Annotated in this window: 47 protein-coding genes, 1 tRNA gene and 6 pseudogenes (1 of these 54 only partly in view); 17 read left to right on the top strand and 37 right to left on the bottom strand. The window is 63.7% G+C overall.

Translation table 11 applies throughout. The annotated features are described in order from the left end of the window. The 12 genes and pseudogenes from ABIF91_RS33005 to ABIF91_RS32950 all read right to left on the bottom strand — a co-directional run. Nucleotides 1-385, bottom strand: a pseudogene (locus ABIF91_RS33005) (MFS transporter) (its annotated part extends 101 nt beyond the left edge of the window); the annotation flags it as partial. Nucleotides 386-394: 9 nt separating this feature from the next. Further along, a complete protein-coding gene (locus ABIF91_RS33000; protein ID WP_026192128.1) occupies nt 395-1459 on the bottom strand; it encodes an IS630-like element ISRj1 family transposase in 1065 nt (354 codons plus the stop codon). Between the two features lie 212 nt (nt 1460-1671). Continuing rightward, complete coding sequence (locus ABIF91_RS32995; RefSeq protein WP_424579611.1) at nt 1672-3015, bottom strand: IS1380-like element ISBdi2 family transposase; 1344 nt, start codon at nt 3013-3015, stop codon at nt 1672-1674. Nucleotides 3016-3305: 290 nt separating this feature from the next. Further along, nucleotides 3306-4649, bottom strand: coding sequence for an IS1380 family transposase (locus tag ABIF91_RS32990; RefSeq protein WP_424579610.1), 1344 nt, complete (start codon nt 4647-4649; stop codon nt 3306-3308). Nucleotides 4650-5055: 406 nt separating this feature from the next. Further along, entirely contained in the window at nt 5056-5364 is a 309-nt protein-coding gene (locus ABIF91_RS32985) for a hypothetical protein (RefSeq protein ID WP_028181282.1), read from the bottom strand. A 154-nt stretch (nt 5365-5518) separates the two neighbouring features. Continuing rightward, nucleotides 5519-5596: transfer RNA gene (locus tag ABIF91_RS32980), tRNA-Pro, on the bottom strand. Nucleotides 5597-5709: 113 nt separating this feature from the next. Continuing rightward, nucleotides 5710-6282 carry a MerR family transcriptional regulator gene (locus tag ABIF91_RS32975; protein WP_028181283.1) on the bottom strand — a complete coding sequence of 191 codons (573 nt, stop codon included), beginning with the start codon at nt 6280-6282 and terminating at the stop codon, nt 5710-5712. Nucleotides 6283-6305: 23 nt separating this feature from the next. Next, nucleotides 6306-6650 (bottom strand): integration host factor subunit alpha, encoded by a 345-nt coding sequence (locus tag ABIF91_RS32970; protein WP_028136003.1) that lies wholly within the window; start codon nt 6648-6650, stop codon nt 6306-6308. A gap of 133 nt (nt 6651-6783) precedes the next feature. After that, a complete protein-coding gene (locus tag ABIF91_RS32965) occupies nt 6784-7764 on the bottom strand; it encodes a beta-ketoacyl-ACP synthase III (protein ID WP_284283065.1) in 981 nt (326 codons plus the stop codon). Continuing rightward, nucleotides 7761-8822, bottom strand: coding sequence for a phosphate acyltransferase PlsX (gene plsX, locus ABIF91_RS32960; protein WP_028181285.1), 1062 nt, complete (start codon nt 8820-8822; stop codon nt 7761-7763). Before plsX ends, ABIF91_RS32965 begins: the two co-directional genes overlap by 4 nt. 297 nt (nt 8823-9119) lie before the next feature. Then, nucleotides 9120-9689 carry a YceD family protein gene (locus ABIF91_RS32955; protein WP_028181286.1) on the bottom strand — a complete coding sequence of 190 codons (570 nt, stop codon included), beginning with the start codon at nt 9687-9689 and terminating at the stop codon, nt 9120-9122. Beyond that, complete coding sequence (locus ABIF91_RS32950; RefSeq protein WP_028181287.1) at nt 9686-10249, bottom strand: ubiquinol-cytochrome C chaperone family protein; 564 nt, start codon at nt 10247-10249, stop codon at nt 9686-9688. Before ABIF91_RS32950 ends, ABIF91_RS32955 begins: the two co-directional genes overlap by 4 nt. A gap of 98 nt (nt 10250-10347) precedes the next feature. Here ABIF91_RS32950 and ABIF91_RS32945 point away from each other — a divergent pair, with 98 nt between their 5' ends. Continuing rightward, complete coding sequence (locus ABIF91_RS32945) at nt 10348-10833, top strand: outer membrane protein assembly factor BamE (protein ID WP_028181288.1); 486 nt, start codon at nt 10348-10350, stop codon at nt 10831-10833. 217 nt (nt 10834-11050) lie between these two features. On the opposite strand, the gene ABIF91_RS32940 is transcribed toward ABIF91_RS32945, so the two are convergent. The 3 genes from ABIF91_RS32940 to ABIF91_RS32930 all read right to left on the bottom strand — a co-directional run bounded on the left by ABIF91_RS32940 (nt 11051) and on the right by ABIF91_RS32930 (nt 14864). Beyond that, a protein-coding gene (locus ABIF91_RS32940; RefSeq protein ID WP_129557670.1) for an IS3-like element ISRj2 family transposase occupies nt 11051-12180 on the bottom strand; the annotation gives its coding sequence in 2 pieces (ribosomal slippage) (nt 11051-11928 and nt 11928-12180; 1131 coding nt in all). 59 nt (nt 12181-12239) lie between these two features. Further along, nucleotides 12240-12569 carry a hypothetical protein gene (locus tag ABIF91_RS32935; RefSeq protein ID WP_424579609.1) on the bottom strand — a complete coding sequence of 110 codons (330 nt, stop codon included), beginning with the start codon at nt 12567-12569 and terminating at the stop codon, nt 12240-12242. Nucleotides 12570-12743: 174 nt separating this feature from the next. Continuing rightward, on the bottom strand, nt 12744-14864 hold the full coding sequence (locus ABIF91_RS32930) for a sodium-translocating pyrophosphatase (protein ID WP_028181291.1): 2121 nt from the start codon (nt 14862-14864) through the stop codon (nt 12744-12746). 670 nt (nt 14865-15534) lie between these two features. Here ABIF91_RS32930 and ABIF91_RS32925 point away from each other — a divergent pair. The 3 genes and pseudogenes from ABIF91_RS32925 to istB form a co-directional block, all read left to right on the top strand. Further along, nucleotides 15535-16791, top strand: a pseudogene (locus ABIF91_RS32925) (IS1380-like element ISBdi2 family transposase); the annotation flags it as partial. A 105-nt stretch (nt 16792-16896) separates the two neighbouring features. Further along, nucleotides 16897-18655: pseudogene (istA, locus tag ABIF91_RS32920) on the top strand (IS21-like element IS1631 family transposase). A 4-nt stretch (nt 18656-18659) separates the two neighbouring features. Further along, complete coding sequence (gene istB / locus ABIF91_RS32915; RefSeq protein WP_038952109.1) at nt 18660-19427, top strand: IS21-like element IS1631 family helper ATPase IstB; 768 nt, start codon at nt 18660-18662, stop codon at nt 19425-19427. A 359-nt stretch (nt 19428-19786) separates the two neighbouring features. Here istB and thiL read toward each other — a convergent pair whose 3' ends face one another. The 11 genes and pseudogenes from thiL to ABIF91_RS32860 form a co-directional block, all read right to left on the bottom strand. After that, nucleotides 19787-20785, bottom strand: a complete 999-nt coding sequence (thiL, locus tag ABIF91_RS32910) for a thiamine-phosphate kinase (protein ID WP_028179036.1) — start codon at nt 20783-20785, stop codon at nt 19787-19789. 157 nt (nt 20786-20942) lie between these two features. After that, nucleotides 20943-21440, bottom strand: coding sequence for a transcription antitermination factor NusB (gene nusB / locus ABIF91_RS32905; protein ID WP_028179037.1), 498 nt, complete (start codon nt 21438-21440; stop codon nt 20943-20945). 4 nt (nt 21441-21444) lie between these two features. Beyond that, complete coding sequence (ribH, locus tag ABIF91_RS32900) at nt 21445-21936, bottom strand: 6,7-dimethyl-8-ribityllumazine synthase (RefSeq protein ID WP_028179038.1); 492 nt, start codon at nt 21934-21936, stop codon at nt 21445-21447. A gap of 182 nt (nt 21937-22118) precedes the next feature. Beyond that, complete coding sequence (locus tag ABIF91_RS32895; RefSeq protein ID WP_028179039.1) at nt 22119-22742, bottom strand: riboflavin synthase; 624 nt, start codon at nt 22740-22742, stop codon at nt 22119-22121. Continuing rightward, nucleotides 22742-23890 (bottom strand): bifunctional diaminohydroxyphosphoribosylaminopyrimidine deaminase/5-amino-6-(5-phosphoribosylamino)uracil reductase RibD, encoded by a 1149-nt coding sequence (ribD, locus tag ABIF91_RS32890; RefSeq protein ID WP_028179040.1) that lies wholly within the window; start codon nt 23888-23890, stop codon nt 22742-22744. Before ribD ends, ABIF91_RS32895 begins: the two co-directional genes overlap by 1 nt. Continuing rightward, nucleotides 23887-24369: a transcriptional regulator NrdR gene (gene nrdR, locus ABIF91_RS32885; protein WP_011087793.1), complete on the bottom strand. Its 483-nt coding sequence runs from the start codon at nt 24367-24369 to the stop codon at nt 23887-23889. Before nrdR ends, ribD begins: the two co-directional genes overlap by 4 nt. A gap of 15 nt (nt 24370-24384) precedes the next feature. Beyond that, a complete protein-coding gene (glyA, locus tag ABIF91_RS32880) occupies nt 24385-25683 on the bottom strand; it encodes a serine hydroxymethyltransferase (RefSeq protein WP_028179041.1) in 1299 nt (432 codons plus the stop codon). 266 nt (nt 25684-25949) lie between these two features. After that, a complete protein-coding gene (locus ABIF91_RS32875; RefSeq protein WP_014494771.1) occupies nt 25950-26171 on the bottom strand; it encodes a hypothetical protein in 222 nt (73 codons plus the stop codon). Between the two features lie 48 nt (nt 26172-26219). Continuing rightward, nucleotides 26220-26444 (bottom strand): annotated as a pseudogene (locus ABIF91_RS32870) (hypothetical protein); the annotation flags it as partial. Between the two features lie 199 nt (nt 26445-26643). After that, nucleotides 26644-27162, bottom strand: a complete 519-nt coding sequence (gene ldtR / locus ABIF91_RS32865) for a transcriptional regulator LdtR (RefSeq protein ID WP_025036696.1) — start codon at nt 27160-27162, stop codon at nt 26644-26646. Nucleotides 27163-27676: 514 nt separating this feature from the next. Further along, the gene (locus ABIF91_RS32860; protein ID WP_028179042.1) at nt 27677-28180 is read right to left on the bottom strand and encodes a DUF6163 family protein; all 504 of its coding nucleotides are present in this window, start codon (nt 28178-28180) and stop codon (nt 27677-27679) included. A 122-nt stretch (nt 28181-28302) separates the two neighbouring features. Here ABIF91_RS32860 and hemB point away from each other — a divergent pair, with 122 nt between their 5' ends. The 3 genes from hemB (at nt 28303) to ABIF91_RS32845 (ending at nt 31112) form a co-directional block, all read left to right on the top strand. Continuing rightward, complete coding sequence (gene hemB / locus ABIF91_RS32855; RefSeq protein ID WP_028179043.1) at nt 28303-29364, top strand: porphobilinogen synthase; 1062 nt, start codon at nt 28303-28305, stop codon at nt 29362-29364. A gap of 309 nt (nt 29365-29673) precedes the next feature. After that, nucleotides 29674-30216: an RDD family protein gene (locus ABIF91_RS32850; RefSeq protein WP_028179044.1), complete on the top strand. Its 543-nt coding sequence runs from the start codon at nt 29674-29676 to the stop codon at nt 30214-30216. 119 nt (nt 30217-30335) lie between these two features. Further along, the gene (locus ABIF91_RS32845) at nt 30336-31112 is read left to right on the top strand and encodes an arginyltransferase (RefSeq protein ID WP_028179045.1); all 777 of its coding nucleotides are present in this window, start codon (nt 30336-30338) and stop codon (nt 31110-31112) included. Between the two features lie 58 nt (nt 31113-31170). Here the strand turns inward: ABIF91_RS32845 and ABIF91_RS32840 are convergent, their stop codons facing one another. After that, nucleotides 31171-32520, bottom strand: coding sequence for an Nramp family divalent metal transporter (locus ABIF91_RS32840; protein WP_028179046.1), 1350 nt, complete (start codon nt 32518-32520; stop codon nt 31171-31173). A 168-nt stretch (nt 32521-32688) separates the two neighbouring features. Between ABIF91_RS32840 and ABIF91_RS32835 the strand changes: the two genes are divergently transcribed. Then, the gene (locus ABIF91_RS32835; RefSeq protein ID WP_028179047.1) at nt 32689-33933 is read left to right on the top strand and encodes an MFS transporter; all 1245 of its coding nucleotides are present in this window, start codon (nt 32689-32691) and stop codon (nt 33931-33933) included. Nucleotides 33934-33949: 16 nt separating this feature from the next. On the opposite strand, the gene ABIF91_RS32830 is transcribed toward ABIF91_RS32835, so the two are convergent. After that, on the bottom strand, nt 33950-35236 hold the full coding sequence (locus ABIF91_RS32830) for an adenylate/guanylate cyclase domain-containing protein (protein WP_424579608.1): 1287 nt from the start codon (nt 35234-35236) through the stop codon (nt 33950-33952). A 343-nt stretch (nt 35237-35579) separates the two neighbouring features. On the opposite strand from ABIF91_RS32830, the gene ABIF91_RS32825 reads away from it, so the two are divergent. The 3 genes from ABIF91_RS32825 (at nt 35580) to ABIF91_RS32815 (ending at nt 39242) form a co-directional block, all read left to right on the top strand. Beyond that, entirely contained in the window at nt 35580-37667 is a 2088-nt protein-coding gene (locus ABIF91_RS32825; RefSeq protein ID WP_049810452.1) for a recombinase family protein, read from the top strand. 194 nt (nt 37668-37861) lie between these two features. Beyond that, nucleotides 37862-39019, top strand: a complete 1158-nt coding sequence (locus tag ABIF91_RS32820; protein WP_028179049.1) for an MFS transporter — start codon at nt 37862-37864, stop codon at nt 39017-39019. Between the two features lie 31 nt (nt 39020-39050). Beyond that, nucleotides 39051-39242 carry a hypothetical protein gene (locus ABIF91_RS32815; RefSeq protein ID WP_028179050.1) on the top strand — a complete coding sequence of 64 codons (192 nt, stop codon included), beginning with the start codon at nt 39051-39053 and terminating at the stop codon, nt 39240-39242. Here ABIF91_RS32815 and ABIF91_RS32810 read toward each other — a convergent pair. The 6 genes and pseudogenes from ABIF91_RS32810 to dmeF all read right to left on the bottom strand — a co-directional run bounded on the left by ABIF91_RS32810 (nt 39239) and on the right by dmeF (nt 47052). Beyond that, the gene (locus tag ABIF91_RS32810; RefSeq protein ID WP_028179051.1) at nt 39239-40117 is read right to left on the bottom strand and encodes a DMT family transporter; all 879 of its coding nucleotides are present in this window, start codon (nt 40115-40117) and stop codon (nt 39239-39241) included. The genes ABIF91_RS32815 and ABIF91_RS32810 overlap by 4 nt on opposite strands. A gap of 99 nt (nt 40118-40216) precedes the next feature. Continuing rightward, nucleotides 40217-40723: pseudogene (locus ABIF91_RS32805) on the bottom strand (cation diffusion facilitator family transporter); the annotation flags it as partial. Between the two features lie 15 nt (nt 40724-40738). After that, on the bottom strand, nt 40739-42739 hold the full coding sequence (locus tag ABIF91_RS32800; RefSeq protein ID WP_028179052.1) for a hypothetical protein: 2001 nt from the start codon (nt 42737-42739) through the stop codon (nt 40739-40741). Nucleotides 42740-42775: 36 nt separating this feature from the next. Beyond that, nucleotides 42776-43765 (bottom strand): phosphatase PAP2 family protein, encoded by a 990-nt coding sequence (locus ABIF91_RS32795; RefSeq protein WP_050995358.1) that lies wholly within the window; start codon nt 43763-43765, stop codon nt 42776-42778. A 188-nt stretch (nt 43766-43953) separates the two neighbouring features. Next, complete coding sequence (locus ABIF91_RS32790; protein WP_035680113.1) at nt 43954-45783, bottom strand: adenylate/guanylate cyclase domain-containing protein; 1830 nt, start codon at nt 45781-45783, stop codon at nt 43954-43956. A gap of 297 nt (nt 45784-46080) precedes the next feature. Further along, on the bottom strand, nt 46081-47052 hold the full coding sequence (gene dmeF, locus ABIF91_RS32785) for a CDF family Co(II)/Ni(II) efflux transporter DmeF (protein ID WP_028179054.1): 972 nt from the start codon (nt 47050-47052) through the stop codon (nt 46081-46083). A 196-nt stretch (nt 47053-47248) separates the two neighbouring features. Here dmeF and ABIF91_RS32780 point away from each other — a divergent pair, with 196 nt between their 5' ends. From ABIF91_RS32780 to ABIF91_RS32770, 3 genes are all read left to right on the top strand, one after another. Then, a complete protein-coding gene (locus ABIF91_RS32780) occupies nt 47249-48067 on the top strand; it encodes a chromate resistance protein ChrB domain-containing protein (protein WP_028179055.1) in 819 nt (272 codons plus the stop codon). Then, nucleotides 48068-49453 carry a chromate efflux transporter gene (gene chrA / locus ABIF91_RS32775; RefSeq protein WP_424579607.1) on the top strand — a complete coding sequence of 462 codons (1386 nt, stop codon included), beginning with the start codon at nt 48068-48070 and terminating at the stop codon, nt 49451-49453. Nucleotides 49454-49704: 251 nt separating this feature from the next. Beyond that, entirely contained in the window at nt 49705-50898 is a 1194-nt protein-coding gene (locus tag ABIF91_RS32770; RefSeq protein ID WP_424579606.1) for an ATP-binding protein, read from the top strand. A gap of 567 nt (nt 50899-51465) precedes the next feature. Here ABIF91_RS32770 and ABIF91_RS32765 read toward each other — a convergent pair. Beyond that, complete coding sequence (locus ABIF91_RS32765; protein ID WP_162832005.1) at nt 51466-51636, bottom strand: hypothetical protein; 171 nt, start codon at nt 51634-51636, stop codon at nt 51466-51468. Nucleotides 51637-51960: 324 nt separating this feature from the next. On the opposite strand from ABIF91_RS32765, the gene ABIF91_RS32760 reads away from it, so the two are divergent. Then, the gene (locus tag ABIF91_RS32760; protein WP_028179058.1) at nt 51961-52998 is read left to right on the top strand and encodes an alpha/beta fold hydrolase; all 1038 of its coding nucleotides are present in this window, start codon (nt 51961-51963) and stop codon (nt 52996-52998) included. Between the two features lie 288 nt (nt 52999-53286). Here ABIF91_RS32760 and ABIF91_RS32755 read toward each other — a convergent pair. Further along, nucleotides 53287-53517, bottom strand: a pseudogene (locus ABIF91_RS32755) (GMC oxidoreductase); the annotation flags it as partial. Between the two features lie 166 nt (nt 53518-53683). Next, nucleotides 53684-55027, bottom strand: a complete 1344-nt coding sequence (locus ABIF91_RS32750; RefSeq protein ID WP_424578699.1) for an IS1380-like element ISBdi2 family transposase — start codon at nt 55025-55027, stop codon at nt 53684-53686. A 281-nt stretch (nt 55028-55308) separates the two neighbouring features. On the opposite strand from ABIF91_RS32750, the gene ABIF91_RS32745 reads away from it, so the two are divergent. After that, nucleotides 55309-56169 (top strand): tyrosine-type recombinase/integrase, encoded by an 861-nt coding sequence (locus tag ABIF91_RS32745; RefSeq protein WP_035695117.1) that lies wholly within the window; start codon nt 55309-55311, stop codon nt 56167-56169. Then, nucleotides 56169-57395, top strand: a complete 1227-nt coding sequence (locus tag ABIF91_RS32740; RefSeq protein WP_424579164.1) for an IS91 family transposase — start codon at nt 56169-56171, stop codon at nt 57393-57395. Before ABIF91_RS32745 ends, ABIF91_RS32740 begins: the two co-directional genes overlap by 1 nt. The last annotated feature ends 276 nt before the right edge of the window (nt 57396-57671 follow it).

The following is a 57671-nucleotide window of genomic DNA, read 5'->3' as shown; positions in this document are numbered from 1 at the left end:
CGCCGCTCCAGGCCATCAGAGAGGCAGCAATCAGCGGCGTCAACCCGCCGCTCAGCGCCGCACCGACCTGGAACCCGAGCGAAGCACCGCTGTAACGCAGCCGCGCGGTGAACAACTCGGAGTACCAGGGCGCGCCGATGCCGAACATGACCATCTGACCGAAGGTGATCGCGACCACGATGGTGCAGACAACGATGGTCGGATCGCGGGTGTCGAGCAGCCAGAACAGCGGGAAGGCGAACAGCGCCGAGAACAGGCAGCTCGCATAGAACATCGTCTTGCGGCCGACCAGGTCGGACAGCCAGCCGAACAGCGGGATAGCCAGCAGCGCGACCAGCGATGCGGCGAACGCCCCGTTCAGCACCACCGCGCGCGGCAGGCCTAGTACCCGGAATCAGAGCTGAGTGATACGGCGGCCTTTGAAACGGCGTTGACGGACCTTTTTCTTGGTCCAGACGAAGGGCTCGGCTCTGTCGTTGTATGCGTTGACGTAGGCATCGATGTGTTCCTGAAGCTGCTTGAGGCTCGTGAAGGAGGTGCCGCTGAGCGACTGCCCCTGCAAGATGGAAAACCATACTTCGACCTGATTGAGCCATGACGCACTTGTCGGCGTGAAATGAAATTGCACGTTGGGGTGGGCCTTGAGCCAGTCCTCGTTCTTTTTATGGGTGTTGAGGTTGTCGAGGATGACGTGAAGCTTGCGGTTCGGAAAAGCCGCGGTGACGCTGTTCATGAAATCGAGAAACTCGACGCGGCGCCGGCGTTTTGAATGGGTCGCGATGATCTTTCCGGTGGCGACTTCGAGCGCCGCAAACAATGTTGTGGTGCCATGCCGCTTGTAATCGTGGCTTTGGCCGGTCAAGGCGCGGCCATTGGGCAACTTCAGATAACCCTGCGCTCGCTCCAAAGCCTGGATCGAGGGCTTCTCGTCCACGCACAGCACAATGGCCTTCGCCGGCGGCGCGACATAGAGGCCGACAACATCGGCGGCTTTGGCCGTAAAGTTCGGGTCGTTGCTCTCGCACCAGGACTTGCGAGCCACCAGGTCAATCTTGTGGCTGCGCAGGAACCGCCAGACATATTGGACATCGACATCGCCCAGCGCCTCGGCCAGCAGGGGGCCGGTCCAGCGCGCAAACCCTTGCGGTGGCGGCTTATCCAGCAGCTTCAGAATCCGCTTGTCGGTCGTCTTCGTATAGATCGGCTGCTTGCCAGGCCGCGGCTTGTCTTGCAGCCCTTCAAGGCCATGGTCGGCATAGCGATGCCGCCAAAGGCTGACAATCCGCGGCTGGACCCCAACTTCCTTGGCGATCGACCGGGTGCTGCGCCCATCCGCCGCCAACAGAACTATCCGCGCCCGCTTCAAATCGCGCTGCAACGTCACCGGTGAGCGACAGCACGCCTCAAGCACCTTGCGATCTTTCCTCGAAAGGTGGACTTCTCTTGCTTCGGGTATCATCCCGACCTTGAATCACGACTCACGTTCCAAGAAAAGTGGGTACTAGCCCGTCCTATTCGTGAGAGTGCGGCTTTTGGGCCCGATTGATGCGGCCGCACATCTTGTCTGACGAGGCGCACAGGATTGCCTTCGGCTTTTCGCCGCCTGACGACCGGTACTTTGCAACGCGCTTGAGGGATGGGTTGGGCGAACGGGGGCGGACGCCCCGCCGGTCAAGGACCGAGCGGCAGCAGCGCGCCGGGCAAGCCGCAGATCAGGTCGGCTTCGGGACATGCCGCGGCAAACGCAAGGCGAATGCGGCTCGTGGTCTCGACGACACGGGCGGCGATTTTCAAGAGCCGAAGACGCAGCGTCGCGAACTCGGCAGCGGCCAATTCCCGGACTTTGGGAATGGCGTCGCGCACGGTCAGCATCAGCCAATAAGCGGCCGTATGGAGCACGAGACGGACCTGGTTGGCGAGCGCCGAACGGCAGCTGGTGCGATCGGAGGCGAGCTGCGTCTTATGCAGCTTGATCAGATTCTCGGCTTGGCCGCGCGCGCAATACAGGCTGTCGTAGATCCACTCGGCCGAGCCGACATCGAGGCTGGTGACGACGAAACGGATGTCGAGGCCGAGCATCGTCGCCTCAATACGGGCGACGGTGCGCCGTTCGCGATCCCAGGACTTTGCCTTGTGGCGCGTCTCGGTATAGCCACGCAGAACCGGCAGGTTCTCGATGGCGCGTCGGGTGCGGATGTCGTCGGCGACCTCGTCGATTTTTCTGGCGAGAGGCTTGGTGCCGGACAGACCGAAGATGTAGTCGATGCCGTTGGTCTCGCACCACGCCATGGCCTCCGGCCGGGCATAGTGCCCGTCGCCACGGAACGTAATTCGCGTGTTGTGCCACCGCGTGCGGATATGCCGTACCAGGCGGCGCAGAAGGGCACGCACCTCGACGCCGCCCGGCGTCTTGCCGGGCCTCAGCACGACCGCCACGGGACGGCTCTTCTCCGTGTCGTAGACGTGGATCGGCAGGAAGCAGCGTTCGTCATAATGAGCGTTGAACAGCGAGAGCTGCTGATGGCCGTGGACGACATCGCAGGTATCATCGATGTCGAGCGTGACGGATGCCGGCTCGCGCGGGTAGCTATCCATCCATGCGTCGACCAAAATGTAGGTCAGTCGGATCACGTCGCGCAGGCGCGGAGCATTCTCCAGCCGCGACAGCGTCGGTTGGGAACACAGATCGCGGCCCGTGTCCGGCAGCCGTCCGCAGGCCAGCTTGAATGCGGGATCGGACCGCAGATGATCGAGGTCGTCGGCGTCCTCGTAGCCGCAGCAGATCGCGAACATGCGCGCGCGGAACATATCGACCAGGCTGTGCACGACCCGCGTCGGATCGCGCCGATCCGGGAACACCCGGGCCAGATTGTCGGCCAAGCCGAGACGCCGCTCGGCCATCGCCAGAAGCATCACGCCCCCGTTCGAGGTCAGGCGACCGCCATCGAAGGCAGCTGTGACTTTCTTGGCGTGAACGGCTGGAAACGAGAAGGGCGGAATCGTATCGTCGGTCATGGCGGGCGTGGCGTTCGCGGTTGAAGGTGATGGGGTGGCTTCGCAACCGAATCCTACGCCGCATCAGCGCTTTACACCACGCTCGCCAGCCCTCAGGCGCACTCTTACGAATAAGACGGGCTAGCCCGTCCTATTCGTGAGAGTGCGGCTTTTGGGCCCGATTGATGCGGCCGCACATCTTGTCTGACGAGGCGCACAGGATTGCCTTCGGCTTTTCGCCGCCTGACGACCGGTACTTTGCAACGCGCTTGAGGGATGGGTTGGGCGAACGGGGGCGGACGCCCCGCCGGTCAAGGACCGAGCGGCAGCAGCGCGCCGGGCAAGCCGCAGATCAGGTCGGCTTCGGGACATGCCGCGGCAAACGCAAGGCGAATGCGGCTCGTGGTCTCGACGACACGGGCGGCGATTTTCAAGAGCCGAAGACGCAGCGTCGCGAACTCGGCAGCGGCCAATTCCCGGGCTTTGGAAATGGCGTCGCGCACGGTCAGCATCAGCCAATAAGCGGCCGTATGGAGCACGAGACGGACCTGGTTGGCGAGCGCCGAACGGCAGCTGGTGCGATCGGAGGCGAGCTGCGTCTTATGCAGCTTGATCAGATTCTCGGCTTGGCCGCGCGCGCAATACAGGCTGTCGTAGATCCACTCGGCCGAGCCGACATCGAGGCTGGTGACGACGAAGCGGATGTCGAGGCCGAGCATCGTCGCCTCAATACGGGCGACAGTGCGCCGTTCGCGATCCCAGGACTTTGCCTTGTGGCGCGTCTCGGTATAGCCACGCAGAACCGGCAGGTTCTCGATGGCGCGTCGCGTGCGGATGTCGTCGGCGACCTCGTCGACTTTTCTGGCGAGAGGCTTGGTGCCGGACAGACCGAAGATGTAGTCGATGCCGTTGGTCTCGCACCACGCCATTGCCTCCGGCCGGGCATAGTGCCCGTCGCCACGGAACGTAATTTGCGTGTTGTGCCATCGCGTCCGGATATGCCGTACCAGGCGGCGCAGATGGGCACGCACCTCGACGCCGCCCGGCGTCTTGCCGGGCCGCAGCACGACGGCCACGGGCCGGCTCTTCTCCGTGTCGTAGACGTGGATCGGCAGGAAGCAGCGTTCGTCATAATGAGCGTTGAACAGCGAGAGCTGCTGATGGCCGTGGACGACGTCGCAGGTATCATCGATGTCGAGCGTGACGGATGCCGGCTCGCGCGGGTAGCTATCCATCCATGCGTCGACCAAAGTGTAGGTCAGCCGGATCACGTCGCGCAGGCGCGGAGCATTCTCCAGCCGCGACAGCGTCGGCTGGGAACACAAATCCCGGCCCGTGTCCGGTAGGCGACCGCAGGCCAGCTTGAATGCCGGATCGGACCTCAGATGATCGAGGTCGTCGGCGTCCTCGTAGCCGCAGCAGATCGCGAACATGCGAGCGCGGAACATATCGACCAGGCTGTGCACGACCCGCGTCGGATCGCGCCGATCCGGGAACACCCGGGCCAGATTGTTGGCCAAACCGAGACGCCGCTCGGCCATCGCCAGAAGCATCACGCCCCCGTTCGAGGTTAGGCGCCCACCATCGAAGGCAGCTGTGACTTTCTTGGCGTGAACGGCTGGAAACGAGAAGGGCGGAATCGTATCGTCGGTCATGGCGGGCGTGGCGTTCGCGGTTGGAGGTGATGGGGTTGGCTTCGCAACCGAATCCTACGCCGCATCAGCGCTTTACCCCTCAGGCGCACTCTTACGAATAAGACGGGTTAAGTTGAAGAAAGATTGAGTGACTCCCGATCATTTCTGTGCCGAAACGTGGAGTCGCGGTCGTGCCGCGTCCAAAGAAACCGGCGCGAGCGGCCTATTAGACGCGGTAGGTGCTCAGCCTCCGAAACGAGACTATCAAGCATGAAGAGATCGAGCGCGAGGCAGAGGTTTTATTTGTGTTGAATTCTTGCTTCTCGATAGTGGTCTGAAATCGTATCATCGGTCATGGCGGGCGTGGCGTTCGCGGTTGAAGGTGATGGGGTGGCTTCGCAACCGAATCCTACGCCGCATCAGCGCTTTACACCACGCTCGCCAGCCTCTCAGGCGCCCTCTCGCGAATAAGACGGGCTAGGTTGTTGTTTACGATGACGGCGATGGCATCAATGCCGGTGTCTCCTCCGCTCCCTGTAACGAGGTCGGCTGGAGAGAAGGTCGAGTCACTGAAATGACGACGGACCGTCAGCCACGCCGCAAGATGCTCAAACCGGTCCTTCTCGGCCAAGTTCTCAATGCCGAATTGTCCGCTAAACTCGGTTAAGAACCCCTCTGTGACCTTGTCCAATTGCCCTCTCCCCGGGAAGTAGAAACCCGAGGAGGTTATATCCATTCAAGACACCTTCAAGGACCAGGCGCGGGAATTAGTTGTACTATCCTCATTGTTCAACAGAACGCCGCGAGAACGAAATCTGTAAACCAACTGTAAAAGGGGCGGTCGGGGTAAACCGGCCGCCGTAAAAGCGATTTGAAAAAATTGGGGAATTTGGTCGGAGCGAGAGGATTTGAACCTCCGACCCCTAGTCTCCCAGACTAGTGCGCTAACCGGGCTGCGCCACGCTCCGAACGACGTTCCATTAGCTAGGATCGCCGCTTTGCGCAAGGCGAGGCCGCAGCATTTTGGTGTATCCGCCCAAAGCACGCGGAACTGCCGGCAAGCCGGTTTGGACCACCGCCGCTACCCGTCCTTCAGCGCCTGATCCAGCATCTCCCGGCAGGCGACGAGGTCGGCGAGGGCCCGGCCGAGGCGCTCCCGGTCCAGCGCGCTGGGGCCGGCGGGCGCGGCTGCGGCGCCGCCCTTGCGGAAGGTGGTGAGGATCTCCTCGTCGTCGATCTCGCTGAAGCGGAAGTCGATGCCTTCCTCTTCGTCGCCCTGGTAGTCGTCATCGTCGGTGTCGGTGACGCCCTTGATGGGTGCCTCGGGCTCGATCAGGCTCGCGCCGATGGCGTCCTCGATGGCCCCGAACGAGACCGCGGCCGCGCTGTCGGCGAGGCCCTGCACCGATTTGACGCCGTGCTCCTTCAGGATCCGCTGCACACCGCGGATGGTATAGCCCTCCCCATAGAGCAGCCGGCGGATGCCCTTGAGCAGGTCGACGTCGTCGGGGCGGTAATAGCGGCGGCCACCGCTGCGCTTCATCGGCTTGATCTGGGAGAACCGGGTCTCCCAGAACCGCAGCACGTGCTGCGGAATGTCGAGTTCCTGTGCTACTTCGCTGATGGTTCGGAACGCATCCGGCGCCTTGTCCAAATGCCAAATCCTTTGCGAAAGGGTTACGCCTCTTGTTGAGCCTTGCTGGTGGCATCGCCATTGGCGCGGTGCTGGCCGTTGATCCGCTGCTTCAGGATCGCCGACGGCTTGAACACCATGACCCGGCGCGGCGAGATCGGCACCTCGGTACCGGTCTTCGGATTACGGCCGATGCGCTGGCCCTTCTTTCGGACCATGAAGGAGCCGAAGGAGGACAATTTCACCGTCTCGCCCTTTTCGAGGCAATCGGTGATCTCCTTCAGCACGAGTTCCACAAAAGCGGACGATTCCGTGCGCGACAGCCCGACCTTCTGGTAGACGGCTTCGCACAGATCAACTCGCGTTACGGTTTTACTTTGATCGGTCATCGCCCTGCCCCACATCACGGCGAACAATTGTTGTCTGAAATTATGAGGTTACGATACGGCGGTCAACAGCGCTCATCAATGCATACGCATCGATTATCGGCGCGAATTCCGGCAAAATTTTATCGACTGTGGCTTACCAGCGCAGCAGCGCGGAGCCCCAGGTGAAGCCGCCGCCCATCGCCTCCAGGAGAATCAGGTCACCCTTCTTGATGCGGCCGTCCTTGCGCGCCACCGCCAGCGCCAGCGGGATCGATGCGGCGGAGGTGTTGCCGTGACGGTCCACCGTCAGCACCACCTTTTCCGGCGCGATGTGAAGCTTGTGGGCGGAAGCGTCGATGATTCGCTTGTTGGCCTGGTGCGGCACGAACCAGTCGATGCTTTCGGCATTGAGCCCGGTCGCCTCGAAGGCGTCGACGATGACGTCGGTGATCATGCCGACCGCATGCTTGAAGACCTCGCGGCCTTCCATGCGCAGGTGGCCGACGGTCTGGGTCGAGGACGGGCCGCCGTCGACGAACAGCTTTGCCTTGTGCCGGCCGTCGGAGCGCAGATGCGTGGTCACGATGCCGCGATCGGTCGCGGCATTGCCTGGCTGCTCCTGCGCCTCCAGCACCACCGCCCCGGCGCCGTCGCCGAACAGCACGCAGGTGCCGCGGTCGTTCCAGTCTAGGATGCGCGAGAAGGTCTCGGCGCCGATCACCAGCGCGCGCTTGAAGGCGCCGGTGCGCAGGAAATTGTCGGCGGTGGCAAGCGCGAACACGAAGCCTGAGCACACCGCCTGGAGGTCGAAGGCCGCACCATGATTGATGCCGAGCCCGTGCTGCACGGCGACAGCCGTCGCGGGGAAGGTGTTGTCCGGGGTCGAGGTCGCCAGCACGATGAGGTCGATCGACTGCGCGTCCATGCCGGCATCGCTGAGCGCGGCCTGCGCCGCCTTGATCGCCAGGTGCGAGGTGAACTCGCCCTCGGCCGCGATGTGCCGCTCGCGAATGCCCGTGCGCTGAACGATCCACTCGTCGGAGGTGTCGATGCGGGCCGCCAATTGGGCGTTGGTCACCACCTGCTCCGGCAGATACGAGCCGCAGCCAAGCACGACCGAACGAATTTGAGTCACGAAACATCCTCCGGCGCGGGCTGCACGAAACTGAGTGCACCACCCTCGCGGTTGAGCATCTGATTGATCTTGTTCAGGAGATCGTAGTGAGCCATCTCATAGCCAACATCGATCGCATAGGCAAAGCCTTCGGCGTTGGTTCCGCCATGGCTCTTGACCACCACCCCCCTCAGTCCCAGCAGCACGCCGCCATTGGACTTGTTGGGGTCCATCTTGTCGCGCAGGGCCTGGAAGGCGCTGCGCGCGAAGACATAGCCGAGCTTGGAGAGCCAGCTCCGCTGCATCTCGTTACGGAGCAATTCCGCCATCTGGCGCGCGGTTCCCTCGGCAGCCTTGAGCGCGATGTTGCCGCTGAAGCCCTCGGTCACGATCACGTCGGCCAGCCCCTTGCCGATGCCGTCGCCCTCGACGAAGCCGATATAGTCGAGCTCCGGCAGGTTCCTGGCCCGCAGGATCTCGCTGGCCTCGCGGATCTCCTCGTGTCCCTTGATCTCTTCGGCGCCGATGTTGAGCAGCCCGACCGTCGGTCGCTTCTTGTTGAACAGCACGCTCGCCTTGGCTGCGCCCATGACCGCCATCGACACCAGATGGTGCGCATCGCCGCCGAGGGTGGCGCCGAGGTCGAGCACGACGGATTCGCCGCGCATGGTCGGCCATATCGCGGAGATGGCCGGGCGGTCGATGCCCGGCAGCGTCCGCAGGTGGAAGCGCGCCATCGCCATCAGCGCGCCGGTATTGCCGGCGGAGATCGCGACATCCGCCTCGCCCTTCTTGACCGCATCGATCGCGAGCCACATCGAGGAGGTCCTGCGGCCGCGCCGCAGCGCCTGGCTCGGCTTGTCCTCCATGCTGACGGCGACGTCGGTATGGACAATCCTGGAGGCGGCTCTCAGCTTCGGGTGCTTGTCGAGCTCCGGCTCGATCCTGGCGCGGTCGCCGACCAGCAGGAACTCGGTATCGCGATGCCTGCCTAGCGAGATGGCGGCGCCCGGAATGACCACGGCGGGGCCGACATCGCCCCCCATGGCGTCCAGCGCGATGCGAACCTTGCTTGGCATAAAAGTCCTGGAAACCTGGTCTGGTGCGGTGTTGAGCTAGCGGGGCCGCAAAATGGGTTCGCCACGGACATGGCGATCGGCCAAGCGCCACGCCGCACCCGGACCGGGGCGCGACAATAGCGTTTTGTTACCCCGAAACAACCTCTTGCCCCCAGCCTTTTGCATTGGGGGCGATGCGGCCGCGAACCCCGAATCTAGCAGGAAATACATTGAAATCAGAAGGATAAATGCTTCTTTCAAACCAACAAGGAAAATGCCTCATATCCCCTCGCAAGGCGGGAGCGAGCGCACAATGCCCTATTGGCCCTTCTTCTTGTCGTGAAGCGCCTTCAGCACCGCGAAAGGATGGTCCTCGGGATCGGGCGCGGTGACCTCCGCCTCGAACACGGCCCCTTCCTTGCGCGGATAGGGATCGATCGCCAGGAACAGGGCGTCGGTGGCGAGCCGGCCGAGGTCGATGATGCCACCGGCGATCGGCTCGGGAGGATCGGCAACCTCGGACGGCCCGTCGTCGTCCTGCCCCTCCTCGATCAGATCGGCCAGGCGCCGTGCCTCTGCCTCGGGGGCGAACATCAGGTCGACCTCCTCCTCGATCTCGCTCTCGATCGGATCCAGCGTGACGACGCAGGTCTGGCCGATCCGGCCGCGAACAAGTCCCGTGACCTGGACCCTCCCACCGCTTTTCGGCACGACATCGAAGCTGGCATGCGCGGACAGGATCTCACGCACGCCCGCGAGCTCCGCCATGGCCTGCCGCTCGGCCGCTGAGGCCTCGAGCTCGCGATGCAGGCCTGCTTCGGGAATCTGCGCAACGATGACGGGCGCCCGCCAGGGATCGGGCTCGGATCCGGCATTCGGTCGGCTCATGGCGTGACATCCTCGGGGAGTGCTGGAGGAAACTTGAAGGAGGCGCGCAGCAGCGCGGCCTCGTCGGTCCGGCCAAGCTCGGCCTCACTGGCCCGGGCATAGGCCGCGAGCTGCTGCGCCTGGCCGAAGCCGGTCCCATTCAAGATATTCTTGCAGATCGCCGATGCCAGCGCCTCGCCGCCGCCTTCCATGGCCTGGTCATAGGCCTGGACGCGACCGTAGAACGCCTCGCCGAAGGCCCGCATCCGCTTCGGCACGGTCTGGTCGCCCACCCCCATCTCGCGCAGATTGTCGTCCATGTCCTCGCAGAAGCGGTCGAACAGCGCCTGGGACAGCTCCGTGGCGCCTCCAGTGCCGCCTTGGACCGCGCGCAGGCGGCGCAGCAGCAGCCAGAGATGCAGCAGCAACAGGTCGAAACGCCCGTTAACCGTATCGGGCACGCCCAAGTCACGGTAAAATATGGGTTCTCGCGCCTGCGTCACGATCATGCCATAGATGGCTTCAATGGTGCCCGGCGGGGTTAGTCGGGGTTTCCTGAAGTGATTGAACGGCCAAAGCATTGTGGTTTCCGCAAGCGGGCGCGCGCGTGTTGCATTCAGAGCCTCCGCCCGGTACTTCAGCGCCTCGCGCGACGCAAGGGGACGGAATCAGTTCCGCTATGACGACAACGAACCAGACCAGCCTGCGCGCGAACCAGCGGCGAGGCCTCCACGCATGCTGGCGCGGCTTGCGCATGCTCGCTGCCGCGACCGTGGTCGGCGCGGCTCTTGCGGGCTGCACGGGCGAGCAGTTCCAGAAGGGTTACATCCTGCCGCCCGGCGCGCTCGAGCAGATTCCGATCGGCGCAAGCCAGGACCAGGTGCTGATCGTGATGGGCACCCCCTCCACGGTCGCGACCCTCGACGGTGAGGTCTTTTACTACATCTCGCAACGCTCCGAGCGCCCGGTCGCCTTCATGAACCAGAAGGTGGTCGACCAGCGCGTCATCGCCATCTATTTCGACAAGAACCGGCGCGTGCGCCGGCTTGCGAATTACGGCCTGCAGGACGGCAAGATCTTCGACTTCATCAGCCGTACGACGCCGACGTCGGGCCAGGAGATGAGCTACCTCACACCGCTATTCAAGCTGCTCAGCTTCAACTGAGACTCCAGAGCGCTTTCGCGCGGAGTCGATAACGGCTCGCGCGGAAAAAAATGCGTCCAACACGCAGCCAGAGAGCTGGCCCCGGTTGTTTGGACAGCGCCCCGCTGGATTTAAGTGGATTCCTGCCGGGTTATGCTGAACGCGGGGCTTTACGGTTTTGTCGTTGCGTCGGGAGGGCGTAGCCCGACCAGAGCGACGACAAAACCGTCGGCGACGGTCATGCGGCCATCACCATAGCTTGCGTGCCGAAGTAAGCCTCGTCGGGCGTGCGCCCGTCAAGGCTCGAGTGAGGGCGTCCCTGATTGTAGAAGGCCAGATACTTGGCAATTGACGCTCGCGCCTCGGACACGCTGTCGTAGGCGCGGAGATATACTTCTTCGTATTTGACCGTGCGCCAGAGCCGCTCGACAAACACGTTGTCGCGCCAGGCGCCCTTGCCGTCCATGCTGATGGCGATCTTCGCGTCCAGCAGCACATCGGTGAACTCGAGGCTGGTGAACTGGCTGCCCTGATCCGTGTTGAAAATCTCGGGCCTGCCGTGCTTCGCCAACGCCTCCTGGACCGCTTCGACGCAGAAGGCCGCCTCCATTGTGATCGAGACGCGATGGGCCAGGACCCGTCGGCTGAACACATCGACGACCGCCGCGAGATAGACGAAGCCACGCCGCATCGGAATGTAGGTGATGTCCATTGCCCACGCATGGTCGGGCCGCTCGATCTTCAATCCGCGCAACAGGTACGGGTAGATCTTGTGACCCGGAGCCGGCTTGCTCGTGTTCGGGCGACGATAGACCGCCTCGATCCCCATGCGCTTCATCAGCGTCGCGATGTGGCGGCGACCGGCGTATACGCCCTCCCGCCGCAGCAACGATCGCAGCATACGCGCTCCCGCGAAGGGATAATCGAGATGCAGCTCATCGAGCCGACGCATCAAGGCAAGGTCCTCGGCCGAAACTGGCCGAGGTTCATAGTAGACCGTGCTGCGAGCCAGCTTCAGGACCTTCGCCTGGCGCACGATAGAAAGATCATGATCGCGGTCGATCATCGCTTTGCGCTCAGCAGGCCCGCCTTGGTGAGCGCGCCGGACAAAAAATCGTTTTCCAACGCCAGCTCGCCGATCTTGGCATGTAACGCCTTCAAATCGACCGGCGTCTCGGCCGATGTCTTGTCATGCCCAAACACGCCGGCGGCGCCTTCCAGGAGCTGGTTTTTCCAGATCGTGATCTGGTTCGGATGAACATCAAACAGTTGCGCCAGCTCCGCCAGTGTCTTGTCGCCTTTGACCGCAGCCAAAGCAACCTTCGCCTTGAATGCCGGAGAATGCGTCCGGCGGCTCTTCTTCGTCATCTTCGCTCCTGATTCGCAGCAAGAATCCTCGCCGCTGTCAGGCAGAAAATCCACTCAAGCTACTGTCCGAATTTGCGGGGCCAGCTCTCCTCCTGCTTCTCGGCAAGCGACGTGAGATCAAGCGTGATGTCGTGATCGACGAATTGGCCGAGATAGGTAAAGCCCGACGGAATGTTGGAGTTGTCACCGGTCACATCGTCCGGAGCGGCGTCCTTCATCGCGGCGGCAAGCGCCTGCAGCGCAGCCTCGGGCGCCGTAAAGGCCGGCAGGTCAAACATCCGGCCGAACAAGCCGGGATCTGCATTGGCGCTGGGCGGTTTCAAACCGGCCCTGGTTGGCTGGCGTCCGGCTTTCCCGTGTCTTGGGTTCAGGTTTACAGCTTGCGTCATTCTTCCCTCCAGTGGGCGAGACAGCAGCTGCACGGTAGTCCCCGGAGGGAAGACACTTTGTAATTGACGTCACAGTTCCGCTGCGACAAAGCACCTGCGAAGGAACGATATCGTGAACCAAAACCCCCCGCGGCTCGCACCGCGGGGGTTTGTCGTGCAAATTTGTGACGCGGCTCAGTGCGCCAGGATCGCCAGCAGCAGGAGGGCCACGATGTTGGTGATCTTGATCATCGGGTTCACCGCGGGGCCCGCCGTGTCCTTGTAGGGATCGCCGACGGTGTCGCCGGTCACGGCGGCCTTGTGGGCATCACTGCCCTTGCCGCCGAAATGACCGTCCTCGATGTACTTCTTGGCGTTGTCCCAGGCGCCGCCGCCCGAGGTCATCGAGATCGCGACGAACAGGCCCGTCACGATCACGCCGAGCAGCATCGCGCCCACGGCCGAGAACGCCGCCGACTTGCCGGCCGCGCCGCCGCCCGCGATCGCGTAGATCACGAAGTAGACGAAGATCGGTGACAGCACGGGCAGCAGCGAGGGGATGATCATCTCCTTGATCGCCGCCTTGGTCAGCAGGTCGACCGCCTTGCCGTAGTCAGGCTTGTCGGTGCCCTGCATGATGCCCGGCTTCTCGCGGAACTGGCGTCGAACCTCCTCGACGATCGCGCTTGCCGCACGGCCCACGGCCGTCATGCCCATCGCGCCGAACAGATACGGCAAGAGGCCGCCGAACAGCAGGCCCACCACGACGTAGGGGTTGTTGAGCGAGAAGTCCGGATTGACGCCGGCGAAGTAGGGATGCTGCGCGGAGCCGGCAACGAAGAACTTGAGGTCCTGGTTGTAGGCCGCGAACAGCACCAGGGCGCCGAGACCGGCGGAGCCGATCGCGTAGCCCTTGGTCACCGCCTTGGTGGTGTTGCCGACCGCGTCGAGCGCGTCGGTCGATTTGCGCACCTCCTTCGGCAGGCCCGCCATCTCGGCGATGCCGCCGGCGTTGTCGGTGACGGGGCCGAAGGCGTCGAGCGCGACGATCATGCCGGCCAGCGCCAGCATGGTGGCGGTCGCGATCGCGATGCCGAACAGGCCGGCGAGGCTGTGGGTGACCAGGATGCCGGCGATGATCACGATCGCGGGCAGCGCGGTCGCTTCCATCGAGATCGCAAGGCCCTGGATCACGTTGGTGCCGTGACCGGTCACCGAGGCCTGGGCGATCGACTTCACCGGACGGTAGTCGGTGCCCGTGTAATATTCGGTGATCCAGATGATCAGCGCGGTGACGACGAGGCCGACCACGCCGCATTCGAACAGCGCCATGCCGGTGTAATCGACGCCCTCGAGCTTGCCGAAGCCGATCAGGTAGTAGATCACCAGCGCGATGCCGATCAGGGACAGGATGCCGGTCGCGATCAGGCCCTTGTAGAGCGCGCCCATGATCGACTGGCTCGGCCCGAGCTTGACGAAGAAGGTGCCGATGATCGAGGTGATGATGCAGATGCCGCCGATCGCGAGCGGCAGCGTCATCATGTTGGAGAGGATCGTCGTCTTGGCGAAGAAGATCGCCGCCAGGACCATGGTGGCGACCGCGGTCACCGCATAGGTCTCGAACAGGTCCGCGGCCATGCCGGCGCAGTCGCCGACATTGTCGCCGACATTGTCGGCGATGGTCGCCGGGTTGCGCGGATCGTCCTCGGGAATTCCGGCCTCGACCTTGCCGACGAGGTCGCCGCCGACATCCGCACCCTTGGTGAAGATGCCGCCGCCGAGACGGGCGAAGATCGAAATCAGGGAGGCGCCGAAGCCCAGCGCCACCAGGGCATCGACCACGACGCGGCTATCGGGCGCGAGCTTCAGCGAGTGGACCAAAAAGCCGAAATAGAGGGTCACACCCAGCAGCGCGAGACCCGCCACCAGCATTCCGGTGATCGCTCCCGCCTTGAAGGCGAGCTCGAGCCCGCCGGCAAGCGACGTCGTCGCGGCCTGGGCGGTACGCACATTGGCGCGGACCGAGACGTTCATGCCGATGAAGCCGGCAGCGCCGGACAGGATCGCGCCGATGGCAAAACCGATCGCGACATAGAGCCCGAGGAAATAGACAAGCAGCACGAAGATGACGATGCCGACGAGACCGATCGTGGTGTACTGGCGCCGCAGGTAGGCCTGTGCGCCTTCGCGCACGGCTCCTGCGATCTCCTGCATGCGCGGCGACCCCGCATCCGCGCTCAACACCGAAGACGTCGCCCAAATCGCGTAGACGACGGAAAGCACTCCGCAGAGCACTATCAACCATAATGCTGTCATGTGATTTTTGCCTCAGATCCTTGATGTACCCCCGGCGCCTTTTGTTGTCCGTCGTGCGGTGCGGCGCCTTGATTTCGAACAAGGCCGCCCCTTGCCCAAAAGGGGCGGCCTCAGTCGGTCGCGAGCTTGCCAAAATCAAATAGAGGGTGCAACGCCGGATAAGGCCGAAAGCGCCGATCTCGGCAGGTATTTAGGACCAAGTGCTGAGAACTAACCCGTCTTATTCGCGAGAGGGCGCCTGAGAGGCTGGCGAGCGTGGTGTAAAGCGCTGATGCGGCGTAGGATTCGGTTGCGAAGCCACCCCATCACCTTCAACCGCGAACGCCACGCCCGCCATGACCGATGATACGATTTCAGACCACTATCGAGAAGCAAGAATTCAACACAAATAAAACCTCTGCCTCGCGCTCGATCTCTTCATGCTTGATAGTCTCGTTTCGGAGGCTGAGCACCTACCGCGTCTAATAGGCCGCTCGCGCCGGTTTCTTTGGACGCGGCACGACCGCGACTCCACGTTTCGGCACAGAAATGATCGGGAGTCACTCAATCTTTCTTCAACTTAACCCGTCTTATTCGTAAGAGTGCGCCTGAGGGGTAAAGCGCTGATGCGGCGTAGGATTCGGTTGCGAAGCCAACCCCATCACCTCCAACCGCGAACGCCACGCCCGCCATGACCGACGATACGATTCCGCCCTTCTCGTTTCCAGCCGTTCACGCCAAGAAAGTCACAGCTGCCTTCGATGGTGGGCGCCTAACCTCGAACGGGGGCGTGATGCTTCTGGCGATGGCCGAGCGGCGTCTCGGTTTGGCCAACAATCTGGCCCGGGTGTTCCCGGATCGGCGCGATCCGACGCGGGTCGTGCACAGCCTGGTCGATATGTTCCGCGCTCGCATGTTCGCGATCTGCTGCGGCTACGAGGACGCCGACGACCTCGATCATCTGAGGTCCGATCCGGCATTCAAGCTGGCCTGCGGTCGCCTACCGGACACGGGCCGGGATTTGTGTTCCCAGCCGACGCTGTCGCGGCTGGAGAATGCTCCGCGCCTGCGCGACGTGATCCGGCTGACCTACACTTTGGTCGACGCATGGATGGATAGCTACCCGCGCGAGCCGGCATCCGTCACGCTCGACATCGATGATACCTGCGACGTCGTCCACGGCCATCAGCAGCTCTCGCTGTTCAACGCTCATTATGACGAACGCTGCTTCCTGCCGATCCACGTCTACGACACGGAGAAGAGCCGGCCCGTGGCCGTCGTGCTGCGGCCCGGCAAGACGCCGGGCGGCGTCGAGGTGCGTGCCCATCTGCGCCGCCTGGTACGGCATATCCGGACGCGATGGCACAACACGCAAATTACGTTCCGTGGCGACGGGCACTATGCCCGGCCGGAGGCAATGGCGTGGTGCGAGACCAACGGCATCGACTACATCTTCGGTCTGTCCGGCACCAAGCCTCTCGCCAGAAAAGTCGACGAGGTCGCCGACGACATCCGCACGCGACGCGCCATCGAGAACCTGCCGGTTCTGCGTGGCTATACCGAGACGCGCCACAAGGCAAAGTCCTGGGATCGCGAACGGCGCACTGTCGCCCGTATTGAGGCGACGATGCTCGGCCTCGACATCCGCTTCGTCGTCACCAGCCTCGATGTCGGCTCGGCCGAGTGGATCTACGACAGCCTGTATTGCGCGCGCGGCCAAGCCGAGAATCTGATCAAGCTGCATAAGACGCAGCTCGCCTCCGATCGCACCAGCTGCCGTTCGGCGCTCGCCAACCAGGTCCGTCTCGTGCTCCATACGGCCGCTTATTGGCTGATGCTGACCGTGCGCGACGCCATTCCCAAAGCCCGGGAATTGGCCGCTGCCGAGTTCGCGACGCTGCGTCTTCGGCTCTTGAAAATCGCCGCCCGTGTCGTCGAGACCACGACCCCGTGGGTCGGTCAAAATCCCCCGGGTATGGTCACTTGAAACTCCCCCACCTGATGATCGCCGTCAGCGCCGCTGAACAGCAGTAGCCGGTCAGGCAGGACGTTTATGTTCGACCCCTTTAGCCAGCAAGGGGCCGGGGAGTTGAACGTCTTGAAGCGACATCTGCAAAGCACCGTACTTACATTACTTGATCGCAACACCAGCCAGCGCGAGATTCACCGGCTGACGGGTGTCGATCGCAAGACGATCCGGCGTTATCAGGCGCTGCGGGCCGGTGCGGAGGCAAATTCCCCCGGGGAAGTGACCACCGGCTCGGTGAGCGCGGACGGCCAAATTCCTCCACCCCGACCACCGGCTTTTGGGACATCGGAAGCGACGGTCACCAGCAGCCTGGCCCGTTCGGCTTGCGAAGCGCATCGGACGTGGATCGAAGAACAGGTCCGGCTGAAGCGGAACGCGCAGGCGATTTACCAGGACCTGGTTGATCAATTTGGCTTTCCGTCCAGCTACCAGAGTGTCAAGCGGTTTGTGCGCCGGTTGCGGCACGCTGATCCTGAGCAGTTTGATCGTCTTGAGTTCCTCCCCGGCGAGGAAGCTCAGGTCGACTATGGCGAGGGCGCGCCGACGGTTGATCCGAAGAGCGGGCGGTACCGTCGTCCCCGCCTGTTCGTGATGACGCTACGCTACTCGCGGCGCAGCTTCCGGCGGGTAGTCTGGAAGTCCAGCCAACAAGTCTGGGCGCAGCTCCACGAAGAGGCGTTCCGGTATTTTGGCGGGGTCCCCAGCTATGTCGTGCTCGACAACCTGAAGGAAGGCGTCCTCAAGCCGGATTTGTACGAGCCCCAGCTCAACCCGATTTACAGCGCGATGCTGGCTCATTACGCCGTGGTCGCCGATCCCGCGCGCGTGGCCGATCCAAATCGGAAAGGATGCGTCGAGAATGCGATTCAACATACCCAGGGCACTGCGCTGGCCGGACGGCGCTTCGAGACGCTGGAGGCGCAAAACGAGTTCTTGAGGCACTGGGAGGAGAACTGGGCTTCCAAACGCATCCACGGCAGCACGCGCCGTCAGGTCGAGGCGATGTTCCAGGAAGAGAAGCCGCACCCTGCGGCCGCTGCCTGTCGCTCCCTTCCGCATCTTCACCGAAGTCGTCCGGACTGTCTGCGACGACACCACCGTACGCGTCGACAACAGCTATTACGCCGCGCGGCCCGCGCCGATCGGCAGCCAGGTCGTCGTGCGCATCTACACCACCACGATCGAGATCCGTGATCGCCACACCCGTGCGCTGCTGCGTGTTCATTCCCGGATGGCGCACCCCGGTTCTGTCGTCCTGCCGACCAGCGAACGGCCGTTCAACCCGTCGCGGCAAACCGCCGTGCTGCTGGCGAGCGCCGAGCGCATCGGACCGCAGACCAGGGCCTTGTGCCAGCAGGTGTTCGACACCGAAGGGCGCCCCGGACAGCGCGCGATGTGGGGCATTGTCGGGCTGGGCCGGAAGTATCCGGCGCGGCTGGTCGAGCAGGCCTGCGCGCACGCCATCGACAACCGCATCTACCGCTACAAGCACGTGCGTGCGACCGTCGAGCGGTTGTTCGAACAGGCGATCGAGCAGGTTGGAGTGACGCCACAGCCGGCATCGCCGCTCACCCAGGATCATCCGCTGATCCGTACCCCCGCGGAATACGGCGACCTCTTCAGCCGCGCTGTGCGGCGCGACGCCGACGACAATGGTCGGCAGGCCGAGGCTCACGACGATCACGCCACGGCAATCCGCGCTCGTGTCGCCTGCGCAACCCCGGCCAACTCCGGCGCCACGAGCGCTCCCGCTGCACCTTCTCACCTTAAACTGGAGACCTAGCCACATGATGACCATGCCGGAAATTGAGCGTTGCCTACGACAGCTGCGCCTGTCGGGTGTCCGCGACACGCTGCAGACGCGCGTGCTCCAGGCGCAGGGCGCCAACCAGCCCTTCCTCGAGACCTTCTCCCTTATCCTGCAGGATGAACTGGACCGTCGTCAGTCCCGTCTTATCGAGCGGCGATACCAGCAATCCGGGCTCGACGAAAAGCTGACGCTCGCCGAGTTCGACTGGTCCTTCAATCCCAAACTGCCACGTCAGACCTGCTTCCAGCTCCACACCCTGGCGTTCATTGCCGCTGGCGAGAACGCTCTGCTTGTTGGCAAACCTGGCACCGGGAAGTCGCACATCGCCAAGGCGATTGCCTATCAGGCGATCCTGCAAAGCCACAAGGTCCAGTATCTTGAGACCGACGACTTCTTCCACCGCTACGCCCTGAACTCTCCGGCACAACGCGAGGTCCGGCTGCGAACCATCATCGACTGCGATCTCCTCGTGCTGGACGATCTATTCCTCGCACGCGCCATCCCCGACGACGCCGGCACTTTGCTGCAGACCCTGATCCATCAGCGTTACAAACTGCGCCGCAGCGTCATCGTCACCTCCAATCGCGTCGTGCAGGATTGGGGGGCATACCTTGGGGACAACACTATGAGCACGACGATCCTCGATCGCCTTATGCATCATTGCCATCTGCTTGAGTTCGACGGACGCAGCTATCGGCTCAAAGAAGCCGCTGAAGCTCTTGCCCGGGAAACAAACTCAAACTAACAGTCCCTTGTCCTGCCTCGCGGGTGGAGGAATTTGACTGACCACACCCGGAGGAATTTGAAGTGACCCGCGGGGACGAGCCGCATTCGCCTTGCGTTTGCCGCGGCATGTCCCGAAGCCGACCTGATCTGCGGCTTGCCCGGCGCGCTGCTGCCGCTCGGTCCTTGACCGGCGGGGCGTCCGCCCCCGTTCGCCCAACCCATCCCTCAAGCGCGTTGCAAAGTACCGGTCGTCAGGCGGCGAAAAGCCGAAGGCAATCCTGTGCGCCTCGTCAGACAAGATGTGCGGCCGCATCAATCGGGCCCAAAAGCCGCACTCTCACGAATAGGACGGGCTAAGATGCCGGTTTGGAGCAATTCCTAGAAGTGGCTGTAGGACAGCCGCGTCAAGAGCAGTTCCTGGCCCTGCCCATCCAGGAAGCGCGGCCGCTCATGACCCTGCACGATCTTGCCGATCGCAGTCACCGCAACGCCCCTGGCCCGCCCAGCGGCCATCAGCGCCTCGCTTTGCGCCGGCGGAACGGTGCACAGCACCTCGTAGTCATCGCCCCCCGCAAGCAGCGTCTCGACGCAAACGACATTGTTTGCGAGCAGGCCGGCCGCCGCGGCCGAAAGCGGCACGCTTGCCACGTCGACCGAAGCCGAGACACCGGACGCTGCACAGAGCTTGGCCAGATCGCCAGCGAGACCGTCGGAGACGTCCATTGCAGCGGTCGCATGATCGCGCACCGCCCGCGCCAGCACGTTGCGCGGCTGCGGCACCCGATAGCGTGAGACCAGAAAATCCCGTTCGGCAGGATCGGATATCAGGGCCCCGGCGGCGGCGCCACCTTTGAGCACATCGAGGCCGAGCGCGGCATCGCCGATCGTGCCCGTCACCAGGATGCGGTCGCCCGGCCTTGCGCCGGTACGGCCGATCATCCGCCCCCGCGGCACACGGCCGAAGGCCGTGATCGAGATCATCTGCGGGCCCGGCGTCGACACCGTGTCGCCGCCGAGCAGAGGACAAGCGAAATTCTTTGCGTCCTCGCCCAGAGCGTCCGCAAACGGACGGAGCCAGGCATCCTCTTGGCTGCGCAGCGCCAGCGTCAGCACGAAGCCGGCTGGCAGCGCGCCCTTGGCAGCGAGATCGGACAGGTTCACCCGCAGCGCCTTGCGCGCGATGGTCTCGGGCGGATCGTCGGCAAGATAATGCACGCCCTCGACGACGGCATCGGTGGTGACGACGATGTCGTCGCCGGATGAGGACAGAACCGCGGCATCATCGACCAGACCGAACGCGCCGGGGTCGGTCGCCAGCGGCTTGAAGTAGCGCGCGATGAGGGCGTCTTCGGCGGAGGGATTTTGCGGGTTTGCCATCGATGTCAGCCCTACACTCCGCTGTCGTCGCCGGCCAGTGCGCAATTGCGCACCAGGACCGGGCGATCCAGCACGCCGAGACGCCCGATATCAATAACCGCTGCCGCGACGTACTGGATCACCCGCTTTCGCGGGTGATGACAGCGGAATGTGTGACCTACCCTCGCCCGAACTCGTCGGCGCGAAACTGGCGGCCGATCTGGTCGAGCACCGCATTCACCATGCCGGTCTCCTCGCGGTCGACGAAGGCATTGGCGACATCGACATATTCGGAGACCACGACGCGGCCCGGCACATCCTTGCGATGCTGGAGCTCATAGGCTCCGGCGCGCAGCACCGCCCGCAGGATGGCTTCGATCCGCTTCAGGGGCCAGCCCTTCGACAGCGCCTCGTCGATCAGCGGATCGAGCTTCTTCTGGTCGCGCACGACGCCCGAGACCACGTCGCGGAAGAAGGCGGCTTCGGCCGGCAGGTAAGTGTCGCCCTCGACCTCGTTGCCGAGCCAATGGCTTTCGAACTCGGCAAAGATGTCGTTGATACCGGCACCGGCGATATCCATCTGGTATAGCGCCTGTACGGCTGCGAGCCGCGCCGCACCGCGGCGGTTCGCTTTCTTCTCGGTTCCGAGCGGCGGCTTTCTGGTGTTGTCGGCCATGGCTTCAGGCCTGCGCCAGGCGGCGCTTGATGCGCAGCATCGCCAGCGCGGCGCGTGCGGCATCGCCGCCCTTGTCGAGTTCGCTGGCGCGCGCCCGCGCCCAGGCCTGCGCCTCGGTGTTGACGGTGAGGATGCCGTTGCCGAGCGGCAGCTTTCGCGCCACTGCGAGGTCCATCAGCGCGCGCGAGGATTCCTGCGACACGATCTCGAAATGAATGGTGTCGCCGCGGATCACGCAGCCAAGCGTGATCACCGCATCGTAGGGCTTGCCGTTCGCCGCCGCGGCATCGACCGCGATGGCGACCGCGGCCGGAATTTCCAGCGCACCGGGAACCGTGATCACGTCATGCGTCAGGCCGGCCGCCTTCAGCTCGGCGACCGCGCCGTCCAGCAGCGCATCCTGGAGATCGTCATAGAACCGCGCCTCGACAATCAGCGCGCGCGCGCCGGAAATGTCGGTCTGGTCCTTCAGGGGTGCGCGCCGCGCGTCTGCCATCGTTCGATCCGTTCTACCAGTCGTCGGCGCGTTATGTAGTCGCAGCCGGTGGGTTAGCCAAGTTGAAAGACACCGTCATTCCGGGGCGCGGAGCGAACCCGGAATCTCGAGATTGCCCGGTGCGCAATTGCGCACCTGTGGTCTGGTCCTTCGGACCATCCCGAAGTGACCGGCTTCGCCGGTCACTTCATTTCCGTCAGCCGCGCCGCGTAGCGGGCCATCAGGTCGACCTCGATATTGACCTCGTCCCCCGCCTTCCAGTCGCCGATCGTCGTGACCGTCAGCGTGTGCGGGATGATCAGCACCGCAAAACTCACGTCCTTGACCGTATTGACCGTCAACGACACGCCATCGAGCGTGATCGAGCCCTTGGTGGCGATGAACCGCGCCAGCTCCCGCGTCGTCGAGAGCACGAACCGCGCCATGTCGGGCAGATCCTCGCGGCTGAGAAGCGTCGCGATGCCGTCGGCATGTCCGGCGACGATATGCCCGCCAAGCTCGTCGCCGATCTTCAGGGCGCGCTCGAGATTGAGCTTCGTCCCCACCCTCCAGTGCTTGGCCGTCGTCAGCGCCAGCGTCTCGGCGGCGGTATCGACGTCGAACCAGGTCCTTTGAGCAGAGCCCTTGCCGCCTTCCACGCCCGAGCCAACCACCGTCAGGCAGACGCCGTTGCAGGCGATTGAGGCGCCGTCGGCAATCGTGCCCTGATCGTAGCGGCAGGCGATGCGCAGGCGATGCAGCTGCCCCTGTGCCGTGGGCGTGAAGCTGACGATCTCGCCGATATCGGTGACAATGCCGGTGAACATTACGCGCGCTCGTAGATGGTGAGAGTATCCTTGCCGAAGGTTTCGCTAGCATGAACCTTGTAGGCCGGCGACTGCGTGATTTTCGACAGGGGCAATGCATCGAGCGCATCGACGCCGCCGCTGCCCACCGTTTCCGCCCCGCGGAACAGCCAGATCTCGTCCACGAGATCGGCCGCAACGAAGGACGCGGCGACACGGCTACCGCCCTCGACCATCAGCCGCGTGATCCCTTTCTCGGCCAGCGCGCGCAGCGCGGCCGCAAGATCGAGCCCGGACGCGCCCCCCGGCGACACGCGAATGAGTTGCGCACCGGCCGCGCCAAGCCGCATGGCGGCGGCAGCCTCGGCGAGCTCGGACCCCACCACCCAGAGCGGCGTTTCGCGCGCGGATCGCACGAGCTGGCTCGATGCGGGAATGCGCAGGCTCTGATCGAGCACCACGCGCACCGGCGAGCGCGCCGCCATGCCCGGCAGGCGGCAGGTGAGGAGCGGATCGTCCGCCAGCACCGTTCCGATGCCGACCAGGATTGCATCACTGCGCGCGCGGAGAAGATGCACGCGGTCGTGCGCGGCTTCACCCGTGATCGCGAGCGGCGCGCCGCCGGCCGCGCCGATCTTGCCGTCGGGCGAAACCGCGAGCTTGAGGATCACATGCGGGCGGTGATCCCTGATGCGGCGGAAATGGCCGGCATGGTCGAAGGCGGCCTCCGCCGCGCAAAGACCCACATCCACATTGATGCCGGCAGCGCGCAGACGCGCATGCCCCTGGCCTGCGACCTCAGGATTGGGATCCTCGATCGCCGCCACCACCCGCTTGATGCCCACTGCGATCACCGCATCGGCGCAAGGCGGCGACTTGCCGAAATGGGAGCACGGCTCCAAGGTGACATAGAGCGTGGCGCCGCGCGCCGCCTCGCCCGCGCGCCGCAGCGCTTCGGGCTCACCATGCGGCCGTCCTCCCGGCTGCGTCCAGCCTCGGCCGACGATGACACCGTCCTTGACGATGACGGCGCCCACGGCCGGATTGGGCCAGGTCCGCCCCTGCCCGCGCTTGCCCAGCGAGAGCGCCAGCTCCATGAATCGGCGATCGGCGTCCTTGGCCTCGCGGGCCTTCTGCGCGAACTGGTCTTCCAGGATGCGGAAGATCATTTGCGGATCGCGGCGAGCCGCGCTTCCTCCTCACCGGAGAGCTCGCCGAGCACGTCGGCGAAATCCTTGGCTTCGCGGAAATTGCGGTAGACCGAGGCGAAGCGTACGTAGGCCACGTCATCCAGCGTGCGCAGATGCTCCATCACGGTCTCGCCGATCACCTCCGAGGAGATTTCCGCTTCGCCGCCGGTTTCGAGCTCGCGCACGATGGTGGAGACCATCTTCTCGACCCGCTCCGGCTCGACCTGCCGCTTGCGCAACGAGATCTGTACCGAGCGCATCAGCTTGTCACGGTCGAACGGCACGCGGCGGCCATTGCGCTTGATCACCGTGAGCTCGCGCAGCTGCACGCGCTCGAAGGTGGTGAAGCGGAAATTGCAGGCGACGCACACGCGCCGCCTGCGGATCACGGACGAGTCCTCGGTCGGACGCGAGTCCTTTACCTGCGTATCCAGACTGTTGCAGTTCGGGCAGCGCATCCGCTTGGCCTAGCCTTACTGGTAGATCGGGAACCGGTCGGTCAGCGCCTTGACCCGTTCCTTGATCGCAGCTTCCACCAGCGGCGCCTTGCCGTCGGAGGACTGCGCGATCGCATTGAGGACCTCGGCGATCATGCCGCCGACCTGCTGGAATTCGGCCACGCCGAACCCGCGGCTGGTTGCCGCCGGCGTGCCGAGCCGAATCCCTGACGTGACGAAGGGCGATTCCGGGTCGAACGGAATGCCGTTCTTGTTGCAGGTGATGGCCGCGCGGACCAGCGCCTTCTCCGAGACGTTGCCCTTGAGGCCCTTCGGCCGGAGATCGACCAGCATCAGATGATTGTCGGTGCCGCCGGAGACGATATCAAGACCGTGGCCCTTCAAGGTCTCTGCCAGGGCCTTGGCGTTCTCGACGACGTTCTTGGCGTAGACCTTGAAGTCCGGGCGCAGCGCCTCGCCGAAGGCGACCGCCTTGGCCGCAATCACGTGCATCAGGGGACCGCCCTGCAGGCCCGGGAAGATCGCCGAGTTGAGCTTCTTGGTCAGCGTCTCGTCATTCCACAGCATGAGGCCGCCGCGCGGACCGCGCAGCGATTTGTGCGTCGTCGTCGTGGTGACGTGCGCGTACGGCACCGGCGAGGCATGCACGCCGCCGGCGACGAGCCCGGCGAAATGCGCCATGTCCACCAGCAGATACGCACCGACGCTGTCCGCAATCTCGCGGAAGCGCTTGAAGTCCCAGGCGCGCGAATAGGCCGAGCCGCCGGCGATGATCAGCTTCGGCTTGACCTGCTCGGCCTGCTTGGCCACCGCATCCATGTCGATGATCTGGTCCTCGCGGCGCACGGTGTAGTGCGCGGCCTTGAACCACTTGCCGCTCATGTTGACGGGCGAGCCGTGTGTGAGATGGCCGCCGGCCGCGAGATCGAGCCCCATGAAGGTATCGCCGGGCTGCAGCAGCGCCAGGAACACCGCCTGGTTCATCTGGCTGCCGGAGTTCGGCTGCACATTGGCGAAATTGGCGCCGAACAGCTTCTTGGCGCGATCGATCGCAAGGTTCTCGGCGACGTCGACCCACTCACAACCGCCGTAATAGCGCGCGCCCGGATAGCCTTCGGCGTATTTGTTGGTCATCACCGAACCCTGCGCTTCCAGCACGGCCCGGCTGACGATGTTCTCGGAAGCGATCAGCTCGACTTCATGGCGCTGCCGGCCGAGCTCGCCCTTGATGGCGGCGGCGATTTCCGGATCGGCCTGCTCGAGCGAGGCGGTGAAAAACGAATCGGGCGCGGAGGCGGTTTTGGGTGCGGTCATCTTGCGAATATCTCCACCGCCGCAGCCTTTTGGCGGGCTACGGACGGGTCTGGTGTGGCGATCGGAAGCGGCGAGCGCGATCTACCACATCGCCCGCAACAGGCCAAGTAGTTGCGGGTCGAGCCTGATATTTATGCAAGATGTGGTGGCGGATTGGAGATTTCGAGCGCGGGAGCGGTTCTATGGAACCACTCCTCTGCACTATCCCGACGGGCCGCTGCGGGTCTCATCTCCGCCAACAGCCACCGGCTTGGGCCGGCGGCGTTTCACAGCCCCGTATACCCCGCCTTCACCGGATCCACGCTGCCGTCGAGCTGGCGCAGATAGGTCAGGCCGCAAACCGTCAACCTGTGAGGGTCCTTCTCGCCGGCTTCCATCAACGTATTGAGATAGTTCGTGACCTTGGCCCGGGCTTCCTCGCTGGCCGCGGCGGTGCGGTTGGCGAGCAGGTCATAAGTCTGCATGATGCGGTCGATGGCAGCTTCCATGGCATCCTCTGGTTGGTCGCGATTTTGGGAGTTTCGATCAGGCAACCGCCTTGGCCTCGATCTGCGCCTGGACCGGGCAATCGCCTTGTTGGCCAGCCTGATCTTGTTGAATTCGCCTTGCTGGAGCAGCTTGACGATGAGGCCGAGCAGGCGTTCGTCAGTGACGAGCGTGTCGGGGATCGCGCCGGAACGGCGAAGGTAATTCGCGGCGATGCCATAGGCCTCGCTGACGAGTTCCACGTTCATCGCCCGAAGCCCGCGCTCGACCAGCATCGACATCTCTCCGATCCGAAAGAGATAAGCGCCCAGCCCGGAACTGGTTCCTCACGGCCGGACATTTTTTCGCAGGTGCGAGAACACAAAACGCACCGGTCCGGAAAATCCGGGCCGGCGCGCTTGGGGAGGTCAGGCACGTTCGGGAAGGCTGCCGGTCTTGTTGCGGGCCGGCTTGGCCTTGATCCCTTCGGAAAACTCAGAGGCGATAGAGGATCTGGTCGGTCCAGAACCGCTCGAGGCGGTGCAGCGACTTGTTGAGGGTCGCAAACTCGTCGCCGGAGATGCCGCCGACCTGCTCCACCGTCTTGACGTGCTTCTGGTAGAGCGCGTCGACGATGCGGCGGACTTCCTGGCCCTGCGGGGTCAGGCGGATGCGCACCGAGCGGCGATCGACGCGCGAGCGCTGATGATCGAGGAAGCCGAGCTCGACGAGCTTCTTCAGATTGTAGGAGACGTTGGAGCCGAGATAGTAGCCGCGCGTGCGCAGCTCGCCCGCGGTCAGCTCCTTGTCGCCGATGTTGTAGAGCAAGAGCGCCTGGACCGAGTTGATGTCCGCACGACCGCGGCGATCGAATTCATCCTTGATCACGTCGAGGAGCCGGCGATGCAGCCGCTCCACCAGAGTCAAAGCTTCCAGATAGAGCGACTGCACCGAACCCTGCTGGCCGGAGACGCGCTCTGCGGTATCTGCCGCAGTTGCGACGGCTTTCATCATGACACTTCCCCTGTTGTCGTTTTTATCGACACTTATTCGACGAAACTTGTGTCCCGCCTGATAGGTGCAACTTAAGCGGCGCGTTTGAAGATCGGCTTAAATAAGAGAATAAAGAGATCATGAATTTAAGACAGTGAATTGCGGATTAAGCCTGTGCCACAAGCACTTTTCGCAACCCTCTGTTGACCTTCGCAAGGTCCTGTTCACCCTCCGTCCGCCCCTGTTGTCGCATTCCAGAACAGCCCCGCCCCGTTTCGAAACGCGCGCGTAAGAGCTGTGGCGAAAGCGGCTGGTTAGCGAAAACTTACGTCGAATTTTACGCAACCAACGGTCAACCAAGAGCAACACTCTCATGTCCCGGACAAGCGCCGCGAAGCGGAGTGCAGAGCCGGGATCCGGATGTCGCAAGCGAGATCGCGGAGAAATGGGCCCCGGCTCAGCAGCGCATCACGCCGCAAGTGCACCGCGCTGCATTGCGTCCGGGGCACGAGAGAATTTGCGCGCGACGCGACGCCTACGGCGGCCGTTCGCGCGCGGCCATCCAGGCGAGCGCGAGATAGGCGGCTAGCATGAAGACCTCGACGCCGACCACGACGAGGCTTCCGCCGTAGATTCCGGGGAACATCAGCTCGATCACGGCCATCGACACCACGGTCGTGAGCCACACCACCGCGCCCCAGGGCGTGGCGAGCCAGAGGCCGACCGCGGCCACGAGCTCGATCACGGCGAAGTAGACGGTCGCGGCCTGCCAGGGCATCGACTGGTTCTCGAACGCCTCGTCCTCGCCGCCGACGAACCCCGTCACCTGGGCCCAGTGATAGAGACCCTTCAGGATCGAGAGCAGCGCCATTACCCTCAGGAACAGCACCAGCCGGCGCGTCCAGACATTGTCATCGGACTGGGTGCGCTCCGAGGAGATCGCCGCCACCGACAACGCGCTCTCTCTGGCATTGTCTCGGGCGGCGTCCCTGGCTTGGGCGCCGTCGCGGGCCGCATCACGGGTGGAGATCTCGGACATGGCCCCTTCTGGCTGCTTCGCCCCGCAAAATCAATCGGCTGCCATCCCTTGCGGCAGGTCAAGCCGCGGTGACGGGAACCGTGCGAGCTGGTATAAGAATAATTCCAGCCGGAGGAAGAGTGATGGCGATCAAATACGGACGTCCGATCGAATTGCGCGAGGTTTCGCGCCGGGATAGCACGGCAGTGCCCCATGCCCTCGATCTGACCGTCCGTCCGCGCCGCAACCGCAAGGCCGAGTGGGCCCGGCGCATGGTGCGAGAGAACGTCCTCACCACCGACGATCTGATCTGGCCGCTGTTCCTAATCGACGGCCACAACAAGCGCGAGCAGGTCGCCTCGATGCCGGGCGTCGACCGCCTCAGCGTCGACCAGGCCGTGCGCGAGGCCGAGCGCGCGATGAAGCTGACCATTCCCTGCATCGCGCTGTTTCCCTACACCGACCCCTCCTTGCGCGACGAGGAAGGCTCGGAAGCCACCAACCCGGACAACCTGGTCTGCCAGGCGGTGCGTGCGATCAAGAAGGAGTTTCCGGAGATCGGCATCCTCTGCGACGTCGCGCTCGATCCCTTCACCAGCCACGGCCATGACGGCCTAATTTCCGACGGCAGGATCCTGAACGACGAGACGGTGGCGGTGCTGGTGCGCCAGGCGCTGGTGCAGGCCGAGGCCGGCTGTGACATCATCGCGCCCTCCGACATGATGGACGGGCGCGTCGCCGCCATCCGCGAGGGGCTGGACCGCAACGGCCTGCTCGACGTGCAGATCATGGCCTATGCAGCCAAATATGCCTCCGCCTTCTACGGCCCGTTCCGCGACGCCATCGGCTCGGCCAAGACGCTGACCGGCGACAAGCGCACCTATCAGATGGACAGCGCCAATACCGACGAGGCGCTGCGCGAGGTCGAGCTCGATATCGCCGAGGGCGCCGACATGGTCATGGTGAAGCCCGGCATGCCCTATCTCGACGTGGTCCGCCGCGTGAAGGATACATTCGCGATGCCGACTTTCGCCTACCAGGTCTCCGGCGAATACGCGATGATCGCGGCCGCCGCGAACAACGGCTGGCTCGACGGCGAACGTGCCATGATGGAGAGCCTGCTCGCCTTCAAGCGCGCCGGCGCCGACGGCGTGCTGAGCTATTTCGCGCCGAAGGCAGCGGAGAAGCTACTGACGCAGGGGTAGCACCCACTGCATCTCCAATGTCGTCCCCGCGAACGCGGGGACCCATACCGCGCGATCTCTCCGTGACGCGCGTTGTTCGTTCCGGCGAAGGATCAACCGCTGATCTTCGTCAAACCTCTCCCTGGGGTTATGGGTCCCCGCGTTCGCGGGGACGACAGCGGGATGTCGCGCCAGCGCGTCTCTTCGACCACCAGCCCGCCCCCGAATCGCCGGAATATTTCGGTTTGCTGACGCCCGCGCGCCCTTGGCAGGGGCATGGTCTGCTCCCATGTCGTGACACGAGGGGTTTTCCTCCCGGGAGGACGGACGATGTCGTATGACTCAAGTGATTCAGGCGTCTGGCGCAATGACGGCGGGGTGCAGCCGCACGCCTACGACCCCTACCTGCATCCGGAACTGTTCCGCGGCGTGGCGACGCGGCGGGTGTTCGCGTTCCTGATCGACATGGTCGTGATCTCGGTGCCCGTGATCCTCGGCTACGTCTTCATCGCATTGTTCGGCGTGGTCACCCTCGGCATCGGCTGGGCCCTGTTCTGGATCGCCTGGCCGGCCTCCGTCATCTGGGCCATCGTCTATTACGGCGCCTGCATCGGCGGTCCGTCGTCGGCGACGATCGGCATGCGGGTCATGGACCTGGAATTGCGCACCTGGTACGGCGCGCCCGGCTACTTCGTGCTCGGCGCCACCCATGCCGTGCTGTTCTGGATCACGGTCTCGTTCCTGTCGCCCTTCGTGGTGCTGGTCGGCCTGTTCAACGGCCGCCGTCGCCTGCTGCACGATTTCGTGCTGGGCACGGTCGTGATCAACAATTCCGTCCGCGCTCCCGTGCCTCAAGCGGCAAGACCGTACTGATCAAGAACCTATCAACCAGGACCGACTAAGCTGAGTGATCTGACCTGCCGAGCAGACCGATTGACCAGGGGCTTTCGTAGCGCGATGCTGATGCTCAGTTCGGAGGCCCACGACGTCCCTTGACCCAGCACTCGCGCGACACCCCCCAATTCTACCTCACGGCGCCCTCGCCATGCCCCTATTTGCCCGGCCGGCATGAGCGCAAGGTGTTCACGCACCTCGTCGGCGACCGCGCCGGCGACCTCAACGACCTCCTGACCCACGGCGGCTTCCGCCGCAGCCAGTCGATCGCCTACCGGCCGGCCTGCGACCAGTGCCGCGCCTGCGTCTCGGTCCGGGTGATTGCCAACGAGTTCCGGCCCTCCCGCAGCTTCCGGAAGGTGATGGCGCGCAACGCCGATATCATCGGCGAACAGCGCAGTGCGGTGCCCACCTCCGAGCAATATTCGGTGTTCCGCGCCTATCTCGACGCCCGCCACCGCCACGGCGGTATGGCCGACATGACCGTGCTCGACTATGCCATGATGGTCGAGGACAGCCACGTCGAGACCCGCATCATCGAATACCGCAAGCGCGGCCCCGACAGCGGCCTCACCGGCCGCGGCGAGGAACTGATCGCGGTCGCCCTGACCGACGTGCTCAGCGATGGCCTGTCGATGGTCTATTCGTTCTTCGAGCCGAGCCAGGTCGGCCGCTCGATGGGCACCTTCATGATCCTCGACCACATCGCGCGCGCCCGCCGGCAAGGCCTGCCTTACGTCTATCTCGGCTACTGGATCGAAGGCTCCAAGAAGATGGACTACAAGGCCCGCTTCCTGCCGCAGCAGCGCCTCGCCCCCTCAGGCTGGCTGCGCATCGACGCGCAGGGCGATGTGGCATCCGAGCCGCAGGATTGAAGGAGCGAATGGCGAATAGGAGAAGCACGCTCCATTCGCTACTCGTCACCCACCCCACTCAACCGAACAGCGTATCGGCGAGCAGCTTCAGATTCAAAACGACGATGACGCCCGCGACGATCCAGGCGATCGCGGCGACGGATTTGGGTATCGCGAACTGACCCATCTTGCGGCGGTCGGAGACGAAGCGGACCAGCGGGATGACGGCGAAGGGCAGCTGCATCGACAGCACGACCTGGCTGAACACCAGCAGATCCGCCGTGCCGCGCTCGCCATAGATCGCCGTGACGATGATCACGGGAATGATGGCGATGCCGCGCGTCAGCAGGCGGCGCGCCCAGCTCGGCAGGCGCAGGTCGAGGAAACCTTCCATCACGATCTGGCCGGCGAGCGTCGCCGTCACTGTCGAGTTCAGGCCGGAGGCGAGCAGCGCCACCGCGAACAGCGTCGAGGCGATGCCGAGGCCGAGCAGCGGCGACAAGAGCTCGAAGGCCTGGCCGATCTCGGCGACATCGGAATGACCGCTCTTGTGGAAGGTCGCAGCGGCGACGACGAGGATCGCGGCGTTGATGAACAGCGCCAGCATCAGGGCGATGGTGGAATCCGTCGTCGCCCATTTGATCGCCTCGCGCCGGCCGGTGTCGTTGCGCTCGTAGGCACGCGTCTGCACGATCGAGGAGTGCAGGTAGAGATTATGCGGCATCACGGTCGCGCCGATGATGCCGATCGCGATGTAGAGCATGTCGGAATTGGTGAAGATCTCGGTCTTCGGCACGAAGCCGCGCAGAACCTCAGCCACCGGCGGTGCCGCAGCCACGATCTGGATCGCAAAGCAGACCGCGATCACCGCCAGCAGCGCGATGACGAAGGCTTCCAGGAAACGGAATCCGCGGTTCATCAGGAGCAGCAGCAGGAAGGCGTCGAGCGCGGCGAGCAATGCGCCGCCGATCAGGGGAATGCCGAACAGCAGTTTCAGCGCGATCGCAGTGCCGATCACCTCGGCGAGATCGCAGGCGATGATCGCCGCCTCGCAGGCGATCCAGAGCAGGAAGTTCACCGCAGGCGAATAGGTCGCCCGGCAGGCCTGCGCGAGGTCGCGGTCGGTGACGATGCCGAGCCGCGCCGCCAGCGACTGGAGCAGGATCGCCATCAGGTTCGAGAGCAGGATGACGGAGAGCAGCGTGTAGCCGAACTTCGACCCGCCGGCGAGGTCGGTCGCCCAATTGCCGGGGTCCATGTAGCCGACCGAGACGAGATAGCCCGGACCGACGAAGGCCAGCAGCCGTCGGGACCAGTGGCCCCGCGGGATCGCGACTGTGGAATTGACCTCGGCGAGGCTCTTGGTGGTGGGCGCGTCGGCACGCCAGCCGGCGGAATCGGGGTTCAGGTGGGGCGATAGGGCATCCATGCCGGCACAATACCCAAATTCTTTCTTATTGCAACTCATTTGCAACTGCATCTAGCCGCACCGTTCCGGCGCGGACCGCGGGGGTTTTGCCTCTTGTCGGGAAGCGGGTGGGTCTGGGGGTCGTCAGGGTGAACATTGGCGCCAATTCGCCTTTGCAGGATATGAGCCATGTCAACGCCCCCTCGCCTCCCTGACACCTTCAATCGCCTCGCCTGGTCGAACCTTGCGGCGCAATCGGCCGAGCAGATCGCGCTCGCCGCTGCGCCCATCGTCGCCGTGCTGACGCTGGGGGTGGCCGAAGGTCAGACCGGCCTGCTCCAGACTGCGCTCACCTTGCCCTTCGTCCTGTTCGCCATTCCCGCCGGCGTGCTCGCGGACCGCATCTCCCGCCGCCGGCTGATGGCGGGCGCCGAGGCGTTGCGGGCGGCCGCGCTCGCCGCCATCGTGCTCCTGCTGGCGCTGGGGGCCCTCGACTTGGCGCTGCTGGCCCTGCTCGGCTTCGCTGCCGTGTGCGGCACCGTCGTCTACAGCGTCGCCGCGCCGGCGCTGGTGCCCTCGCTGGTGAGCTCGGAGCTGTTGCCGGCAGCGAATGCGCGGATCGAGCTCGCGCGCACCATCGCCTTCGCCAGCGGCCCTGCGCTCGGCGGCGCGCTGGTGGGATGGTGGGGCGCCAGCCCGGCCTTCGGCTTTGCCGCGGCACTCTCGGCCATCGCCGTCGTGCTGCTCTCCGGCATCTACGAGCCCGCGCGCGGGCCGGCGCCGCGACGCCATCCGCTCCAGGAGATCCGCGAAGGCGCGTCCTTCGTGTTCCACCATCCGCTGCTGCGGCCGGTGTTCATCACCCAGTTCATCTTCAACACTGGCTGGTTCCTGCAGATCGCCGTGTTCGTGCCCTATGCCGTGCGCCATCTCGGATTGACGGCGGCCGGTGTCGGCGCGGTGCTGACGATGTACGGCGTCGGCATGGTGATCGGCGCGCTCCTCGCCACGCGCGTGATGCAGCGCATTGCCTTCGGCACCGTGGTCGGACTCGGCCCCGTCACCGGCTTCGTCGCCGCATTGGTGATGGCGCTGACGGTGCTGCTGCCCTCGCCGTGGCTCGCGGCCTTGAGCTTCTTCCTGCTCGGCGTCGGTCCGATCCTGTGGGTGATCTCGACCACGACGCTGCGCCAGTCGGTGACGCCGCCGCGCCTTCTGGGACGCGTCTCCGCCATCAACATCATGAGCTATGGCGCCCGTCCGCTCGGCTCGGCGCTGGGCGCTCTCGTCGGCGGCCTCTGGAGCGCGGAAGCGTGCCTCTATCTCGCCGCCGCCGTCTTCGGCCTGCAGGCGCTCGTGATCCTGCTGTCACCGGCGGTGGCGCTGGACCGGCAGCCGGACATGGTGGGGGACGAAGTGGCGGCGCAATGCTAGCCACGTCGTTGCGGGTTCAATTCGCCAGGTAGCGTTCGTAGCTCCCCGTCACCGGCTCGTTCGCGTCGACCTCCGGATCGAGCGTATAGAGATCCTGCGCGCGGCCGATGCCGCGCAGGGCGTAGCGGCCGGTGGAGACGAGATAGCGCCGGCCGGCGGCATCGAGGCCACCATAGAACTCGGATGAGGCCAGCAGCTCGCGGTCGACCGAGTGGCTCATCGAGGCGATGCGGCTGACCTCGTTGACGGTCGGGCCGACCACGGTGAAATCGAGCCGGTCCTCGCTGCCGATATTGCCGTAAAAGACCTCGCCGACATGCAGGCCGACATAGGCCGACGTGGTCGGTCGGCCCTCCGCCGCACGACGCTTGTTCAGCGCAGCGACATTCTTGCGGAACAGGTGCTCGGCCCGTAGCGCGGCCCGCCGCGCATCCGCCATATCCTCGCCCCAGAACATCGCCAGCACGCCGTCGCCGATCAGTTTCAGCACATCGCCGCCGGCGTGGTGGATCGCGTCGATCACCGTCTGTGCATAGTCGTTGAGGAACGGAATGATCTCGTCGGGGCCGATGCTCTCGCTGATCCCGGTCGAGCCGCGCAGGTCCGAATACCACAGCACGGCGTTGATGCGCTCGGTGACGCCGCGGGAGATGCGCCCGCGCAGCACCTGCTCGGAGGCATCGCGGCCGAGATAGACCCGGCCGAGCGTGCGCACGATGTCGACCTGCTGTGCCGACTTGATCGCAAGACCCAGCACCGGCACGAGATCGCGTAGCGCCTCCAGCTCCAGTCCGGAGAAACCGCTCTCGCGGCGGGTGGTCCAGCAGGAATAGAGGCAATCCATCAGGCCAAGCGCGCCATTCTCGCCGAACCGATGCACGAAGGCGAGATAGTGCTTGTGGCCCTTTTCCGCGAGATCGCCGATTTGAGAGAAATCCATCGACGGGGCCTCCGCGAGATCAATCACCATCTCGTCGTGGCCATTCTCGAGCATGTGGAAGAACACCGAGCGGCGCCAGCTCTTTGCCGCGTCGCCGTCGGCGGTCGAGCCGTATTCGAACGCATCGCTCTCGTTGCTGGGCCGGTCGCTCCAGCGGAAGCCCCGGCCCTCATAGATCGGATGCAGCGTGTCGATGACGACGAGACCGCGTGACAGTTCCAGCCCCTCGGCGCAGCAGCGCTCGCAGAAGCCGCGGAGCAGCTCGTTTTCGGGCAGGCCCGTGAGCCCCTGGCCGGTCAGCCAGTTCATCAGCGCAAGCGAGGGGATTGAGGAATGTCCCTGATAGTGAGTCTGACGAATCATTTCCGGAGGTGGTCGAGGTTCGGGACCCCCACCATCCTTTGTGGGGGCGCTCATATCGAGTGATTAGGAAGATCGGTCAGCGAGGCCGAGGCATTCCCGCTTCGTATGAAGTTGAGTATCGCGCAGGAAGCAGTCTTCTGATTCAAGCAACCGCAATCGAATATTATGAGCAAGAGGCAAATCAGATTAAGCTGAGTATGGAGGCTCTACTCGAGCTTTTATCGACAGCGGATTGTCCCGACGCACATGAGCATGGATCCAGCCGATCTTTGGTCGACGCTGACGCCCGCGCTCCGACGCCAGATCGTCGAAGACGTCGCCGCAATTTTGGCGGAGATCCCTCATGAAGTCCGAGCTGGTCACACCAAGCCACTTGGCGCGCAAAGCCGTAGTCTACATCCGGCAGTCGACGCCCCATCAGGTCGTAAGCAATCAGGAGAGCCTGCGCCTTCAATACGCGCTTCGCCAGCGCGCCCGCGAACTCGGATGGCGTGAGGCGGCCATCGACGTGATTGATGCCGATCTCGGGTTGAGCGGCGCGTCTATAGCACAGCGTAACGGCTTCAAGGAACTCGTTGGCCGTGTTGGCCTGAGTGAAGTGGGACTCATCCTGTCGATCGACGTGACCCGCTTGGCGCGTAATTGTACCGACTGGTATCCGCTCCTGGATATCTGTGGTCTACGTGGCTGCCTGATCGCCGACCGCGATGGTGTCTATGATCCGGGCACTCCCAACGGACGGTTGCTTCTCGGGCTGAAGGGTTCGATCTCCGAGCTTGAGCTACATACGATCCGCAGCCGGCTGACCGCCGGCCTGCTGGCCAAAGCCGAACGCGGCGAACTTGCGGTTATGCTGCCAATCGGGCTGATGCGGGACCCGAGCGGTGTGGTCGTTAAGGATCCCGACATGGCCGTGCAAGGGCGGCTCGGTCTCGTCTTCCAGTTATTCCTGCAGCTGCGCAGCGTTGCCAAGGTCATGCGAGCGTTGAACGAGCGTGACCTGGAACTGCCGCGTCGTGATCGATATGGCGATTTGTGCTGGACGCGCGCGACGCTGGCTGCCGTCGCGGCGATCTTGAAGAACCCCGCATACGCGGGCGCCTTTGTCTATGGACGAACCCGCTTCCGGCCGCCGAAGCGGGAGGGGGCCCTGCCACAAAAGGCTCCGCGGCCGATGGAGGAGTGGCGGATCGTCGTTAAAGATCGATATCCAGCCTATATCGACTGGCCAATTTATGAAAAAATCCGATCCGTCATCAGAGATAACCGAGCCGAATACATGCGCATCAAAACCCGCGGCGCGCCTCGCAATGGCGAGCTCCTGCTCCACGGCATTGCCTGGTGCGCACGATGTGGCCATAAGATGTACGTCCGCTACAAGGGCGGCGGCGAATATGTATGCAATCACCTGCGTACCCAGGAAGGTCAGCCAACCTGCCAACACATCCGCGCCGCCCATATCGATGCAGCCGTTGGCGACGCATTCCTAACCGCACTAGCGCCGGCCGAACTCGATGCCTTGTCGCGCTCCCGCCGGGTGCAGCAGCAGACGAACAATGCGCTACGCTCCAGTGCAGAACGAGAGCTCGAGCGCAAGCGATACACGGCGGCGCTCGCCGAACGGCAGTTCAACCGAGCTGATCCAGATAATCGGTTGGTCGCCTCGGAACTCGAGCGTCGATGGGAAGCGGCGCTAAACGACGTGCGCGCCGCCGAAGAGGCGCTTGCCCGACAGACGCCGCCCAAAGCCATCACACAAGTGGCCATAAGCAAGGAGCTCAACGACAAGGTCATCAGCCTCACCGGCCGCCTCCCGCAGATATGGGGTGACGAGACTATCTCGGATGCGCATCGCAAGGCGTTGTTGCGATGTCTCATCGAAAAGGTCGTTCTCGACCGCGGTGAGCGCGACTTGGCCCTGGCTAGGATCGTCTGGCGGGGAGGCGCCGTGACGGAGCTCGAAGTGAAGATGAGCGTCAACTCCGTCACCAGATTGACGCGAGGCACAGAGATGCGGGAACGCCTTCTGACGCTCGCTCGCGACGGCGTCCCAGACGACAAGATCGCCACAATCCTTACTCGGGAAGGTCACCGCTCTCCCCGTTGCGCCGATAAGGTGCTGCCTATCACCGTTGGGCGGCTCCGTCGTGCCGCCGCCATCAAGGTAACTGCCCAGCGCAGCCGATGGGAGCATGACGACTCATACCTCAGCCCGCCCGAACTGGCCCGAAGGCTCGAGATTCCAGTAAACTGGCTCTATGTTCAGATCCGAACCAAGCGTTTGCTAATTGATCGCCAGCCCAGCGGCGCCTATCTCTTCCCGAATACACCATCCGTTCTTCACGCCATCGGAGACCTTCGAAACCACGTCATCGCGCAACTTGATCTAAGAATCTGTCAGCCTAACAAGGAGGGGCATCAACATGGGTGATCGAGGCGCGAGGTCAATTGCATGCGCCATTATGGCGTGCATTCGTGACGAGCGAAAGGCGCAAGCCCGCGTGTGCACCAGGCTCCCGTCCCCTGCAGGTCGAATATGTCGCAGCGCCGGTTGACGCCCTCGCCGCGCGAACGGCAAATGTGGGCGATGATGACTTCGTCGGCCGAAATCGGAAGCCCGCGCGGATGACCCAGCGCCAGCTTCCGATCATCCTGGCGCTCGGCACCACGCAGACCCTGGCCTGGGCCTCGAGCTATTATGTGCCGGCGCTGCTCGCCGATCCCATGGCACACGACCTCGGCGTCTCCTCCAACTGGATCTTCGGCGCGTTTTCGGCCGCGCTGGTGATCTCGGCCATGCTCGGCCCGCGTATCGGACGGCAGATCGATCTCGTCGGCGGCCGTCAGGTGCTGTCGGCCTCGAACCTGATCATCGCCGCCGGCCTCGTGCTCCTTGGGTTCTCGCAATCGATCGCGGTGATGGCGATCGCCTGGCTCGTGCTCGGCATCGGCATGGCCATGGGACTTTACGACGCCGCCTTCGCAGCGCTCGGCCGCATCTACGGCACCGAGGCACGCCGGCCCATCACCGGCATCACGCTGATGGCGGGGTTCGCTTCCACCGTCGGCTGGCCGCTCACCGCCTGGGGCATCGCCCATATCGGCTGGCGCGACACCTGTTTTGCATGGGCCGCAGCCAACGTCCTGATCGGCCTGCCGCTCAATTTCTTCATGCTGCCGGCGATCAAGGGCGCGAAGCAGGCCGCGGCCACGGCCGAGAAGCCGCATTTGCCGCTCGACCGCACCATGCTCCTGCTGGCCTTCATCTTCGCGGCGGTCTGGACCGTCACCGGCGCGATGGCCGCGCATTTCCCGCGGATCCTGGAGGCGACAGGGGCGACGCCGGCCGAGGCGATCGCGGCCGGCGCACTGATCGGCCCGGCACAAGTCGGGGCGCGCATGCTCGAGGCCGGCTTCCTCAGCCGCTTCCATCCGCTGTGGTCGACCCGGCTCGCCTGCCTCACCCACCCGCTCGGAGTCATGATCCTTGCGATCTTCGGCGGCGCAGCGGCGAGCGCGTTCGCGCTGTTCCACGGTTCCGGCAACGGCATCTTGACGATCGCCCGCGGCACGCTGCCGCTGTCGATCTTCGGCCCGAAGGATTTCGGCTATCGTCTCGGCATCATCGGCGCCCCGGCACGGATGGCGCAGGCGGTGGCGCCGCTCGCCTTCGGCCTGCTGATCGACCTCATGGGCGCCAAGGTGCTGATCGTCTCGTCTGCGCTCAGCCTCTCGGCGCTCGTGGCGCTGTTCCTGATCCGCCCCGAGCGGCCACCGGATTGACGGCGCAGCCGCTTTCGCGCAGAAGCGAGCCATGAGCGACGATGCCGGCCCGCCCCGCACATTCAAAGGCCTCCTGCGCTGGGCGACCACGCCGCCGCAGGCCTGGGGCGTCTATCTCCTCGCCGTCCTCCTGGTGTGGCTGCTCTCGTTCTATGCCGGCACGCTGAAGCCGAAGAAGACCCCCGAAGCGAGCCCGCCGCCGGTGACCGCGCCGCGGAGCTAAGCCGCCTTTGCCTCGCTGGTCGCAATCCAGATACCGGCGAACACCGCGACCAGCCCGACCAGAAGATTTCCCGTGATCGGCTCGCCGATCAGCAGCGCCGCCAGCAGAGCCGCGGCGATCGGATTGACCGTCATCGTATTGGTGACCCGGGTCGGCGTCGCCCGCGCCAGCGCCATGACCCAGAGGATGAAGGCGAGCGCGCCGCCGCAAATGCCCAGATAGACGCCGGCAATCCACTGCGCCATCGTGAAGTGCTCGAACGCCGCAAAGCTACCCTTAACCAGACCCACCAGCACCAGCATAACGGCGCCGGCGCCCATGCCGACGGTGAGAAAGCCGAGCGCGCTGGAGCGCCGCATCAGCGAACGCGACAACACGTTGTAGAACGCCATGCAAAACACGGCGCCGGTCATGATCAACTCGCCGCGCCAGGCGCCGGGCGGGCTCTGCGCGAGGCCCGCGGCAAGGGCCGCCGCCACACCGAGCACGGCGATGCCGACGCCCGTGATCTTCCGCGCGGACAGGCGCTCCACGCCGAGCAGCGCGCCGACCATCATGGTGTGGAGCGGCAACGTCGCCAGCGCGAGACTGGCGCGCGCGGCGGTCGTGTAGGAGACCGCGATGTTATAGAGGATGAAGAACAGGCCGAAGAAGCAGATGCCAAGCAGCATGACCACCGGCCAGTCGGGCCGTTGCGGCCACCGCACGCCGAGCAGAAGCGCGCAAGGCAACAAGCAGAGAAAGCCGATCCCCCAGCGCAGGATCGCGAGCAGGACGGGATCGGCACCGTCGACGAGATAGCGCGTGATGGCCGCAGCGGTCCCGCCGAAGCTGCTCGACGCCAGCGCGATCGCAACCCCGGCCCACTCGCCCACCACCATCTCCCGTCACGGAGTTCCGCCGGGGCGTTAGCACAGCGCTGCTGCCAGCCTGGTGGCAGCAGCACAACGCGACGGGTCCGTTCGTGCTGCCGGTCAATGCGAGCAGGTTTCGACCTCGACCGTGACGTGGCTGAGGCCCTTCAGGCCCGCGAGCCGCCGCTTGTAGACGACCGGCTGCTTCGGCTTGTCCGACACTACCGAGAGCGGCACGGCACAATGGCCGGGGCCGACCTGCCAGAGATGGAGGTCGGTCACGCGATCGTCGCCCACCTCCATGCGGGCCCGGATCACCCGCTCCAGCTTCTCGTCGGCGCGCACGTCGAGCAGCACCGCACCCGATGACTTGATCAGGCCGAACGACCAGCTCGCGATCACGACGCTGCCGATCAGCCCCACCGCCGGATCGGCCCAGACCCAGCCTGAATACATGGCGACGGTGAGCGCTGCGATCGCCAGCACCGAGGTCGCGGCATCGGTCATGACATGGACGTAGGCCGCACGAAGGTTGTTGTCGTGGTGATGATGGTGATAGCCATGATGATCGTGGTCGCGGTCATGGTCGTCGTGGTCATCATGCGCATGGCCATGGTCGTGACCGTGCTCTTCGCCCACAGGTCACGGCGGATCGAGATCGCCCCAACCTCGCTTCTCGTCCGGAGGACTGGCTGGAGCATCGTGTACCGTTAAAGGTTGCCCGCCAGCAACCAGTCGCGCGAGTTGCGGCGCGGCGGCGCTGGTGCCGATGAGGCGAAACACGGCGCCGCTTCGATTGCCCCCGGCGCATACGCCCTGGAGAGCATACGACTCGTCGCAGAACAGCGCGTAGTCGGGACCGACTCGCAGTGGGTGGGGCCCGGGTCGTGCAGGGCCCGCCGACGAATAAGGCGACTTGCGCTTTGGCGCCGAAAGAATGTAGCCGCCGGCCACGTGCACACCCGCGACGCTATCCGTACCAATCCCGTTAAGGGTGCCCAGGCGAGAAACAAGCGATCCGCTCTTGTCGAACTCCCCACCGGCATACGTGCAACCGGCCTCGGCCGCGCGACCCGCCTCCCATCCGGCATCGACGAAATACGAACGCTTTGCACCGGTGCGCATGTTCATGTTCGGATCGGTACGTGCCACATAGGCATGAAGCTCGCTCCCCACCTCGATGCCCTCCACCTTGATCTTCCAATTCCCATGCTCGGGCACCATGCCGGCCCCGGCGATGGTGGGCTCGACCGCAATCAGCCACACCCTGTTGTCACCCCAGTCAACCGGGGCATACGCGCCGGTGTAGGGCGGAAGCGCGGGTACAGCGGGCGGCGGAGGTGGGGGACCGGGAGGCGCTGGGCCGGTAGTCGACGAGGAGCTCCGACCGCCGGGCGAGGTGAGCGTAACAATGACACTGTCCGTGTGGTTCTTCTTCATCCAGATTTCGGCAAAGCAGAGCACGGTGTTGTCGGGAGGAAGACGCCACGTCCATTCGACATGGTCGGGGTCTGCCATGGTCTGCCTCACGAAACGGACGTGCCCCTCGCCCAGATACGTGTTGCCGGCGGACAGAAAAATATCCAGCTTTGGATTTCCGGAAGTGCCGTCGTAATAGGTGACAAGCTCCCTCAGCTTGTCCTCAAGTTCCGAGGTGCCATCGTGAGATCCGGTCGTCGGTCCGTAGCTGACATTGATCACCACGTTCGTTATGCGGGAATCGACAAATGACATGATGTATTCGATCCCATCCGCGACGTAACCCTTCAGCCAAACGCCGGTCGCATCACGAAGGCAGCTCTCCGGAAACTGCACGAACACGATATCGGCTTCGCAAGCGGGATCTGTTAAGGGATGCCCGGGATTCCAACTCGGCGGATCGCGCCGCGCGATGCGTGCCGAGGGCGGAATGCGTCCTGCGAGGACGTCCATCACGTGTGCGCCATGCGAGCGTTGATGCTTAAGGGTCTTGAAACCCGCATCCGCGTAGCAGCTATCCTCGTCGATCGTGTTTACTCTCTTGTGCAACTGGATCCAGTCGTTCAGCCCAACTACGCCCGGTACGGACTCTCGAAAGAACTCGAGGCCGTAATTGAAATCGAACGGCTTCTCGCCGAAGACGTCGGGACCTACCGGGATCGGGGCTCTGGCTGGGTCCTCGTTCTGATCCCAAATGCCGCGCACGCGTGTGCCGGTTGCGACGCCCGCGGTCCATTTGACGAACTGAGCGGCGGCGAACGGACAGCCATCGTCGATCACGCCAACGAGGAGAGATGTCGGTGCTGCTGCGCTCGCGGACCTGACGCGCTGCGCGCCTTTTTCTATGGCCGTCGGCTTCAACGGAAGCGACAACTCGACCCGGGATACGTTGTCGTTCCACGCCCGGAAGCTTTCCGGCTTGATCGCTCTCTTGTAAGCCCGCATGGTCAGATGTCGCGAGTTCGGACTGGTCAGTCCGAATTCGGCGCCGAAGATGTCACGACTCATAGCTCTCACAAAATCACCGGCCAGCCCGGCGTGCTTGAGCTCCACGAACAGGAATAGCTTGGACTCCTGCTCGTCGAAAAATTCGAAGTTCTTGAACTCGCTCCTGATCGCGTACCGGAGATACGGGTCAAAGCATCTCGGCAATTCCTCGGCCATGGAATGCGCTCCACTTCGGTTGCAGGGACGTGTTTCCTACGGGAACCTCGTCGACACTTCGGAGTAGGCCTTGTCCCATAGCTCCTTCATCAGCAGAGACTGCGTGACGGTCCCTCCGGTGGCTTCCGAATAGAACTTGTTGGCATTGAGCGCCTGGTCAGCATGGAAGGGATTGAAGTCCGTGCTGGAGTTGCTGTTCGCGTAGCCCGCGTTGAACGTGCGGATCTTGGTTGCTGTGCTCCCCAGACAACGCCCGACGAAATACTCGCCCAGGGCGACGCCCAGCATCCGCCCTGCCATGCTGTCGAGCGGAAAATGGACTCCGGCCACGACCCGGTTGGTTGCGATCCGTGCCGCCTGGCGCTCGAGCTGCTCGACGATCTGGGGGAATCCGGGTGTCGCCTTATGCAGGCTCAATAGCCGTTTCAGCACGTAGGCTACTGCATAGGCCTGCGTCGCATGTCCGCTCGGGAAGCTTCCGTGTCCCGGCGTCGTGATCATCGGCTGCACCTCGGCGTTGTATTCGACGGGCCGCCAGCACGCCAGCGCATGCTTGAAGCGCATTTCCACGTAAACGCAGAACTGCAGGACCATGTTGATGAGCTCGAACGTGCGTCTGGTCCTCTCGGGATGCAGATACACGACCGAAGACCAGAAGGCATGCTGTGGATCGATCTGCGCCATGATTTCCGTGGCGCGTTCGTTGCGCAGCTCGGCCCAACTCAGGACCATCGCAATCTGGTTTTTAAACGTCGACTCGCTCGGACGCCCTATCTCCGCGATCACGTATGAGGGCGACCGAACCAGGAATGCGTTTGGATCGGTGCCCGACACCTGAAGAGTGATGCCCTGCAGCATCTCTCCGACCGCCGTGTAGGCGCGCACCCACGGCTCCCAGCGGTCCAGTTGGGCAGGATCGTCGATCGTTGTCGGCAAGACCGGCGCGTAGAAGTAAAAGTATGGAGACGTCGAGATTTCGGGAACAACGATCGTCCCTTCGCGAGCGTGGATGAGTGCATCCACCATGATGGGATTGGCCCAGACGTCGCCGAGTGTGCCAAGTATCGCCCCTCCGGCCCCTCCAGCGCCGCCCGCTCCCCCGGCGCCGCCTGCTCCGCCAGCACCACCTGCGCCGCCTGCTCCTCCTGCTCCTCCTGCTCCGCCTAATTGAGCCATTGCCTGCCTCCTTATGAAATAAGTCGGTATGAGTTCAGTCAGCCTGTCGTCGGTAAACCTGCGATTTCCAGGCAGCGGGCCCAGTGCCTGCCTGTTTCGAGCTGCGCATTCGGGAGGCGCCCGATGTATCGATCCACGGTCAACTGCGGCTCGAGCTCGCGCATCTTGCCCAACGCTTCGCGCGCCTCCTCTATCCGTCCCTGCGAAACGAGTGCGATGGTAAGGACCCGCCAGGTGGACGGATGCATGCGATTGAGAACGAGGGAGGAGCGCGCGAGCTTTTCCGCCTCGCCGTATCGATGTGCAGAAAGGAGAGCCGTAGCTCCGAGGGACTCGAAATAATAACGCTGCGGATCAAGCGGAGAGAGCTCCATCGCACGCCGCGTTGCTGCAACGGCCACCTCGCCCTCGCCTTTGAAGGCGTTGACGGTGCCGCGGTAGAGCCAGCCCAGCGCGTGGCTGGGGTTGGCATCGACGGCCTGCTCGCACCGCTTTCGAGCGGTGTCCAGATCTCTCAACATGTGACAATAGACGAAACCTTCGGTCGCGAGCGCAAGCGCATCGGAGGGGTCGCGGTCGAGCGCCGCGCGAGTGGCGCTCAATGCCTCAGCGGCCTCGCGCTTGCGGTCCTCGGACCAGCCGCGCGTCATGCGCAGGATGTACCAGTTGGCGAGCCAGGCGCGTGGGGCAGCTATCCGGCCGTGGCGATCGATTAGTTCGTCCAGAGCCTTGCGCGTCTGGAGAAATTCGTCCTTGTTCGATCGGTGCATCAGGCGAATGCTGCCAAGCAGCAGGGAATAGCTCTCCAGCGTCGGCAACGGCTGGGTCATGATATGCTCGACCTCGGCATCGAAGACCGACAGATGCACTGCAGCGGCGATGCGGTGCGCCAGTTCACTCTCCGGCTGCAGCAGGTCGCCGATACCCCCGCTCAGGCGGTCGGTCCAGACGACCTGGTTGGTTCGCGCCGCCGAGAGCTCCGCTGTCACCAGTATCCGGTCCGCAGCGAGCACGTAGCTGCCGCTGAGAATGTAGGTGGCACCGAGATGCGCCGATACTTCCGCGACATCGCTTACCCTGCCGCGGAATGTATCGGTCGACAGACGCGAGATCACCTTGAGGTTCGCCGATTTGGATAGGCGCCAGATCACGCTGTCCGCGATCAGGTTACCGATGTCGAGATGTTCCTCCGCGTCCTTGCGCGAGTCGAAAGGGATTACGGCGATCGTCGGTTCCATGGGAGTCCCATAGTCTCGCCGAGCGGCGAGGCTCGGGTGCGGACTCGCCGGACCAACGCGGTAGGCGCGAACCGGCTTGTCAAAGTGCTTGAGGATGCAGTCGCCCAGATCTTCGCAAAGCGCGTCCACACCGTGCGTCAGCTCGTCGCGTGCCGCAGCGCTGCCAATCGTCTCGCCCGGATTGGCAAGGCTGGCAAGAGCCGCCAATTTTTCATGCGCGGCCTCGCTGGCGATCGTTTCACCGGGACCGGCAAGGGTTGCGAGCCGGGCTGCAAGATTGATACCGGTGCCGTAGATGTCGATGCCGTCGCTCCACGCGGTGGAAGCGTTGATCCCTGCACGAAGCCGGAAGTGTTGATCTTCGGGACGCCCCGTGTTCTGAACAGCGATACTCCGGTGCATGTCGGCCGCGGCATTGACGGCGTCAGACACAGACTCGAAGCGGACCATCAGCCCGTCTCCGAGGCTTTTCACGAGGCCGCCGCGATAACGCGGCAGAATTTGGCCCGTGGCAAGTTGGACGAAGTCTGTCCACCGATGCACGGCGGACGCCTCATGCTCCCGCATCAGCCGCACAGACTCGACGAGATCGACCAAGAGGACCACTGTGTCCTGCTGCACGAGGCCCATGCTGGTCTCTCCGAACCCGGCCTCAGTTGACCGGGCTCTCAGGTGAATGGCCTCTCAAGGCCGGCGCTATTCCACTTACCTGATATTGACCGGGATCTTGCCCGGGGCAGTCGCGCATTCGGCGGATGCCCTCATAGAGCGCACCCGAATCCATACTGCGCATCCGGTCGCCCGGTTATGAACCAGATCACGCTCTGCGAAAGGCCTGGGCTGGTTGCATCCGCGGCAGCTATGCACAACTCAGAATAACTCACACAAATTACTTCTCTCTCTGCGAGAAGTCCCATTCATTCTCCGCTAATGCGGACACGTCTCCACCTCAACGGTGACATGGCTGAGGCCCTTCAGCCCCGCGAGCCGCCGCTTGTAGACGGCCGGCTGCTTCGGCTTGTCCGACACCACCGAGAGCAGCACGGCACAATGGCCGGGGCCGACCTGCCAGAGATGGAGGTCGGTGACGCGATCGTCGCCGACCTCCATGCGGGCCCGGATCACCCGCTCCAGCTTCTCGTCGGCGCGCACGTCGAGCAGCACCGCACCCGATGACTTGATCAGGCCGAACGCCCAGCTCGCGATCACGACGCTGCCGATCAGCCCCACCGCCGGATCGGCCCAGACCCAGCCCGAATACATGGCGACGGCGAGCGCTGCGATCGCCAGCACCGAGGTCGCGGCATCGGTCATGACATGGACATAGGCCGCGCGAAGGTTGTTGTCGTGGTGATGGTGATGATGACCGTGATCATCGTGGTCGCGGTCATGATCGTCGTGGTCATCATGCGCATGGCCATGGTCGTGATGGTAATGGTCGTGGCTATCGCGCAGCAGCCACACGCTGGCGAGATTGACGCACAGGCCGAGGGCAGCCACGGCCATGGCTTCGCCATAGACGATCGGCACCGGCGTGAACAGCCGCAGCACGCTCTCATAGGCGATCTCGACCGCAATCAGGCCCAGGATGATCGCGCTGGCGAAGGCGGCGAGATCCCCGAACTTGCCGGTGCCGAAGGTAAAATGCGCATTCCCCAGATGTCGCCGTGCGAAACGATAGGCGAAGGCGGCAATGCCGAGCGCCGCCGCATGCGTGCCCATGTGCCAGCCGTCGGCCAAGAGCGCCATCGAGCCGAACAGCGAGCCTGCCACGATCTCGCCGCCCATCATGACCAGCGTCAGGACGACCACCAGCCAGGTGCGGCGTTCGTTCTCGTCGTGTTTCTCGCCCAGGAAGGCGTGGTCGTGGGTCCATTGTTCGATGGAATGGGAATGCATCGAATTCTCCGGAAGATTCAGGTCTGCCGGCGCGCAATATAGACGGCGGGCACCAATTTTCTAAGGTCCAATCGTTCCGCGGATTGACAGTGCTAGTTAGTTTCGCTGTAATCTGGGTCATGGGGATTTGAGCGATCTCCCCACGAGGCGACAGGCCCAAGCATCGCGTCCCGTTTGTTTCTTGCGAGGACGCATCATGTCTACATTCACGACCATTTCGTCTGACAAAATGGCACGGCTGATCGGCACGGCGAACGCGCCTACACTGATCGATGTGCGCACCGAGGAGGATTTTGCCGCCGACCGGCGGCTGATCCCCGGCTCCATCAAGCTCAGCCACGACAATGTGACGGACTGGGGCGGCACCTTCGCCGGCCGCCGCGCCGTCGTCTCGTGCTTCCGCGGCGAGAAGCTTGCCCAGGGCACCGCGGCCTGGCTGCGCCAGCTCGGCGTGCAGGCCGAAACGCTGGAGGGCGGCTTCGAGGGCTGGAAGGCGGCCGGGCTGCCGCTGCTCGATGCCCGCAAGCTGCCGCCACGCGATGCCAAGGGACGCACCGTCTGGGTCACGCGGGCGCGACCGAAGGTCGATCGCATCGCCTGCCCGTGGCTGATCCGCCGCTTCGTAGATCCCAACGCGGTGTTCCTGTACGTAGCGCCGTCGGAAGTGGTGGGCGTGGGCGAGCGCTTCGGCGCGGCCCCCTTCGACATCGAGAACGTGTTCTGGAGCCACCGTGGCGAGCTCTGCACCTTCGACGTGATGATCGAGGAATTCGGGATCGCAACGCCGGCTTTGCTTCGCCTCGCGACGCTGGTGCGCGGCGCCGACACCGCGCGGCCGGATCTGGCGCCGGAGGCTCCGGGCCTACTCGCGGCCTCGCTCGGGTTGTCCCGGATGTACGACGACGACCTCGAACAGCTCGAGGCCGGCATGACGCTCTACGATGCCTTCTACCGCTGGTGCCGCGACGCCACCACCGAGACGCACAACTGGCCGACCAACAAGGTGAAGGCGTAAATGGACATCCGTAACGTTCAAGCAGGAGCTGACGCCGGTCACGGCGTCAGCTTCAACGAGGCCTTTCGCGTCTGGTTCCGCGTCGCCTGCCTCAGCTTTGGCGGGCCCGCGGGCCAGATCGCGGTGATGCACCGCATCCTGGTCGAGGAGAAGAAGTGGATCTCCGAGGGCCGTTTCCTGCATGCGCTGAACTACTGCATGCTGCTGCCGGGACCTGAGGCGCAGCAGCTTGCGACCTATGTCGGCTGGCTGATGCACCGCACCGCCGGCGGCCTCATGGCGGGCGGGCTGTTCATCCTGCCCGGCATCATCGCCATCATGGGCCTCAGCTACGTCTATGCCGCATTCGGCAATGTCAGCTTCGTCGAGGCGCTGTTCTTCGGGCTCAAGGCCGCCGTGCTCGCCATCGTCGTCGAGGCCGTGGTGCGCGTCGGCAAGCGCGCCCTGAAGAACCGCATCATGATCGGGCTCGCGGCCGCGGCCTTCGTCGCGATCTTCTTCTTCGCAGTCCCCTTCCCCGTCATCATCATCGCCGCCGCCATCATCGGCTATGCCGGCGCGCGAGCTGGCCGTCCGGAGTTCGCGCCGGCCGGTCACGGCCCTGGCGGCAGCGGCGCCGTGATCGACAGCATGCTCGGCGATGCCGTGCCTGATCATGTCCGCCCCAACGCGGCGCGCGCGATCCGCGTCGGCGCACTGTGGCTGGCGCTCTGGCTTGTCCCGGTGATCGCGCTGCTGCTGTTCCTCGGACAGGCCAATGTGTTCAGCCAGATCGCCCTGTTCTTCTCGAAGATGGCGCTTGTCACCTTCGGCGGCGCCTACGCGGTGCTGGCCTACGTTGCCCAGCAGGCGGTCGAGCACTATCACTGGCTGAAGCCGCACGAGATGCTCGACGGCCTCGGCGTGGCCGAGACCACGCCGGGCCCGCTGATCATGGTGCTCCAGTTCGTGGGTTTCATGGCGGCCTACCGCGATCCCAGCGGCCTATCGCCGATGCTGGCAGCGACGCTCGGCGGACTGCTCGCGACCTGGGTCACCTTCACGCCCTGCTTTCTCTGGATCTTCGTCGGCGCGCCCTATATCGAGCGCCTGCGCGGCAACATTGGCCTTGCCGGCGCGCTCAGCGCGATCACCGCCGCCGTGGTCGGCGTGATCCTCAACCTCTCGATCTGGTTCGCGCTGCATACGTTGTTCCGTCAGACCGTGCCAGTGCACGCGTTCTCGCTGAACTTCGACATGCCGGTGCTGACGAGTGTCGACGTCCCGGCGCTGGTGCTGTCGATCACCGCTGCGACCGCGATCTTCCGTTTCAAGCTGGGCATGCTCACGGTGCTGGCGGGGAGCTGCGCGGCGGGCGTGGCGCTGCGGCTGGCGGGAGTGATCTGAGGCGCAAGGCTCGTCGCGTCGACGACGTTGCGGCACTTGAACCATTGCACCGGAACCGGCGCACCACACAATCGTGAACTGCGTACAAACGGCAGTCATACCATCGGTTCCTGAGGGGCGGTCGTGCAATCGACTAGTCTCTTCTGGCAGCGCAGTTGTGACAGGGCGGGCCAGTAGCTATAGTCGAAATTTGGCGTTCCGGACCGCAGGCGGGCATGGCACGCAAGAGGCGCTTGTAGTGCACGCAGGATGTGGTCTGCAGTCGTCTACTTTGGGAGTTCGCTTTGAGCAGTTCTACTGAGCGGAGAGAGTATGAACGCCTTGCTGACTTCATTCGACGGAACCACGCCCCTATTGTGAAAGAATGGACGGAGTTCGCTCGAACCCTGTCACCGGCCAGCGATCGGATGTCAAAGCTGGCTCTGGAAGATCATATCGTCGATCTTCTTGGGTTCGTGGCGGACGACCTCGAAACTGTACAAACCCCGCGGGAGCAGTTTGATAAATCGCGGGGCGACGGCCCGGAAGAGAGCGCCTTTTCTCAGAGCGCCGCGGAGCTTCATGCCGCTCTACGTCTGGCCGACGGCTTTGACATCGATCAGATGGTTTCGGAATACAGGGCGCTTCGCGCAAGCGTGGTCAAGCAGTGGGTAGCGCACCATCGGAACCTTGCCGCGACCGATATCGAGGATTTGACGCGGTTCAACGAGGCGATCGATCAGGCCGTAACGGAGTCGGTAGCGCACTATACAAAGACGATAAATGACTCGCGTAACCTGTTTCTGGGGGTCCTTGGCCACGATCTGCGCAATCCCCTCGGCGCCATTTCGATGGGCGCCCAGTGGATGGAGAAATCCGGAACAACCGACGCAAAGCAGGCCAGGGTCGTTTCGGAGATCAGGCTGGCGGCAGGGCGGGCGACGCAAATTCTCAACGACTTGCTCGATCTCACGCGCTCGTCCTTCGGCACCCAGATTCCGGTTACAAAGATCAGGATCGACGTTGCGGCCTTGTGTCAGGAAATCGCGGATGAGTTTCGCGCCGTCAACGCAGATCGGAGATTTGAGGTCACGCATGAGGGTGATCCGTTGGTCTGCTGCGACCCCACGCGCGTGGGGCAGGTGTTGTCCAACCTGATGGGCAACGCTATCCAATATGGCGACGTGACGTCTCCGATCAGGGTGACTGTCGCGGGCAATGATCCCGACGCTGTGACGATCAACGTGCACAATTTTGGATCTTCAATCCCGCCTGAGGTTCGCAAATCAATCTTTCAATCCTGGACGCGCGGCCAGGATGTCGGAAAGCCGTCCGAGCACAGCACACACCTTGGGCTTGGCCTCTACATCGCAAAATTGATCGTCGAAGCCCATGGCGGCGAGATTTCTGTGGTATCGAACCAACAAACAGGTACGTGCTTTTCTGTCCGGCTTCCGCGCGGATGAAGCCTGCTCGCTTCATGGGGGTGATGCCTGCGCGGCCTTCACAGACGTCAGGATGCCCGGTTCGATGGATGGCGTTCGGCTCGCGATAGCCGTTCGCGAAAGATGGCCACCGATAAAACTCCTGGTCGTCTCGGGCAATCTCATCAAGGGTCCCGAGCTGCCCGACGGTGCGAAGTTTCTTCGCAAGCCCTACCCATCAGCTGCAATCATCGCATCGCTCCGGGAATTTGCCGCCTGAGTGTTTGGACTGCATGCTCGTTCCAGAGGGTTCCTAGGCGTCGATGCCTCTGATCACCCGTTGCGAGTGATCAATATTGACCAGCACGTCGATGCGGAAACGAAAAGCCACCTCCGTCGCGCTTCTGACAGGAACGGTGCTCCGATTGAACGGTTGAAAGACCGGTCTGTGGTGCGAGGCCTGACCACTCAGCTCGCGCCATCCACCCGGGATGGCCCATCGTCAGGCGCGCGTCTGGCGATGGGTCGATTCTCGTGGAATTCCGCTAGAGTTTCTCCCGATCATCTTCGACTTAATACGCAAAAATCGCCGATTTCGATCAGTGAATGTTATTCGGCGGGCTTTTTCTCGTCTTTGTGCTCACGCGAAACTTCGCGATCTTCCTTAGTCTGCTCCGCATCGTCGGGCGTTTTCCCAGACATGTTTCCGGGATTGTAGTGGTATTTGCCATCCGGATTCTCGCCGGGTTGCTTCTCATCGGGATTCTTGTTGTTTGCCATAGCAGTCACTCCTTTGAAAGGCGTAACAGGCTTGAACGGGAATCAATGGTTGATGTTCCAATTCTGTCGCATTGATCTGGCATCCGAATGATTTCTCAATTGAGTGAGGCCCGCAAGACGCGGCGAAAGGCTTGCCTGCGAGACGCGACAGCGGCCATGACGGGGTGCGAACACAAAAGCACCTCGCAATGATCTTGGCCCGAGATGCTCGCAAGGCCGCCCCAATTTTGTGTTGGAACGAAAGCTCAACGGCCCCCGTTGACGATAAGCTGCAACATTTCTCAATTGACTGAGTCATCGTGCAGACCACCTGAGGTACTGCAAATGGCTCTCGCACGATCACGCTCCCCCTCCCTGTCGTTCAGCTACATGGTTGCCTTGCGGCGACATCCTGCGCTTGCGGCCTTTGCGGGGGCAGCTTCCCTCCTCGGGGTGGCAGCGATCGTAAACCAACGCTTCGCCAGAAAGGCCGAACGCGATAACCCACCCCGTGGGCAGTTCTTGGATATCGACGGCGCCCGGTTGCACTACGTGGAACGCGGCGAGGGGCGTCCGCTGGTGCTCCTTCACGGCAACGGCAGCATGATCCAGGACTTTGAATCCAGCGGACTGATCGATCTGGCGGCCAATGGCTACAGGATGATTGTATTCGACCGTCCTGGATTTGGTCACAGCTCGCGGCCGCGCAACGTGATCTGGACTCCCGAAGCACAGGCAAATTTGATCCGAAAGGCACTTGATCGGCTGAGCGTTCGGCAGGCAATTGTGCTTGGACATTCATGGGGTGCTTCCGTCGCTCTTGCGCTGGCGATAAGACATCCGTCATTTGTCGAAGCTTTGGTGCTGGCATCGGGCTACTATTTTCCAACTGCCCGTGCCGACGTAGCGGCCTCCTCGGTATCTGCAATGCCTGGGATGGGCGATGCCATCAGCCACACAATCTCGCCAATCCTCAGTCGCGTATTGTGGCCAGCCATGTTACGCAAGATGTTCGGCCCTCGGTCAGTCCCCGATAAGTTCGATGGCTTCCCCAAGGAGATGGCGGTGCGACCATCACAGATGCGTGCCAGCGCGGCGGAATCGGCGTTGATGATACCCGCTGCGATCGAGTCATCGAAGACCTATGACCAGGTCAATATCCCCACCATTATAATCGCAGGCGACGAGGACCGTCTGATCGACATCAACAAGCAGTCGGTCAGACTGCACGGTGAAATCAAGCATAGTAAATTGCATCGCATCGCTGGAGCCGGGCATATGATTCAACACTCCGCCACTGCTCAGTTGATGGCTGCCATCGACGAAGCCGCTGCCGAGACCCGCATTGGCGGAAATGCCCCACAACGGTTTGCAAAGGCTTAGGAACACTCCTTCAGAGTTCCGGTTTCCCGCGCCGGACACGACATCGGCGCGGGAAAACCGATGCTTTGCCAACCGAGGCGGCCGTCAATGTCGAGATGCCGCTGCCGTCCAGTCCACAGACATTCTTTCTCGGTGCTTTGCTAACATTGCGTCGAAGGGCGACGGCCCTCTGTCGCTGCAAACTATCGAGCATCTCGACCATTCATCCTTCGAGGCTCCCGATAGGGCGCTCCCTGCGCCCCATCGCTCGCTCCGCAGGATCGAATAATGGGAATGATGCGGTAGAAACTACCGCATCATCATCCGCGCGATCGCTTCGCCAATTACCACCGTCGTGAAATGCGTGTTGGCCCGGCAATCCGACGGCATGATCGAGGCGTCGGCGACCCGCAAGCCCGCGATGCCTTTCACCCCGCCATCAGGATTGACGACGCCATGAACATCCTCGACGCCGCTCATGCGGCAGCTGCCGGCGGCGTGCTGGATGTCGCCGGTCTCACGCCGCAGCACCGCGTCTAGCCCGTCCTATTCGTGAGAGTGCGGCTTTTGGGCCCGATTGATGCGGCCGCACATCTTGTCTGACGAGGCGCACAGGATTGCCTTCGGCTTTTCGCCGCCTGACGACCGGTACTTTGCAACGCGCTTGAGGGATGGGTTGGGCGAACGGGGGCGGACGCCCCGCCGGTCAAGGACCGAGCGGCAGCAGCGCGCCGGGCAAGCCGCAGATCAGGTCGGCTTCGGGACATGCCGCGGCAAACGCAAGGCGAATGCGGCTCGTGGTCTCGACGACACGGGCGGCGATTTTCAAGAGCCGAAGACGCAGCGTCGCGAACTCGGCAGCGGCCAATTCCCGGACTTTGGGAATGGCGTCGCGCACGGTCAGCATCAGCCAATAAGCGGCCGTATGGAGCACGAGACGGACCTGGTTGGCGAGCGCCGAACGGCAGCTGGTGCGGTCGGAGGCGAGCTGCGTCTTATGCAGCTTGATCAGATTCTCGGCTTGGCCGCGCGCGCAATACAGGCTGTCGTAGATCCACTCGGCCGAGCCGACATCGAGGCTGGTGACGACGAAACGGATGTCGAGGCCGAGCATCGTCGCCTCAATACGGGCGACGGTGCGCCGTTCGCGATCCCAGGACTTTGCCTTGTGGCGCGTCTCGGTATAGCCACGCAGAACCGGCAGGTTCTCGATGGCGCGTCGGGTGCGGATGTCGTCGGCGACCTCGTCGACTTTTCTGGCGAGAGGCTTGGTGCCGGACAGACCGAAGATGTAGTCGATGCCGTTGGTCTCGCACCACGCCATGGCCTCCGGCCGGGCATAGTGCCCGTCGCCACGGAACGTAATTCGCGTGTTGTGCCACCGCGTGCGGATATGCCGTACCAGGCGGCGCAGAAGGGCACGCACCTCGACGCCGCCCGGCGTCTTGCCGGGCCTCAGCACGACCGCCACGGGACGGCTCTTCTCCGTGTCGTAGACGTGGATCGGCAGGAAGCAGCGTTCGTCATAATGAGCGTTGAACAGCGAGAGCTGCTGATGGCCGTGGACGACATCGCAGGTATCATCGATGTCGAGCGTGACGGATGCCGGCTCGCGCGGGTAGCTATCCATCCATGCGTCGACCAAAATGTAGGTCAGTCGGATCACGTCGCGCAGGCGCGGAGCATTCTCCAGCCGCGACAGCGTCGGTTGGGAACACAGATCGCGGCCCGTGTCCGGCAGCCGTCCGCAGGCCAGCTTGAATGCGGGATCGGACCGCAGATGATCGAGGTCGTCGGCGTCCTCGTAGCCGCAGCAGATCGCGAACATGCGCGCGCGGAACATATCGACAAGGCTGTGCACGACCCGCGTCGGATCGCGCCGATCCGGGAACACCCGGGCCAGATTGTCGGCCAAGCCGAGACGCCGCTCGGCCATCGCCAGAAGCATCACGCCCCCGTTCGAGGTCAGGCGACCGCCATCGAAGGCAGCTGTGACTTTCTTGGCGTGAACGGCTGGAAACGAGAAGGGCGGAATCGTATCGTCGGTCATGGCGGGCGTGGCGTTCGCGGTTGAAGGTGATGGGGTGGCTTCGCAACCGAATCCTACGCCGCATCAGCGCTTTACACCACGCTCGCCAGCCCTCAGGCGCACTCTTACGAATAAGACGGGCTAGCTCGTGATCCGGCAGGCTAGAGCGGTTCATGGCTTGATTGAATCGGGAGGGATTGAACGAAGCCGCTGCCGCGGCGTGAGGGGCAAGGTGGCGTAGATCGCCTCCTGGCTGAGAGGATGTGGGTGTTGGAGCCCACCCCCTCAGACAGGAGTATGAGATGGCCGATTTGAGCCCTCTTCGCCGCCGCATGATCGAAGACATGACCGTCCGCAATCTGTCGCCGGCGACGCAACGATCCTACATCAGCGCGGTTTCGAAGTTCAGCCGCTATTTTGGCCGATCGCCTGACCGGTTAGAGCTGGAAGACGTCCGCGCCTTCCAGGTGCATCTGGTCTCGACCGGCATCTCATGGCCGGCGCTGAACCAGATCGTCTGTGCGCTACGGTTTTTCTACGGCGTCACGCTCGGCGAGGCACTGATCCCGGAGCGCATTCCCTATGCGCGAGAACCGCGCAAGCTGCCGGTCGTGCTCAGCGCCGACGAAGTGGTTCAGTTCCTCGAGGCCGTGTCCAGCCTGAAGAGCCGCGCCGCGCTCACCACGGCCTATGCGGCCGGACTCAGGGCCTCCGAAGTCGCGGGACTGCGGATCGAAGACATCGACAGCGCCCGCGGCGTCATCCAGGTGCGCCACGGCAAGGGGGCGAAGGACCGCAACGTGATGCTGTCGCCCCAGCTGCTGGGTATCCTGCGCACGTACTGGCGGCTCGCCCGGCCGCGGCTTTATCTGTTCCCTGGTCGTGACGAAGATCATCCGATCGATCAGACCGTGTTGCACGCCGCCTGTCGGTCGGCGGTGAAGGCTGCGGGCCTGACCAAGCGCGTCACGCTCCACACGCTGCGCCACAGCTTCGCGACGCATCTTCTCGAGAACGGAACCGATATCCGGATCATCCAGGTCTTGCTCGGGCACAATAATTTGTCGTCGACAGCGCGCTACACGCAGGTCGCCACCGATACGATCCGGGCGACGCAGAGCCCGCTCGATCGCCTGTCGCTGGCCGCGGCGGGATGCGGGTGATGATCCGCCCCGACAGCCGCTGCAACAGGCCCGCCATCGAGATCGCCGATATTCTGCGCCGGCATGGCGACACCTATCGCCGTGTACATGCCGGTCATCTCGGTCGGGTCGAGCGGCGCGTGATGAGCGCGATCGTGGCGTGCCGGACCGAGGCGCTCGGCGGCCACATGGAGGCTTGCGACGACTGCGGCATGACGCGGATCGCCTATAATTCCTGTCGCAACCGGCACTGTCCGAAGTGTCAGGGGCCAGCCCGAGCCGCGTGGCTCGCCGCGCGAGAAGCCGACCTGCTGCCGGTTCCCTATTTCCACATCGTCTTCACACTGCCGGCTCCGATCGCCGCGATCGCCTTTCAGAACAAGGCCATCGTTTATGCGATCCTGTTCAAAGCCGCCGCCGAGGCAATGTCGACGCTCGCCGCCAATCCACGCCGGCTCGGCGCCGGGATCGGCGTCGTCGCCGTCCTCCACACCTGGGGGCAGGCGCTGACGCACCATCCCCACGTCCACTGCGTCGTGCCGGGCGGCGGCCTCTCGCCCGATAGCGCGCACTGGATCGCCAGCCGACCAAACTTCTTCCTGGCCGTCAAACCGCTCGCCCGGCTGTTCAGACGCCTGTTCCTCGAACGTCTGACCGCCGCCTTCGACGCCGGCACCCTGAACTTCTTCGGCGATCTCGCATCCCTGGCCGAGCCTGCCGCCTTCGCAGCTCACCTCGTCGCTATGCGGCGCATCAGCTGGGTCGTCTACGCCAAACGGCCGTTCGGCGGCCCCGCGCAGGTGCTGGCCTATCTCGGCCGCTATACCCATCGCGTTGCAATCGCCAACAGCCGGCTCGTCGCCCTCGACGAGGATCACGTCGCCTTTACCTGGAAGGACTACCGCCAGAATGGCGCGACAAAGATCATGAAGCTCAAGCCCGACGAGTTCATCCGCCGCTTCCTTCTTCACACGCTGCCCGATGGCTTCCATCGCATCCGCCACTTCGGCTTCATGGCCAACGGCCATCGCGCTGCCAAACTTGCTCTTTGCCGCAAACTTCTCGATCGTGAGCGGACACCGCCAAACGATGGCGAGCCGTCGCCTGTGGATTCGGACGCTCTGACGTGGGCCAAGGCTCCCGCCTGCCCTGATTGTGGTGGCGTCATGCGCATCATCGAGCGCTTTCGACACAGCTTCAGCTGTTCCGGCGCTCCCACCCAATCGTACCGGTGCGACACATCGTGAGCCAACTTATACCGTGCACGAAGATCGTCATTCGTCATTATGATCCCATCGTCTCGATCATCGCAGACGCTGCCGAATCCGTGCGGCCAAACAGCGCGATGGAAATTGTTCGATGCAGCGGGCCATCGATCGCTACAGCCGGTAAAATGCTCTCTGTCTCAAGTTGCCGCCATTGCGCAACCAAAACGTCGCCGCGTCAGCTCCGCAGTCTGCCGATAGCAACCCGCGATCTCAAACTATCCCCATAGCCGCACCACCGTGCATATTCTCCCGCGG

The organism is Bradyrhizobium sp. USDA 241 (assembly GCF_049739505.1).
Taxonomy (GTDB): domain Bacteria; phylum Pseudomonadota; class Alphaproteobacteria; order Rhizobiales; family Xanthobacteraceae; genus Bradyrhizobium; species Bradyrhizobium liaoningense.
The sequence above is the reverse complement of the archived record's forward strand: the minus strand, read 5'-3'. Positions and strand labels throughout refer to the sequence as shown.

What these genes read in the sequence shown, in the direction of transcription:
- ABIF91_RS33000 (WP_026192128.1), bottom strand. Translation starts at nt 1,459, where the DNA reads ATGATACCCGAAGCAAGAGAAGTCCACCTTTCGAGGAAAGATCGCAAG.
- ABIF91_RS32995 (WP_424579611.1), bottom strand. Translation starts at nt 3,015, where the DNA reads ATGACCGACGATACGATTCCGCCCTTCTCGTTTCCAGCCGTTCACGCC.
- ABIF91_RS32990 (WP_424579610.1), bottom strand. Translation starts at nt 4,649, where the DNA reads ATGACCGACGATACGATTCCGCCCTTCTCGTTTCCAGCCGTTCACGCC.
- ABIF91_RS32985 (WP_028181282.1), bottom strand. Translation starts at nt 5,364, where the DNA reads ATGGATATAACCTCCTCGGGTTTCTACTTCCCGGGGAGAGGGCAATTG.
- ABIF91_RS32970 (WP_028136003.1), bottom strand. Translation starts at nt 6,650, where the DNA reads ATGACCGATCAAAGTAAAACCGTAACGCGAGTTGATCTGTGCGAAGCC.
- plsX (WP_028181285.1), bottom strand. Translation starts at nt 8,822, where the DNA reads ATGCCAAGCAAGGTTCGCATCGCGCTGGACGCCATGGGGGGCGATGTC.
- ABIF91_RS32955 (WP_028181286.1), bottom strand. Translation starts at nt 9,689, where the DNA reads ATGAGCCGACCGAATGCCGGATCCGAGCCCGATCCCTGGCGGGCGCCC.
- ABIF91_RS32950 (WP_028181287.1), bottom strand. Translation starts at nt 10,249, where the DNA reads ATGCTTTGGCCGTTCAATCACTTCAGGAAACCCCGACTAACCCCGCCG.
- ABIF91_RS32945 (WP_028181288.1), top strand. Translation starts at nt 10,348, where the DNA reads ATGACGACAACGAACCAGACCAGCCTGCGCGCGAACCAGCGGCGAGGC.
- ABIF91_RS32935 (WP_424579609.1), bottom strand. Translation starts at nt 12,569, where the DNA reads ATGACGCAAGCTGTAAACCTGAACCCAAGACACGGGAAAGCCGGACGC.
- ABIF91_RS32930 (WP_028181291.1), bottom strand. Translation starts at nt 14,864, where the DNA reads ATGACAGCATTATGGTTGATAGTGCTCTGCGGAGTGCTTTCCGTCGTC.
- istB (WP_038952109.1), top strand. Translation starts at nt 18,660, where the DNA reads ATGATGACCATGCCGGAAATTGAGCGTTGCCTACGACAGCTGCGCCTG.
- thiL (WP_028179036.1), bottom strand. Translation starts at nt 20,785, where the DNA reads ATGGCAAACCCGCAAAATCCCTCCGCCGAAGACGCCCTCATCGCGCGC.
- nusB (WP_028179037.1), bottom strand. Translation starts at nt 21,440, where the DNA reads ATGGCCGACAACACCAGAAAGCCGCCGCTCGGAACCGAGAAGAAAGCG.
- ribH (WP_028179038.1), bottom strand. Translation starts at nt 21,936, where the DNA reads ATGGCAGACGCGCGGCGCGCACCCCTGAAGGACCAGACCGACATTTCC.
- ABIF91_RS32895 (WP_028179039.1), bottom strand. Translation starts at nt 22,742, where the DNA reads ATGTTCACCGGCATTGTCACCGATATCGGCGAGATCGTCAGCTTCACG.
- ribD (WP_028179040.1), bottom strand. Translation starts at nt 23,890, where the DNA reads ATGATCTTCCGCATCCTGGAAGACCAGTTCGCGCAGAAGGCCCGCGAG.
- nrdR (WP_011087793.1), bottom strand. Translation starts at nt 24,369, where the DNA reads ATGCGCTGCCCGAACTGCAACAGTCTGGATACGCAGGTAAAGGACTCG.
- glyA (WP_028179041.1), bottom strand. Translation starts at nt 25,683, where the DNA reads ATGACCGCACCCAAAACCGCCTCCGCGCCCGATTCGTTTTTCACCGCC.
- ABIF91_RS32875 (WP_014494771.1), bottom strand. Translation starts at nt 26,171, where the DNA reads ATGGAAGCTGCCATCGACCGCATCATGCAGACTTATGACCTGCTCGCC.
- ldtR (WP_025036696.1), bottom strand. Translation starts at nt 27,162, where the DNA reads ATGATGAAAGCCGTCGCAACTGCGGCAGATACCGCAGAGCGCGTCTCC.
- ABIF91_RS32860 (WP_028179042.1), bottom strand. Translation starts at nt 28,180, where the DNA reads ATGTCCGAGATCTCCACCCGTGATGCGGCCCGCGACGGCGCCCAAGCC.
- hemB (WP_028179043.1), top strand. Translation starts at nt 28,303, where the DNA reads ATGGCGATCAAATACGGACGTCCGATCGAATTGCGCGAGGTTTCGCGC.
- ABIF91_RS32850 (WP_028179044.1), top strand. Translation starts at nt 29,674, where the DNA reads ATGTCGTATGACTCAAGTGATTCAGGCGTCTGGCGCAATGACGGCGGG.
- ABIF91_RS32840 (WP_028179046.1), bottom strand. Translation starts at nt 32,520, where the DNA reads ATGGATGCCCTATCGCCCCACCTGAACCCCGATTCCGCCGGCTGGCGT.
- ABIF91_RS32835 (WP_028179047.1), top strand. Translation starts at nt 32,689, where the DNA reads ATGTCAACGCCCCCTCGCCTCCCTGACACCTTCAATCGCCTCGCCTGG.
- ABIF91_RS32830 (WP_424579608.1), bottom strand. Translation starts at nt 35,236, where the DNA reads ATGATTCGTCAGACTCACTATCAGGGACATTCCTCAATCCCCTCGCTT.
- ABIF91_RS32825 (WP_049810452.1), top strand. Translation starts at nt 35,580, where the DNA reads ATGAAGTCCGAGCTGGTCACACCAAGCCACTTGGCGCGCAAAGCCGTA.
- ABIF91_RS32820 (WP_028179049.1), top strand. Translation starts at nt 37,862, where the DNA reads ATGACCCAGCGCCAGCTTCCGATCATCCTGGCGCTCGGCACCACGCAG.
- ABIF91_RS32815 (WP_028179050.1), top strand. Translation starts at nt 39,051, where the DNA reads ATGAGCGACGATGCCGGCCCGCCCCGCACATTCAAAGGCCTCCTGCGC.
- ABIF91_RS32800 (WP_028179052.1), bottom strand. Translation starts at nt 42,739, where the DNA reads ATGGCCGAGGAATTGCCGAGATGCTTTGACCCGTATCTCCGGTACGCG.
- ABIF91_RS32795 (WP_050995358.1), bottom strand. Translation starts at nt 43,765, where the DNA reads ATGGTGGATGCACTCATCCACGCTCGCGAAGGGACGATCGTTGTTCCC.
- ABIF91_RS32790 (WP_035680113.1), bottom strand. Translation starts at nt 45,783, where the DNA reads ATGGGCCTCGTGCAGCAGGACACAGTGGTCCTCTTGGTCGATCTCGTC.
- dmeF (WP_028179054.1), bottom strand. Translation starts at nt 47,052, where the DNA reads ATGCATTCCCATTCCATCGAACAATGGACCCACGACCACGCCTTCCTG.
- ABIF91_RS32780 (WP_028179055.1), top strand. Translation starts at nt 47,249, where the DNA reads ATGTCTACATTCACGACCATTTCGTCTGACAAAATGGCACGGCTGATC.
- chrA (WP_424579607.1), top strand. Translation starts at nt 48,068, where the DNA reads ATGGACATCCGTAACGTTCAAGCAGGAGCTGACGCCGGTCACGGCGTC.
- ABIF91_RS32765 (WP_162832005.1), bottom strand. Translation starts at nt 51,636, where the DNA reads ATGGCAAACAACAAGAATCCCGATGAGAAGCAACCCGGCGAGAATCCG.
- ABIF91_RS32760 (WP_028179058.1), top strand. Translation starts at nt 51,961, where the DNA reads ATGGCTCTCGCACGATCACGCTCCCCCTCCCTGTCGTTCAGCTACATG.
- ABIF91_RS32750 (WP_424578699.1), bottom strand. Translation starts at nt 55,027, where the DNA reads ATGACCGACGATACGATTCCGCCCTTCTCGTTTCCAGCCGTTCACGCC.
- ABIF91_RS32745 (WP_035695117.1), top strand. Translation starts at nt 55,309, where the DNA reads ATGGCCGATTTGAGCCCTCTTCGCCGCCGCATGATCGAAGACATGACC.
- ABIF91_RS32740 (WP_424579164.1), top strand. Translation starts at nt 56,169, where the DNA reads ATGATCCGCCCCGACAGCCGCTGCAACAGGCCCGCCATCGAGATCGCC.